Consider the following 56,525-nt stretch of genomic DNA (forward strand, 5'->3'; position numbering starts at 1 on the left):
ATACGCTTTCACCCATAGCGGATGGTCCTCTGGAATCAGGTTCTTGGCGGAACACACTGATTTCTCTAGAGAATACCATTCGCTATTTTCGTTTTCAGACCTACCTCATGAATAAGCCGGGTTAACCAGTACTTGCTGACTCCACCATAGAACTCGTTACCACCGCGGAACAGCCGGTCGCCGGTTTCCTGGAAGCAGCTCTCGAAACAAAAAAGATGGCTTGAGATACCGGTGCTGCCCTTGAGGGCAGCACCGGGTTGTAGGCCGTAAAGCTGGATAACGCCTAGATGTACCCGAGCTCCGCAAAGGACTGGCATCCCTCGCTCCCGACCACGATGTGGTCGACGACGCGGATCTCCACCAGGCCCAGCGCTTCCTTCAGGCGCTGGGGGATGCGCCGGTCGGCGTCCCTGGGCTCGGGGTCACCCGAGGGGTGGTTGTGAACGAAGATCACCGCCGCGGCGTTATGCGTCAGGGCACGCTTGACCACTTCCCTCGGGTAGACGCTGGCCGAGTCGATGGTGCCTCGGAACAGCGTCTCGAAGTGGATGAGGCGATGCTGGGTGTCGAGGAACAGGGCACTGAACACCTCGTGCTCGTAGCCCTGGAAGAGCACCTGCAGGTAGTCGAACACCAGGTCCGGCCGGGTGAGTTTACGGCCTCGGGCCAGAAGCCGTCTGGCGAAGGCCTGGGCGCTGCTGACCAACTCGGCCTCGGTGATCGGCGTGGTGATGTCATAGGTACCGGCGACTTCACCGGCCTTGAGCTTGCGGTGGTTCATGATCGTTCTCCTCAGGCGGCCATTACCAGCGCCATGCGGCGCTCCAGTTCTTCGTAGAACGCCGCGACGCGCTCGGCGATGGTGCGGATCATCGCTTCGTCCCGGTAGGCACGCTTCACGAACAGCGGCATCCCCGGCCAGTAGCTGACGAAGTCGATCCACTCTCGCTCACTGACCCACAGGCCGCCCTGGCACTGGGCGACATGCTCCTGGGGCAGCTCTCCCTCGAGCAGCAGCTCGATCTGGTACTTGGGTAGCTTGGTCTTGATCTCCACCAGGCCGTTGCTGTCCACCAGGCAATCCGGTGAGTAGCCCACTCCGTGGTTGAGGATGATGCCGACCTGCTCCAGTCGGGGCAGGCCGGTGGCCTCGTGGTAGAGCTCGCGGGCTACCGGCTCCAGTTCGTGGCCACGATGAGTGTGAGCATTACCCGGGAAGGCATCGGACGGCTCACCGGTGATGCGCTCGCCGATCAGCTGGTGCATATAGCTCAAAGCGCCGGCACCGAAGCCGTCCGGCCCCTTGCCCTTGACCAGCAGTGTCTTCAGCTCGGACATGGTGATGATGCCGAGGCGGGCGGCATGCCACTCGGGCGTGCCCTGTTCCAGTGTCAGGATCTGCATGACGATCTCCTTCTCGATGAGGCGGCATAGGCGGCGAGGGGTTGCCCCCTCGCTGACCGGTCAGTGACGTTGGCGGTTGGTCAGTGCTCGCTTTTGCAGAGAGGCGCGTAGCCTGTCGAAGTCGCTGCGTGGCACCTGCTCGGGCTCGCCGTACTTGCCGACGAACCACTCCTGAGTGGCCTGTGGACAGGCGACTATCAGCTGCCGGATCTGTCCCGCCTGGAAAGGTGTGACGAGTTTCACCGGGGCGGCGGCATGGCCGTTGTCGTCCTGTCCGCGGGTGGTGATGTTGAGCAGGGCGCAGAGCACGTAGCGCTTGCCGTAGCTGGTCGAGGAACCGAAGGCCTGCACTGCGTTCTTGCTGCCGCTGGTGTCGGCCGGCAGTAGCATGCTGGTCTCCTCGCGGTGGCCGTCCTGGTGCATCAGCACGCCGGTGACCTGGATGCCGCGCTCCTGGGTCTGGATCCGAAAACTCACCGCGAAGCCGTGCTTCTTCATGATCGGCCGCACGGTATCGACGATGTCCTCCAGGGTGGCGTAGTGCCCGTTGTTGGTCTTGCCACGCTCGGCGATGCTCGGCAGTTCGGTCTGCATGGCCGCCATGGCGGCGCTGTAGGCCATCAGCGCCTGGCGGTCGAGCACCCGCTCCTGCATCTGCAGCAGGCGTTCCATCTTGTCGATGTCGACCTCGGGATTGAGGGCCGCCCGCTCGATCACCTGGATGATCGCGGTGCTGTCCTGGGTGGCGTGGGCGACCGGTGCCTGATCGGCGGTCTTGGGATGAATGGGGGTTGCCATGATGGCCTCCGTTATCGATAGCGTTGGATGACGTCAGGGAGCTCCTCGGTCGGGACCGGCTCCAGGGACAGGGCCACGCGATAGACCTGGCCCTTGGCCAGCACGTGGGTTTCGATCGATTGCTCGCCGGCCTCCAGCAGCTGACGCGTCAGCTGGGTCAGGGCATGGCAGATCTCGAATGTCATGGGTGGTTGCATCGGTACCTCCATAAACAAAAACGCCCGGCCTTTGATGGGCCGGGCGCTATGCCGTGGTGAGGGAAAGACGGGGGTGGGAGGACGCAGGACGCCGTTCAGGCCACCAGCTCAAGAGCGGATTCCAGCGCCTTGTCCTTGAGACCGGCGCCCTGGCCGAACCACGCGGAGTCCATGCGGTAGTCGTTGCTGCGAGCGCGCTTCTCGTGGTCCACGTACTCGGTGACCGCGTTGAGCAGGCCCCAGGCGGTGCCTTGCGCGGTGCACAGCTGAGAGCCGCGTCCATCGCCCTGGTAGAGCTTCTGGACGCGATTGAGGGCGCGGACGTTGGGCAGCTTGGACGGATCCTCCAGCGGGGCCTCGGCGTTGCAGATCACCGACTGAAAGTAGGTCCTCGCTTCTTCCTGGCTGACCTTGCGCTCGGCCAGGGTCTTCAGGCGATACATGAAGTCGTCCCACTGCGACACGGAGATCCCCAGCTGCTGTTTGACCAGCTGAGGACGGAATTCGGTGCTGTGCGGCACCTTCACACCCTGAGAGGTGCCGTCCACCGCAATGGTCAGGGTGTTGTTGCAGACCACGCGCACTGACGTCGGGGTGGCGACGGTGGCCAGGGAGCCATCGCAGGACGTGGCCAGCAGCAGGTAGTCGTTGACCTGGTCCTGGCCCTTCAAGGCCCCGCCCAGACCACTTTTCGCCAACGCCCAGAACTTGCGACCACCCTTGAGCACGCCGGCCGTCTCCAATTCGTAGCCAGCGTATTCCGTGAGATCCCGGTAGAACTCCAGCACCTCCTCGGGCTGCACCACCTTGTAGCGCTGGGAGACCACCGACAGCGGTGCCCGGGTATCCGAGCGGTAGAGCACCTTCTGCTCCGGGAAAGAGTGGATGCTGCCCAGGTGCCCCGCGCCATCGGCGATGAAGCGTACCGGGGATTCGTCAATGTGCCAGTCCATGCCGGCCTGTTGCCGCCACACCTCCAGCGGCTGATGGCGTGACAGCTGCTGCCCCAGTCCGTGCCAGGGGGTGTCGCCGACGTAAGCCATCTGTTCGATCTGATGTGCCATGAGTATTGCTCCTTGATTGTCGAGATCACGGCATAGCAGCCCGCCACCCAAGGGCAGCGGGCCATGCTCGTGAGGATTGAGAGAAAGGGTTGAGAACGAGGTCAGTCCGCCTCGGGGCGGAAGGTGTGGCCGCAATCGCGGCACTGATGGTTGTCGAGCATCTTGTCGTCAAGCTGCGCACCGAGGCGTGCCCCGGTGACGCCGCCAGCGGCACAGCCAATCAGGCCGCCCAGGACGGCGCCGGTGAGGCTGCCAATGGTGATACCAACAGGGCCGGCCATCGCCCCTACGAGGGCACCGGTCTTGGCACCACTGAGCGCTCCTGCCGATCCTGACGCCGTACCGGCAGCAGCTCCGGTAATGCCGCATACCTTGCGGCCATGATGTCGAGTGATGACGTGATGAGAGCCACAGCTTGGACAGCATGTGGGCATGGGAGTACCTCCATGATGATGATTGATAACCCAATCGTCTGGGGTTTCATGGAGGTAGTGTGTGGTTGAGATTTTTTTCAATCTAATGAGAACGTGACGCGCGGTGTGTACATAGTATGTATACGGCAGCAACGTAAAAAAGTGGGGAAATAAGGCCTGCGACGGCAAACGCCGGAGTAGCTAGAATGGGGTGATGTAATTCTTTACACGGCCTAGTTATCTGATGCCACGAGTTCATTTTTTGCGGGAGCACTAATGGGACAAAAAACGCTAGGCAGCGCTTAACATAATCGATAAAAGTGTCAGCGGTACCGAAGCATAACCGGATATCGATAATTAGGTAAACGTTAATATATACCTACTGCTTTAGAGCTACTGGATGAGATTATTCAATGGTGTATTTATAACACCATCATTGAGCACACTAGTGAGACTGGGTGGTGCTAAAACACCAACCCTGTCGTAACGCCAACCGTTATCCGCATCAATGCTCAAATAGCTGACCGAGTAGAGCGTGAAGCAAGCGCACATATTGGTTATTGATAGCACTTACCGTCGTTCCTTAGCTGCTCCCCTGCACGTGGCAATACTGGCGAGTCAACGAGACTCGCTTCTTACAGTTAACGGAGCCAACTTCATGAAACAGCCCAAGCTTCTGAAACAACCGAAGCGCCTAAAACAAAACCGCAATCACATTCTGCATTACAGCCAGGAATACTCTCCAAAAGAAAATGTCACGCTACCCGTGCTCACCAAGGACGGGCCTTTGATCACAAGTTATCTCGACCGAGCTTATAAGGTATTTGATAATGCATTGCATGCACATAGCAAGGTTCTAGTAGTACGCTTTGATCTAAAGGTACCAGCGCAAGTCCCTCTTCCTCAAAATGCAGGTGGAAACGGCGTGATTCGCCTTTTCCTAGATTCGTTAGAAGCCAAGATTAAAGCTAACCTTCACCGTAAACGTAGCCCACACAAGTGCCCAGTTCGCTACATCATCGCCCGTGAAATTGGAGATAAGAACCAAGGGCTTCACTATCACGTCATGCTTCTACTCAATGGTCATGCCTTTCGCCACATTGGCGCCATGGAGTCAGAAGAAGACAACCCGTTCTGGTTGATAGTAGGCGCATGGGCCAGTGCTTTGAAGACGACCGACGAGGAAGCTGTGGATGGGGTTCAGTTCGGCTTTAATCGCAAAGGTGTAAGGCAATATTATCTTGAACCCAGCCTAGACTATCACCTACTACCCGACGCCTTCCGACGTAGCAGCTATCTCTGTAAAGCTCATACCAAGCATTTTGGTGAAAGGCACCACGGCCTGATGACGAGCCAGAAATAAGACACATATCCCTTGTATAGGCCCGCTTTGACGGGCCTTTCCTTTTGATATGCAGGAGAGCCCTCATGACACGATACCCTTGGCAACACCCTACCGCGTCGATAAGCAATACTGGTGGTTCAAACACGCCACCTCATACCCAATCACAGGTCTACCAGCCGGAATCATTAGACCCTGATCATGCACGGCTAGCCGCCATGGAGCAGAATGAACCAAAGCGCCGACTAATCCGTGATGCTGCTGCCTTGCGAAAGCTGCGAGGGATCACTCAAGCCCAAATGGCTAAGGAGGTTGGTGTGCCGCATCGAACATTGGAAGAATGGCTTCAGTTCCGGCGAATGCCGAAAGCACCGGGCACGACGCTAATCCGCCGGTGGGTGGACATGCACCGGAACAAGACAACTGGATGACATGCCGAGGAAACGCCACTGAATAGCGCAAAAACATGGTTATTATGGCGAAAAATAATTCAAGACATCCAGACATCCTGCCTACAGGCGCGCATCACGCCTGTATCCTGCTAGATACTACTCACGGGAGTAGCGTTCCACTGGTGGTATAGCTGCGAGGGGCATTTCTCGATCCTGCGATGAAAAACTCCATGCTTACCCTTTCGCACGGGCGGGCCTACGCGCACACCATGCGCTTCCATCAGGGCACCACAGCTATCCAGTTTAGCTCCCAAATGACGAGGGCTACGCGGCCAATCCTTATCCTCAGTGTGATCAGGACGGTAGTCATTCAGCCTAACAAGAAACTGCCCTACGGGTATATCTAGGCAGTCCTCGCCGGAAGCGCCTAGCAAGTCCCTCACAGCAACGGCGACAGGATGCTCAGAGAGCTCTAATGCAAACCGGCGTTTCATGCTCGCCTGAACCTGATAATCAAAATCTTCGGCACTGGAACCAAGGGCTTCAGCCACACTAATGCCAATGCGGTAAAAATCAATCATACCAGCTGGGCATGATGTCGGGTTGATAGATTTCCAGCGGCTATGAACGTACCCCAACAACTTCACCAAGCTTGCAAAAGCGAAATTCACGTGGTGACTCACTTGATTAAAGTAATTCTCTTTAATATTTTCGATTCGAGGTAGCTGAACAAGGACACTGCGATCTGCCAAATCGGACCAAGTGACAACACTTTCAGCACTGTTCAACAAAACCGGATGAGAAAGCATGACATTTGTATCCCTCTCCTTCTTTGACGTACTAATATCAGTTAATTTACCCTCGAGCAGTGTCAGGAGCGCACTCTGAACTTTTTGGCTCAGACCATCGACCTTATCTAAGCTAATAACGTTATCTCGCCTTCCAAGCACATCGACTTGCCTAGAGGTAGTGGGTGTGTCCACCACCAAATACTCAAAGCTTGGATCAATCAAATGCTTCAAAATAGTTTGCAAAGAGCTTTTACCACTACGCCGCTCCCCAACGATCTCCAGCAGTACATTATCGGCCTCCGGATGAAGGCTAGTTACAAGCCAAGCGGCCACCAATAATCGGCTATCATTAGGCACATTTAGCTGGCCCAAAATCCACAGCAATGGCTGGAGTTGCACTTCCCCAAAAACTGCCTGATAGCACGGAGGCTTACCGTTTTTCAAACGAACATACCCTATCGCCCCGGCGATATTGTCGGGGCGAAAGTATCCACCGCTTGGCTGGATTTCAATAACGCCAACAGGTGTTAACAAGAATACCTGGCCCTGGTCACCACATACCGTCAGCCCTATAGTTGCACGCAGGTTTTGAACTTCTGGTGCATCACCCTCGATAACCCCAAGCGCTTGCTCTATATCACCTTTATTAACTGCAAGTCCAGAAGCGTGATATGCAATGCTCTGAACGGTACTCACCAGCTGTTTCGCCTCTAAAGGAGTAGATTGCAATGTTTCACGGTTGACTAATAATGAGGTGCCTCGTGGCGTGATACCTTTATAAAAATATTCCCGCAGCAACCCATAGATCGCTTCTACCTTGCGATCCTTGCGATTGCGTCGAGGAAGTTGGCTACCTTGTGGCTGAAGCTGGGCACAGCTAACCTGACCTGTAGCTCCTGTTACTTCATGTACTTGACCCTCAGTTAGCCTTTGCCTAGTAGACGAGGTAGCCCTGCACCCACCTATCTCAGAGGTGTAAGAATAAACACCATTATTTCTATCCACAGCCCCCCCTCATAACAACATAGGCTAACCATGCTAGCCTGCGACACTTAAGCTCGAGCAAAGAGCTCCTTGTGCAATCATCAGATCTTTCAGTCCCGGAAGATGGACCATATCGACCAACTAAAATCACGCACCAAACAAACCTACAAGCCCATAATTATTTTATTCGATGCTTTTCCTGCCAGTTTTTACTTTTGATCTTATCTTCCAAGCTTGTAGGTATAAGTTCCTTTCCTGGCTCACCTGGAAGCAGGCTACCTTGCTGTATAGCTTCGATCCTTTCAATTGCTGGCCTATTCACTACAACAGTAAGGTCAGCAACCATTGGCACCCAATCAACCACTATGCCTAGCTCCTTCACTTTCACCTTGAAGGTATGCCATGTATCTGAACGCATGGTGACTCCCGGCCTTTCACCGCGGGTGACGATGGCTTTAGTCAACCCGATGCAGTCAGCAAAGCCTTGCTGGTTCATGCTAAGTGCTGCGCGAGAAATTCGCATGGCCGCTGCATCAAGCTCTCCCCCTGTCATATAGAGCCTTACGCTATCAAGCGTGCTAAATACATCCAGCTCTACTCCCCTTTGCCGCAAGACGTAGATCAACCTGACGAGGGTGTCTGCACGCATAGCCATGTCGGGCTTTTCATTGCGCGCGACAACAATTTTTGTAACCCCTAGCTCGGCCGCCAACGCATTCTGCGTCAGTTGCACCGCTGCCCTCGCCATACGAAGCCCGATGGCCAATCTCGTCGTCTCGTACATGCCGCTTGACTCCTCCGCAAAGCCCTCTATGATGTCTCAATAGTATCCGATAGATACCTTTTGTGGCAACACCTGGAGTCAGGAGACTCACCATGAGAGCCGAAGCATACGTCAATACACGCCAGCTCTACCGGAGGTACGGCAGCTCAATAAGCACGCTCCACCGCTGGCAGCACACGCAGGGCTTTCCAAGCCCCGTCATCCCCGGTGGTCACGGTGGGGAGTCATGGTGGGGAGAGTGTGACGTCAAATTCTGGGAAATTCGCCGTCCACAATTGCCCGCGTGATGCGGCCAAGATAGCCAATCCCATGGCTTTGCCGTCGACAGCAACAGCCCATTGAGCAACCTAGTGAGGGGGCACGTATGACTAAAGGGTTACTGCGCCCGGATCAGGTCGCTGAATGGCTGGGCATGAGCCCGAGCTGGGTGTACGGCAACAAGCACCGCATCGGCTTCGTCCAGATCGGCACAGCTGTTCGCTTTGAGCGGAGCGCAGTGGAGAGGTACGCTGAGAGCTGCAAGCGCGGCCCTCAGCCTGAGGTACGCGACACATGGGAATCACAGTCAGATACAGGGAAAAAAGGAACCGGTGGGTGGTCACAGAAACGTACCACGGTCACCGATATCAACGAACGTTTGCGGGGAATCGAGAGGGGGAGCGCCAGGCGCGCGAGTACGCAGCGAAGCGCCAGGCAGAGCTGAACGAAGCGGCTTTCCAGGGTGAGGCTATGGGGCGCCAACCGCGGCGCACCTTTATCGAGGGGCTCGAGCGATGGATCGACGAGTACGACGTGGCCAGTCAGGCGAAGGCTATCCGCCCTGTGGCTCGCTACATGGGCGACCGGGTACTGCTCGGCATGGACAGCGTCGACAAGGCCCGCGAGATGGCCCGCGACCTCCGCAAGCAAGGACGTGCTCAGAGCACCATCAACAATCATCTGCAGGTGGTCAAGCGGGTGCTGAACCTTGCCTATCGGGAATGGGGATGGCTGGATCGTCCCTTGGGCGACAAGATCAGAAAGAAGATGCCGAAGAACGAACGGCATGTGTACCTGACCATCGAGCAGGTGAGTCAGCTTCTGCAAGCCATTCCCGATCACTCGATTGTCGAGAAGCGGGTGATCGCCCTGGCGGCGCTCACCGGGCTCCGCCAGGGCGAACTGCTGGCTCTGGACCCTCAGAACGTCCAAGGTGGTCGCATTCTGCTGCGACCAGACCAGACGAAGAGCGGCAAGGCCAGGGTGGTGCCGGTGCCGAAGGATGCCCGAGCATGGCTGGAGGAGCTACCGTTCGCTACGACCTATCATCGGCTGCGAACGGTGTGGGAACATGCTCGCCAATCCGTGGGACGGCCCGATCTGCGCTTTCACGACTTGCGCCACAGCTATGCCAGCATGCTGGCCCAGGCCGGCGAGAGCATGACCACGGTGCGCGATCTGCTTGGGCATTCCAGCCTGATCGTCACCAGCCGCTACTCGCACATTTTCGATGCGGGTCTGGACGATATCGGCTCCCGCCTGCCGAGCTTGAGCGGGGCCTTCTGCGACCAAACTGCGACCACGCACTAGAAAGAGGGAGGGTAGAAACACAAACAGCCGCTCGTAAGCGACTGTTTTTCAAGTGGTACCGGCGGTCGGACTCGAACCGACAAGGGCTTGCACCCGGCGGATTTTGAATCCGCTGCGTCTACCAATTCCGCCACACCGGCAACGGGCGAGGATTATACGTGGGTGGCGCCAGAGGTCAATTCCCCTGAGCCGCTCGGTGGCGCCTGTCGGGGCCGATGGCGCCGTTGTCGAGGCGACTCCCGCCCCTGTCGGGCACGGCACCCGCCGCATCCGGCCGAGCATCGACCTGGGATCGGCCTCGGCCGTTGTCAGCCAAAGCCCCACCGGCCGTCGGTTTCGGCACCCTGGCGGCAGGTGGGTCATTCGTCCATGTCTTGACGCTCGCCCGCTCGGGTTAGACCTTGGTAGACTGCGCTCCGCCTGCCCCAGGTCAACCAAGCCCCTGGTCAACGAGACCCGCGTCCAGCCCAGAATGGAGTCGCCCATGGCTGACACTCGCAATGAAGCCGTTCCCCATCCGTCCATCGCCAGCCGCATCGGGCTGGTGCTGGGTCCGCTGTTGTTGATCGCCACCCTGGTGCTGCCCCCGCCCGGCGACATGTCACAGGCCGCCTGGGGCTGCGTCGGCATGGCACTGCTGATGGCCAGCTGGTGGTCCACCGAGGCGATCCCGATCCCGGTGACCTCGCTGATCCCCCTGGTGCTGGCCCCGGCGGTGGGCATCGGCAGCATCAAGGAGGTCGCGGCCAGCTACGCCAATCCGATCATCTATCTGTTCCTCGGCGGTTTCCTGCTCGGTATCGCGATGCAGACCTGGAACCTGCACAAGCGTATCGCCCTGCACGTGCTGAAGGTCGTCGGCAGCGAGCCCAAGCGCCAGATCGCCGGGTTCATGATCGCCACCGGTTTTCTCAGCATGTGGGTGTCCAACACCGCCACCTCGATCATGATGCTGCCCATCGGCATCTCGGTGCTGAGCCTGCTCGAGGATTCCGACCCTGATGAGCTGCGCCGCTTTGCCACCGCGCTGCTGCTGGGCATCGCCTATTCGGCCAGCATCGGTGGTGTGGCCACCCTGATCGGCACGCCGCCCAATGCTCTGCTGGCGGGTTATCTGGCCGATGATCGCGGCATCGATCTGGGCTTCGCCCAGTGGATGCTGGTCGGGGTACCGATCAGTGTGGTGATGATGGCGCTGACCTGGTGGTGGCTGTCCCGCGGCGGCTTCTCGCTGAAGGTCGGCAAGGGTGAAAGCGACAACCTGATCAAGGACCAGCTCGCCGAGATGGGCCCGATGAGCGCCGCCGAACGCCGTGTCGGCCTGCTGTTTCTGGCCGCGGCGGCGCTGTGGATACTGCGCCCGCTGCTCAATGACATGGGCGCCTCCTGGCTGTCCGACACCACCATCGCCATCGTCGCCGGCATGGCGCTGTTCCTGATTCCTTCCGGCCGTCGTTCCGGCGAGGCGCTGATGGTGTGGGAAGACGCGGTGAAGCTGCCCTGGGGCATCCTTCTGCTGTTCGGCGGCGGTCTGGCGCTGGCCGGCGCAATCAGCAAGTCGGGGCTGGCCGAGTGGATCGCCAACCAGCTGTCGATCCTCGGTGCCCTGCCGGTGCTGGCGATCATCGGCGGCGTGGTGCTGGTCATCATCTTCCTCACTGAGGTAACGTCCAACACCGCCACCGCGGCGGCCTTTCTGCCGCTGCTCGGCGCGCTGGCGCTGTCGCTGGACCTGCCGGTGATGCTGATCACCGTGCCGGCCGCCATCGCCGCCAGTTGCGCCTTCATGATGCCGGTGGCCACACCACCCAACGCCATCGTCTTCGGCACCGGTCACATGAAGATCCAGTCGATGATTCGTGCCGGCTTTGCCCTCAACCTGATCAGTACGGTGGTGGTGACGCTGATGGCCTACGGTCTGATCCTGCTGCTGTGGTAGTCACCCCGATGGCCCCTGGTCATCGACCCGACTGCGCTGCCCGCCTCGCGGATGGCCGACACGGGCTGACGCCCATGGCGTGGTCGTGACAGAAGATCGACGCCGTTTCCTGACGTGGCGGTCAGGAAACGGTATCCTTGTGCGCCTTTGGCATCCTTCATCCCGCCTGACGACTTGCGAATTCCCATGCAGCGCGCCGACTTTCATTTCGAGCTCCCTGAAGAGCTGATCGCCCGTTACCCGTCCGACGTTCGCAGCGACTGCCGCCTGCTGTGTGTCGACGGCGCCAGCGGACACCTCGACCACCGCCGCTTTCCGGACCTTGAACAGTTGCTCGAGCCCGGCGACCTGCTGGTGTTCAACGACACCCGCGTGATCCCCGCCCGCCTGCACGGCCACAAGGCCAGCGGCGGCAAGGTGGAAATGCTGCTCGAACGGCCGCTGGACGCCCATCGGGGGCTGGTCCATCTGCGTTCGAGCAAGTCACCCAAGCCCGGCACCGAGCTTCACTTCGAGGGCGGCATCCAGGCAGTGGTCGAAGGCCGCCGCGACGCCCTGTTCGAGCTGCGCTTTCTCGGCGATACCCCGATGATCGCGCTGCTGGAACGCCACGGCCATATGCCTCTGCCGCCGTACATCACCCGCGACGACGAGCTGTCCGACCGCGAGCGCTATCAGACCGTCTACGCCCGCCGCGACGGGGCGGTGGCCGCGCCGACCGCCGGGCTGCACTTCGACGAGCCGCTGCTCGAGCGGCTGGCCGAGCGGGGCGTCGAGTCCGCCTACGTGACCCTGCACGTGGGCGCCGGTACCTTCCAGCCGGTGCGCGTCGACAATATCCAGGAGCACCACATGCACAGCGAATGGATCGAGGTGGGTGACCAGGCCTGCGCCCAGGTGCGCGCGGCCAAGGCTCGCGGCAACAAGGTCATCGCCGTCGGCACCACCAGCGTGCGCTGCCTGGAGACCGCCAGCCAGTCGGGCGAGATCGCGCCCTTCTCCGGCGACACCGACATCTTCATCTACCCGGGCTACGAGTGGCGCTGCGTGGACGCCCTGATCACCAACTTCCATCTGCCGGAATCGACCCTGCTGATGCTGGTGTCTTCCTTCTCCGGCTACGACACCGTGATGAAGGCTTACCGCGAGGCGGTAAAGGAACGCTACGCCTTCTTCAGCTACGGCGACGCCATGCTGCTGACGCCGGCACGCTGACCCTATTTGCCAGGCGGTGGCTGCTCGGCCGAGCGGTCCACCGTCGTCAGGCTCGAATCAACGCCCCCAAGGGGCACGGAGAGACCCATGCGCGAGCAATGCTTCATGCGCTTCGACAAGCTGGCCGAGGACGGCCGGGCCCGCCGAGGTCGCATCACCTTTCCCCGCGGCACCATCGAGACCCCGACCTTCATGCCGGTGGGCACCTACGGCACGGTCAAGGGCATGACCCCGGCCTCGGTGGAAGAGATCGGCGCCGAGATCATCCTCGGCAACACCTTTCACCTGTGGCTGCGCCCCGGTACCGAGGTCATCGAGGCCCACGGCGACCTGCACGACTTCGCCCAGTGGCACAAGCCGATCCTCACCGACTCCGGCGGCTTCCAGGTGTTCTCGCTGGGCGAGACGCGCAAGATCACCGAGCAGGGCGTGCACTTCCGCTCGCCGGTGGACGGCTCCAAGGTGTTCATGGGACCGGAAGAGTCGATGGCGGTGCAGCGCTCGCTGGGCTCCGACATCGTCATGATCTTCGACGAGTGCACCCCTTACCCGGCGACCCACGACGAGGCGCGCCGTTCGATGGAGATGTCGCTGCGCTGGGCCCAGCGCTCTCGCGATGCCCACGGCGACTCACCGTCGGCGCTGTTCGGCATTATCCAGGGCGGCATGTACCCGGATCTGCGTGAGGCTTCGCTCAAGGGCCTCGGCGACATCGGCTTCGACGGCTACGCCATCGGCGGGCTGTCGGTGGGCGAGCCCAAGGAAGAGATGATCAAGGTGCTCGACTATCTGCCCGAGTGGATGCCGGCGGACAAGCCGCGCTATCTGATGGGCGTCGGCAAGCCCGAGGATCTGGTCGAGGGGGTACGCCGCGGAGTCGACATGTTCGACTGTGTGATGCCCACCCGCAACGCCCGCAACGGCCACCTGTTCACCGCCGAGGGCACGGTCAAGATCCGCAACGCCAAGCATCGTCACGACACCCGCCCGCTGGAAGATGACTGCGACTGCTACACCTGTCAGAACTTCTCGCGGGGCTATCTGCACCACCTGGACCGCTGCGGCGAGATGCTCGGATCAATGCTCAACACGATCCATAATCTGCGTCACTATCAGCGTGTCATGGCCGGTTTGCGCGGTGCTATCGAAGCGGGTACATTGGCTGACTTCGTGGAAGGGTTCTATGCCAGGCGTGGCCTGCCGGTTCCCCCCGCCCCGAATTGATGACCCGGTCGGCAGCCGCCGGCCGTCTGACTCCCTTTTCCCCACGACTTCAGGAGACCGTCGTACATGTTGGACTTCTTCATCTCCCCGGCCCTGGCCCAGGATGCTGGCGCTGCCGCCGGTGGTGGTATCGCCCAGATCGTGATGCTGGTCGGCTTCGTGCTGATCTTCTACTTCCTGCTGTGGCGTCCCCAGGCCAAGCGCGCCAAGCAGCACAAGCAGCTGATCGCTGGCCTGTCCAAGGGTGACGAGATCGTCATAGGCGGTGGTCTGATGGGCCGCATCACCCGGGTCAGCGACGACAGCGAGTTCCTCGCCATGGAAATCAGCGAAGGCACCGAAGTCAGCGTGCAGAAGAACGCCGTGGCCGCCGTGCTGCCCAAGGGCACTATCAAGTCCATCTGATTGGTGTCATTCCCCTTCGGCCCTGTGCGCCGAAGGGGGCCCCATGCTGACGCGGGGGGAGCCGATCGGTCGGCTGTCGCGCGTTGGCGAGGCAGCCGCACCCTTCGCTTTGGAAAGTCCCCGGAGCACCTCTCGAGCGCCCCCGGCTTTCCCTTATTTGTCAGCAACCTGAGGGCAGAGCCCCGATGCTCAATCGTTACCCTTTATGGAAGTACCTGCTGATCCTGGTGGTACTTCTTGTCGGCCTGGTCTACTCCCTTCCCAATCTGTTTCCCGAAGACCCAGCGGTCCAGATCAGCAGTGATCGTGGCGAGCTGAGTTTCAGCCAGTCCCAGCAGCAGAGCCTCGAACAGGCCCTGGCCGAGGCGGACATCGACGTCAAGACGGTGGAACAGGAGCCCAACAGCCTGCTGATCCGGCTGAACGACGCCGAGGACCAGATTCCCGCCCGTGACCTGATCGCCCAGCAGCTCGGCGATGACTATGTGGTCGCGCTGAACCTGGCAGAGTCCACCCCCGAGTGGCTGTCTTCGCTGGCGGCCTCGCCCATGACCCTTGGTCTGGACCTGCGTGGCGGTGTGCACTTCCTTTTGGAAGTGGACATGGAAGCGGCGGTCAATCAGCGTCTCGAGGTCAACGCCAGCGCCATGCGCGAGACCCTGCGTGAAGAGCGCATCCGCTACCGCAACACCGAGATCGACGGCCGCACCATCTCGCTGGACTTCATGAACGCCGAGGACCGCGACGCTGCCGAGACGCTGATTCGCCGCGAGTTCCCCGACTTCCAGTATCAGGACGTCGAGCGTGAACGCGGCGCCAGCCTGGCGATGACGCTGACCGACGCGTCCGTGGACGAGATCCAGGACTACGCGATCAACCAGAACCTGACCACCCTGCGCAACCGCGTCAACGAGCTCGGCGTGGCCGAACCGCTGGTACAGCGTCAGGGCCCGGATCGCATCGTGGTCGAGCTGCCCGGCGTGCAGGACACCGCCGCCGCCAAGCGTATCGTCGGCGCCACCGCCAACCTGGAGTTCCGCCTGGAGGCGCGCACCGACACCCCGTCCAACGAGACCGAGGCGCTGTCCTTCCGCAATGAACCCGGACGCACCGCCGACCTGATGCGCGACGTCATCATCACCGGCGACAGTGTGTCCAGCGCCAGCCGCGGCTTCGACGAGAACGGTCGCCCCCAGGTCAACATCAACCTGGACGGCACCGGCGGCACCCTGATGAACCGCGCCACCCGCACCAACATCGGTCGCAACATGGCGGTGGTGTTCATCGAGCACAAGACCCGTGACCGTACGGTGATGGAGGACGGTGAGCAGGTAACCGTGCGTGATCCCTACACCGAGCGCGGCATCATCAGCCTGGCCACCATCCAGAGCGCGCTGGGCAACAGCTTCCGCATCACCGGGCTGGAATCGCCCACCGAAGCCGGCGAGCTGGCACTGCTGCTGCGCTCCGGTTCTCTGGCGGCACCGATCTACTTCGCCCAGGAACGCACCATCGGCCCGAGCCTCGGCGCCGACAATATCGAGCGCGGCATGCTCTCGGTACAGATCGGCCTGCTGCTGGTCGTGCTGTTCATGTTGATCCGCTACAAGGTGTTCGGCGTCATCGCCAACATCGCCCTGGCGTTGAACCTGACCCTGCTGGTCGCCGCCATGTCGATGCTCGGCGCCACCCTGACGCTGCCTGGTATCGCCGGTATCGTGTTGACGCTGGGCATGGCGGTCGACGCCAACGTGCTGATCTTCGAGCGTATTCGTGAGGAGCTGCGCACAGGACTGTCGGTGCAGCAGGCGATCCACGCCGGCTACGAGCGCGCCTTCAGCTCCATCGTCGACGCCAACATCACCACCCTGCTGGTGGCATTGATCCTGTTCTCCATCGGTACCGGCCCGGTCAAGGGCTTCGCCGTCACCCTGTCGCTGGGCATCCTGACCTCGATGTTCACCGCCCTGCTGGTGACCCGTGCCATGGTCAATCTGATCTACGGCGGCAAGCCGGTGAAGAAGCTATGGATCTAAGCCCATGTCCACTTGCACACAACGGGGAGAGGGTATGAAACGCCTCACCAACCTGAATCTCGACTTCATGGGCCAGCGCAAGATCGCCTTTGCCATATCGGCGATCCTGATCCTGGTCTCACTGGTGTCGCTGGTGGTGCAGGGCCTGGCCCTGGGCCTCGACTTCACCGGCGGCACCCTGGTCGAAGTCCGCTACGCCACCGCCCCGGCGCTGGACAGCGTGCGCGGCGCCCTCGAGGGAGCCGGCTTCAATGACATCTCGGTACAGACCTTCGGCGCCGCCAATGAGGTGCTGATTCGTCTGCAGCAGACCTTCGAGGCCAACGTCGGCGACCAGGTCGTGGGCCTGCTGGCCCAGGGCGGCGCCCAGGTGGACCTGGTGCGTGCCGAATTCGTCGGTGCCCAGGTCGGCGGTCAACTGCGTGACCAGAGCGGTCTCGGCATGCTCGTCGCCCTCGGCGTGGTCATGCTCTACGTGGCCTTCCGCTTCCAGTACAAGTTCGCCATCGGCGCACTGCTGGCACTGGTCCATGACGTGATCATCGTGGTCGGCGCCTTCTCGCTGTTCCAGATGGAGTTCGACCTGACGGTGCTGGCCGCCGTGCTGGCGGTGATCGGCTACTCGCTCAACGACACCATCGTGGTCTATGACCGTATCCGCGAGAATATCCGCAAGTCGCGTATCGACGACATGCCGGCGATCTTCAACGAGGCGATAAACCAGACCCTGTCCCGCACCCTGGCGACCTCCGGCACCACCCTGCTGGTACTGCTGGCGCTGGCCTGGCTCGGTGGCGACATGATCCACAACTTCTCGGTGGCCCTGCTGATCGGTATCGGCGTGGGTACCTTCTCGTCGATCTACGTGGCGGCGGCCCTGCTGATCAAGCTCAAGCTTCAGCGCCGCGACCTGATCCCGGAGAAGAAGGAAGACGCCGAGGAAGAGCAGCTGCCCTGATATCACCGCAACTGCCCCTCGAGGCCCCGTCGTGGATCATCCACGGCGGGGCCTCTTGCTTTCCGAGGTCAGTGCACGATCACGGCGAGCCGGCACCGCTGTCGGCGGCCTCTCAGTTCACTTCGAAAACCATGCAGCAACGCGAGATAGGTCGTTTCCTTCCAGAAAATGCCCGCCGTCACTTGCCCTGGCCAGCGCCCCCTTTCATGCTTGTCATCCACCCCATTAAAACGTGACGAGGCCGCATGTTCCTGCTGATCGCCTTTGCCGTACTGTCCATCGGCGCCTCCTTCCTGTGTTCGGTACTGGAAGCGGCCATCCTGTCGCTGACACCGAGCTATATCGCCCAGGTCCAGGAGACCAACGAGCCGCTGCACAAGAAGCTGAACGCCCTCAAGCGGGATATCGATCGCCCGCTGGCGGCTATCCTGACGCTCAACACCATCGCCCACACCGTTGGCGCCACCGGCGTCGGCGCCCAGGTCGCGGTGGTCTTCGGCGAGGCCTGGCTGGGCGTCGCCTCGGCGGTGATGACGCTGGCCATCCTGATCCTCTCGGAGATCATTCCCAAGACCATCGGCGCCACCTTCTGGCGCCAGCTGTCGCCTTGGCTACCGCCTATCCTCAATACCCTGATCCTGATTCTCAAGCCGTTCATCTGGATGTCCGAGCAGATCACCCAGCGCATCGGCGGCAATGCCGCCGACACCGATATGCGTGGCGAGATCAAGGCGCTGGCACGCATCGGCCTGGACGAGAAGGCACTGGACCAGGACGAAGCCAGAACCATCACCAACATCCTCAACCTGCACGAGATCAAGATCAGCAAGGTGATGACGCCAAGAACCGTGTGCGTCACGGTGCGCCCATCGATGACCGTGGCCCAGTTCGAACAGGACCTGGTGCGCTCGCCGTTCACCCGCTTTCCGGTGATGGACGGCGGCGAGCAGGCCATCGGCTATGTGCACAAGGCCGACGCCTACCAGGCGGATGAATCCGTGGACATGAAGGAGATCATGCAGGACGCCCCCTCGGTACAGGCCGACGACAGCGTCGAGCACGTCTTCACCATGATGCTCAGGGATCGTCAGCATCTGGCGGTGGTCTATGACGATCACGGCACCTGGGTGGGCCTGATCACCATGGAGGACGTGATCGAGACGGTGCTCGGCCAGGATATCGTCGACGAGACCGACAACGTCACCAATATGCGCAAGTACGCCAAGCAGCGCTGGACCCAGCGTCGACAAGGCAGGTCAGCCAAGACAGACTCCGGCGACCCGGCCAGCCAGGGTTCCTGAACCCCGGCGCCAGGGAGCGTTCGCCAGTACGCAACGCAACGTAGCACGGCGACGCTCCCCCTTTGCCCGAGCATTTGCGATAACATCTCCATTGAAAATGATTATCAATGGAGAAAGCATGTACAAGCCTCTCGCCATCGCCGCCCTGCTCAGCGTCACTGCCCAGGCCTGGGCGCAACCGGTGCCGGAAAGGGTCGTCGCCCTCGACTACGCGGCCCTGGACATCCTCGACAACCTGGCGCAGCGCGAGCGTATCGCAGGTGTCGCCCAGGCAACGCTTCCCGACTATCTGTCCGACTATGCCGACGACGCCTTCACCGACGTGGGCACCCTCAAGGTCGCCGACATGGAAGCCCTTGAGTCGCTGTCACCCGATGCCATCCTGATCAGCGGGCGCCTGGAAGCCGAACGCGCAAACCTGGAAGCTCTTGCCCCGGTCTACGCCGTGGCGACCGAGGGCGAGGACGCCTGGGACCAGCTCGAACATCGGGTCGACGATCTGGCTGCGCTGTTCGATGCAAAGCAAGCGGGTGAGCAGGCGCTTGCGGACCTGCGCCAGGCGCTCGATCAGCAGTTGGCCGAGATCAACGGGACGCCGAAGGTACTGGTGGTCGTCCACAACGACGGAAAGCTTATCGTCCAGCACAACGCCGTCGTGCATGACCTGATGGGACTGGCCTCGCCCGAACTTCCCGAGAACGTCGAGAGCGTGACGCGTGGTGAGCGTACCTTCACACCGCTAACGCCGGCGCAGATCGCCGCCACCCAGCCCGACCTGGTGTGGGTGGTGGACCGCAGCGCCGCCATCGGCCAGACGCCTCTCGATGTCGAGGCGCTGACGCAGGCCGTCGGTGACGATCTGGCGATCGCCGTCGGCTCGCCGCGACTCTGGTATCTGGCCGGCCAGGGCCTGGACAGCACCCGCCTCCAGGTCGAAGAGGTGGTGGCCGCGCTGGCGCCCTGACCACGGTCACACCGAACTCACTGCACCAACAACGAATGACGCCCCCGCGGCCAGGCCGCGGGGGCGTTGCTGTGACGGCGTCACGATCACCGCTCGCTCGCGCGAGCGGTGCCGAATCAGTCCTCTTCGGGCTGACTGGGCGCGGTATGCACGTGGGGCGCAAGCTGCTTGATCAGCGCCTTGAACAGGCGCGGGTTGGCGGCCATCAGGGCGCCTTCGATACGCACCGAGGGCTGGCCATCCGGTGTGCCGATCAGGGCACCGGACTCCTTGAGCAGCAGCGAACCGATGTCCAGGTCCTGCTCCTCGACTCCCAGCACGAAGGCGGCGTCGGCACGACCGGCGGCCAGACGGGCCATGTCGAGCAGGCCACAGGCGCTGGCTTGAAGCTGTTCGGCCTGGGGGCCGAGCTGCTGCACCAGGGTCAGGTAGGTCGGCAGAAAACGCGAGCGCAGGTAGGTATCGGGAAGCCCCAGCGACAGGCGGGCGCCAGCGGCGCTCTTGATCTTGGACACACGCAGACGCTTGCCATTGAGCTGGGCGCCACGGCCACGGCTGGCAAGGTATTCGTCATCGCTGAAGGGGCAGATCACCACCGCGTGCTCCGGACGGCCCTTGATCAGACATACCACGGACAGGGCGAACTCAGGGGACGCCACACTCAGGTTCGAGTAACCGTGGAAGGGTTCGATGCGCCACAGGATATCCGCGCCTTCGCCTTCACCGGCACGGTGGGGCGTGTAGCGACCGACGACCCCGTGCTGGGGATAACCGCGGGTCAGCTGGCGGGTAATCAGGGATTCGGCGTTGCGAGCCGTGTCCTCGAGCAGACGGTCGAGGTTGTGCTCGTCGTGGGCATTCTCGATTCGTTCGCGAATGCGCAGAAACTGTTCGCCGGCGCTGCGGGCAGCGCGCAGGGCGTACTGGACCATCGGATGCATGATCGGGCCTTGGGAGTCGGTGGTGTTAAAGAACGGAGTCGACGTGGGTAACTGACTCGGCGCGAATCCTAGCAGACCACGGGCATGAATGCCACGCACTTCGCCCCAGCGCGCATCTACCCATGCTAGACTGGCGCCCTTGGCGCTGCCGACCGGTCCGCCATCAGCGCCATTGCATCGGTGACCGAAGACGTCACCGCATCGGTCATTGAATAGACCACTGCACCAACCACCGCATCAACCCGCCGCGTCGTTACAGGATCTTCCATGCTCGAGCGCATTCGCATCGTTCTCATCGGCACCAGCCACCCCGGCAATATCGGCGCCACCGCCCGCGCCATGCACAATATGGGACTCGCCGATCTGGCCCTGGTGGCACCACGCTGCGAGGTCATCACCGCCGACAGTGTGTCCCGCGCCTCCGGAGCGGACGCCCTGGTCCACGGCGCCCGGGTGGTCGACAGCCTCGAGCAGGCGGTCACCGACTGCACCCTGGTGGTGGGAGCCAGCGCGCGCTCGCGCACCCTGCCCTGGCCGATGATCACCCCGCGTGAGCTGGGCGAGCGTCTGCCCGCCGAGCTGGCCACGCCCGAGGCCCGGATCGCGCTGGTCTTCGGCCGCGAGGACAGCGGCCTGTCCAACGCCGAACTGCAACGCTGCCACGCCCACGTCCACATCCCCACCAATCCCGACTTCAGCTCGCTGAACCTGGCCGCGGCGGTGCAGGTGCTGGCCTACGAATGCCGCCTTGCCTGGCTGGCCCAGGCCCAGACCCAGACCCAGACCCAGAATAAGCCAGGCCCGGCACAGGACGATGAGGAAGAAACGCAGCCACTGGCCAGCCACGAGGAGCTGGAGCACTATTTCGCTCATCTGGAACGCGCGCTGATCACCATCGGCTTCCACGACCCGGCGAAGCCTCGCCAATTGATGGCCAGGCTGCGCCGAGTGACCCTGCGCTCGCGCCCCGAACGCATGGAGCTCAACATCCTGCGTGGCATCCTCAGCGCCACCGAGAAGGCCGCAGGCGGCCAGGCGCTGGGCGCCCGGGGTAGCGAGCCGGAATTACAGCGAGAACATGACACGCATCAGGGCCAGAAGCCGACCCAGGACTAGCCCGAACCAACAGCAGGATCAGCGCCAGGCCGGCGGCTCTGGAGCGACACGGCGCCCACCTTCGAGCCGCTGAGCTGAACCAGATCACTGACTCGACAGGTGGCAGGCTTGAATGGCCCACCACCAGCCCCCACTATGATGCTCTTGACCGACTCAGGGACTGCCGCATGTTTCAACGCCTACGCGAAGACATCAACAGCGTATTTGCCAGGGATCCGGCGGCGCGCAACTTTCTTGAAGTCCTGACCAACTATCCTGGCCTTCACGCATTGCTGCTGCACCGGATCTCCCACCAGCTGTGGAAGCGCAATCTCAAATGGATCGCGCGTACCCTGTCGACGCTGGGCCGCTGGTTCACCGGCATCGAGATTCACCCCGGCGCCACCATCGGCCGGCGCTTCTTCATCGACCACGGCATGGGCGTGGTGATCGGCGAGACCACCATCGTCGGCGACGATGTCACCCTCTACCAGGGCGTGACCCTGGGCGGCACCAGCTGGAACAAGGGCAAGCGTCACCCGACCCTGGAGGACGGCGTGATCGTCGGTGCCGGCGCCAAGATTCTCGGCCCCTTCACCGTCGGTGCTGGCGCCAAGGTCGGCTCCAACGCGGTGGTCACCAAGGAAGTCCCGGCCGGCGCCACCGTGGTCGGCATCCCCGGCAAGATCGTCCAGCGCCGCGACCCGGACAGCGACCCGGGCCTCGAGGTCGACCCGGCCCGTCGCGAGGCGATGTGCCAGAAATTCGGCTTCGACGCCTACGGCATGAGCCAGGACATGCCCGACCCAGTGGCCAAGTCGATGCAAGCCATGCTCGACCATATGCACGCGGTGGATGAACGCATCAGCGGCATGTGCAAGACCCTGAGGCAACTGGACCACAGCTACCGCGACGGCCAGATGCCGGAAATTCGCGACGAGGACTTCGCCGAGATACTGGAAGACGTCGACCGCGCCTGCGCGCCGGTGATCGGGCGTGACGCCAACGCCGATATCCTGGGCTCCGACACCGCCACCAGCGGCAACGAAAGCGCCAGCGGCAATGAAGACGTCGGGCCAGGCATCTCCGACCAAGGCACCTCCGCCCCAGACACCTCCGACCCAGGCACCACCGACAAGGACAGTGCCGGCGGCAGCGAGACGGCCAATGACGCCGAGCACGGGGCCGAGCGGGAAGACGAGGCGACGACGGCACGGCGCCAATAGTTGACCACGACACTCGGTCTTTCCCATAATATCGCTTTGATCCAAGCGTCGTCGGCTACCGACCACGCCCACACTTTCCGGACCGCCGACCCATGTCGGCGTCGAGGGTTCGCCCCATGCGCCTGACCACCAAGGGACGCTACGCTGTCACCGCCATGCTCGACATGGCGGTCAACGCCGACCAGGGCCCGATCTGCCTGGCCGACATCGCTCGGCGTCAGCAGATCTCGCTGTCCTACCTCGAGCAGCTGTTCGCCCGCCTGCGGCGCGCCGGCCTGGTCGACAGCGTGCGCGGGCCAGGCGGTGGCTACCTGCTGGCGGAGCCGGCAGCGTCCATCTCGGTGGCCCGGGTCATCGATGCGGTCAAGGAGTCGGTGGACACCACCCGCTGTGGCGGTCTGTCCGACTGCCAGAAGGGCGACACCTGCCTGACCCATCACCTGTGGTTCGAGCTGTCCGAGCGCATCCAGGACTTCCTCGACGGGGTCACCCTGGGCGAGCTGGCCGAGCGCCAGGAGATCGCCGAGATCGCCGGGCGTCAGCGCCGTCGCCAGCACAACGACGACATTGTGACCTCGGCGCCCTGAGCTAGACTTTCGCCCCTCTGCCCGCCAACGATGACATCGCCATGACTTCACCCGTCTATCTCGACTACGCCGCTACCACCCCGGTCGACCCCCGTGTCGCCGAGGTCATGAGTCGGCACCTGACCCTCGAGGGCACCTTCGCCAACCCGGCGTCGCGCAGCCATATGCCCGGCTGGCTGGCCGAGCAGGCGGTGGAAAACGGCCGGCGCCAGGTCGCCGACCTGATCAAGGCCGACCCGCGAGAGATCGTCTGGACCAGCGGCGCCACCGAGGCGGACAATCTGGCCATTACCGGCTTCCTCAGGGCCAACCGCGACAAGGGCCGCCACCTGGTCACCTCCATCATCGAGCACAAGGCGGTCATCGATACCGCCAAGGCGGCGGAGCAAGAGGGCTTTGACGTCACCTGGCTGACGCCCCAGACCGACGGAAGCGTCAGCCCTGGCCAGCTGGCCGAGGCCATGCGCCCCGACACCGTGCTGGTATCGTTGATGGCGGTGAACAACGAACTCGGCACCATCAATGACATCGCCGCCCTGGCCGAGGTGGCCCATGACCACGGCGCCATGATCCATGTCGACGCGGCCCAGGCGGTGGGCCGCATCGACCTCGACGTGGGGCGAAGCAAGGTCGACATGATGTCGCTGTCCGGCCACAAGGCCTATGGCCCCAAGGGCATCGGCGCGCTCTATGTGCGGCGTAGCCCCGATCTTCGTCTCGAGGCGCTGATCCACGGCGGCGGCCACGAACGCAGCATGCGTTCCGGCACCCTGGCGACCCACCAGATCGCCGGCATGGGCGAGGCCTTCGCGCTAGCGGCGAACGAAGGCGAGGCCGATCAGGCGCGTATCCAGAGCCTGCGGGATCGCCTGCTCGAGGCCATCGCCGATCTCGACGGCGTGCACTGCAACACCCGCCTCGAGGCCTCGGTGCCCAACATCATCAACCTCGGCTTCGAGGGCGTCGACGGCGAGTCGCTGCTGATGGCGCTGCGCGACATCGCCCTGTCGACCGGGTCGGCGTGCAACTCGGCCAGCGTCGAACCGTCCTACGTGCTCCAGGGCATCGGGGTGCCGCGCCGCCTGGCGCTGGCCTCGCTGCGCCTGAGCATCGGACGCTTCACCAGCGAAGACGACATCGACCGCGCAGGCCAGGCCCTGCGCACCGCGCTGATTGGCCTGCGCCAGCGCGCCATGCCGTGAGGCCTGAGCCCCGCGCCATGCCTTGAGACATGCCTTGAGAACATCACCCTTCGACGGGCAGCGCACGACAGAGACAGTTTCGGTGACTGCCGCCCAGGCGGCAGCGCCCGACCCAGGAGAATGATATGGCACACCTGAAGATCACCCCCGCCGCGGCCGACCAGATCCGCCGCGTGCTCGACGAGCGAGGCCAGGGGCTTGGACTGCGGGTCTCGGTCAAGCCCAGCGGCTGCTCCGGCTACAGCTACGTCCTCGACTTCGCCGACGACGTCCAGGCCGACGATGCCCTGTTCGAGGAGCACGACGCTCGGGTCTATGTCGCCCCGGAAGCGCTCGAGATGCTCGACGGCAGCGAGGTCGACTACGTCAACGAGGGGCTGAACCGGTTCTTCCGTTTCAACAATCCCAACGTCAAGGACGAGTGCGGCTGCGGCGAGAGCTTTACCGTCTGAATTCGCCGTGATCGCGGCAGAACTCGCTGGCGCCGCGACGAACAATTGTGTTCAAGGCGCCACGAGGACGCTATAATCTGCGCTCTTCGGCGCAACACGCCGCATCGCTTCGTTTTCCCGCGTCGCGCCGCCCCGGTCCCCGGGGCGGCGCGACGCCATCTACCTGGCATCCATGCCCACTTCCTGGGCCCAACTACTGGAGAGTTTCATGGCTACAGAGCGCACTCTGTCCATCATCAAGCCCGACGCCGTCGCCAAGAATGTCATCGGCGAGATCATCACGCGCTTCGAGAAGGCCGAACTGAAGGTCGTCGCCGCCAAGATGGTTCACCTGTCCCAGGAGCAGGCCGAAGGCTTCTACGCCGAGCACAAGGAACGCCCCTTCTTCGGCGACCTGGTGTCCTTCATGACCTCTGGTCCGGTCGTGGTGCAGGTGCTGGAAGGTGACAACGCCATCGCCAAGAACCGCGAGCTGATGGGCGCCACCAACCCGAAGGAAGCCGACGCCGGCACCATCCGCGCCGACTTCGCCTCCTCCATCGACGCCAATGCCGTCCACGGCTCCGACTCCCCCGAGTCCGCCGAGCGCGAAGTGAGCTACTTCTTCGGCGCAGACGAGATCTGCCCGCGCTAAGGGCGTCGGGGTCCGACCCTCGTGATTGCGGCCCCATCGGTGAACGGATGCCCCTGGCATCCGTTCGCTCCTTTCTGCCCACCGACCCGCTGAACCTGCCATGACCACCACCGCTGCTCCCCAACGCGTCAACCTGCTCGGCATGACCCGAGAAGAGATGGAAGCCTTCTTCCTCTCCATCGGTGAGAAGAAGTTCCGTGCCGCCCAGGTGATGAAATGGATTCACCACGAAGGCGTCGACGATTTCGCCGCCATGACCAACCTGTCCAAGGCGCTGCGCGCACGCCTCGAGGAAACCGCCGAGGTACGCGGTCCCAAGGTCGTCTATGAAGGCGCCTCCAAGGACGGGACGCGCAAGTGGGTAGTGGAGGTCGAGGACGGCAGCTACGTCGAAACCGTGCTTATCCCCGCCGACAACGGCAAGCGCCGCACCCTGTGTGTGTCATCCCAGGTCGGCTGCTCGCTGGACTGCAGTTTCTGCTCCACCGGCAAGCAAGGCTTTCAGCGTAACCTCACCAGCGCCGAGATCATCGGCCAGGTATGGGTCGCCTCCAACAGTGGCGGCTCACGCAAGGACAGCGCCAATCGTCCGGTCACCAACGTGGTGATGATGGGCATGGGCGAACCCTTGATGAACTACGACAACGTCGTGCCGGCGATGAAGCTGATGCTCGACGATCAGGGTTACGGCCTGTCGAAACGCCGTGTCACCCTGTCCACCTCCGGGGTGGTACCGATGCTCGACCGCCTGGGCGACGAACTCGACGTCAGCCTGGCGATCTCGCTGCACGCCGCCAATGATGCGCTGCGCAGCGAACTGGTACCGCTCAACCGCAAGTACAACATCCGCTCACTGCTGGACGCCTGCCACCGTTATCTGGCCAAGTGCGACGACACCCGCCAGGTCACCATCGAATACACGGTGATCAAGGACGTCAACGACCAGCAGGAGCATGCCCGTGAACTGGCGGAGCTGTTGAAGGAACTGCCCTGCAAGATCAACCTGATCCCCTTCAACCCCTTCCCCCATTCCGGCTACGAGAAGCCCTCCCGCAATCAGGTGATGCGCTTCCAGCGCTGGCTCTACGAACTGGGTCATACCGCGCCGATCCGGTCGACCCGGGGCGATGACATCGACGCCGCCTGCGGCCAGCTGGTAGGACGGGTCAAGGATCGTACGCGTCGTCACGAACGCTACATTCAGTCGATCCAGATCGACGCCGACTGACCCTGCCGTCTTGACTTCATTCCGGCACGGCGCTTTGATATTCGGGCCTTTTCCTGCCCACGGGCGGGTGTCGCCAGACGCCTTCCCGCCACGGCCAAGCAGCGGGAGTACGACAACGCCATGACGTGCCAGGCAGACAGCTCAAGCGCCGGCCTGCGCGGCCGGGTCATCGGACTGGCCATCGCGCTTCCCCTGACGCTTGCCGGCTGCGCCGTCGCCGTGCCCCAGTCAGACGAGTCCCCCGCCGTCGCCTATCGCAACCTCGGCGAAGCCTACCTGCGCCAGGGCAACCTTCCCCGCGCCACGGCGGCACTCGATCGCGCCGTCTCGCTCGATCCCGATGACGCCGCCGCGCTGCAGGCCCTGGCACTGATTCACCAACGCCAGGGGGAAGCGGCGCTGGCGGACGAGTTCTTTCGACGCGCCCTCGATGAAGACCCGAACTTCACCCGGGCACGCAACAATTACGCCGCCTTCCTGTATGATCGGGGGCAAACCGGTGAGGCCTGCGAGCAGCTTGAACAGGCCAGTCACGATATACACTATGCCCACCGGGCCCAGCTGTTTGCCAACCTGGGACGCTGCCGGTGGGAACTCGGCGAGGTCGAGACGGCCAGGGCGGCGCTGGAGCGATCCCAACGCATCGACTCGAGCCTGCCCGCGAGCCACTTGACCCTCGCCGAACTGGAATACGCACAGGGCAACCTTATGCGCGCCCGATCACAGCTGGATCGCTTCGTGAGCCAGGCGGGATGGACCACCGCCGCCAGGCAGCTTGCCGCTAGCCTGGGAGACGCCGACACCGGCGCCCGGTCATCGGCCGAACCCGACCAGCCTTCACGCGCGCTTTGATCACTGTTTACACGATGAAGGAAGCTCAGCCATGAGCGACAGTCAGTACACCGACTCCGAGGTCTCCTTGTCCAAAACGCCCTCCGGGGACGCCTCTCCCGGCGCCTTGCTGTGCCATGAACGAGAGAGCCAGGGGCTGACCCGCGAGGAAGTCGGGGCAGCCCTCAACCTCCGTCCCGCCGTGATCGAGGGGCTGGAGATCGACAACTACGATGAAGTGCCGGTGGTGACCTACCGACGCGGCTACCTGCGCAGCTACGCCCAGTTGCTCGGCGTCGATGTCGGCCGGGTGATGGCGCTGTACGAAGCGCGCATGGGCAACGAGGAAGTCGAGCGCAAGGTCACCCCGGTGTACATCAACAAGCCCCCCTCGCGCCTGGGCGCCTGGCTGTTTCGGCTGATGACCCTGGTGGTCATCGCCGGCCTGATCGGGCTGACCCTGATGTGGTGGCAGAGCCGTGGTGGCAGCGAGCCGCCCGAGGTCAGCGACAACGGCCCGGTCTCGGTGGACACCATCGACGGCAACGCCGCGGTCAGCGACGAGGCCACCGAGGGCGACGACAACCTGCCCCCGCTGCCCGCCGAGGACAGCGAGATGGGACTGGTCGATGGCGAGCAGGCCACCGCCGACAGCGCTGCAGAAAGCGCCGGCGCCGAGCCTGGCGCCTCGACGCCGAGCACCGTGGCGGCCACCGAAGCGGCTGCCGCCGAAGCCAGCGAGCCCGCTGACGACAGCGTCAACGACAGCACCGACCAGGCTGCAAGCGTGAATGCCGACGACGCCAGCGCCGAGCAGACTGCCTCCGCCGATGCACAGGGCGCCGAGGATGAGGGCGCCGCCGAGGCCGCGCCGGCTGCCGACAGCCGTCGTATCCTCAAGCTGACCTTCAACGAGCAGTCCTGGACCGAGATCTTCGACAGCACCAATACCCGAGTCTTCGTCGGCCTGCAGTCACCGGGCACCGAAGCCACCGTGGAGGGCGAGCCGCCCTTCCGCATGACTGTCGGCAACGCCACCGGCGTGGAGTTGTTGTGGGGCGGCGAAACCGTCGACCTGCAACAGCGCGCCGGCAGAAACAATGTCGCCCGCTTTACCCTGGGAGAGTGATTGATCGCCATGCATTCGCACTCACCGATCAAAAGACGCCAGTCACGCCAGATTCATGTCGGTTCGGTACCGGTCGGGGGCGACGCTCCCATCTCGGTGCAGAGCATGACCAACACCGACACCCTGGACGTCGAGGCCACCCTTGGCCAGATTCGTGCCCTCGAACAGGCCGGCGCCGATATCGTGCGCGTCTCGGTGCCGACCATGGACGCCGCCGAGGCCTTCGGTCGCATCAAGCAGGGCACCCAGGTGCCGCTGGTGGCCGACATCCACTTCGACTACCGCATCGCCCTGCGCGTGGCTGAGCTAGGGGTCGACTGCCTGCGCATCAACCCTGGCAATATCGGCCGTGAAGACCGCGTCCAGGCGGTGGTCTCCGCCGCCCGTGACAACGGTATCCCGATCCGTATCGGCGTCAACGCCGGCTCGCTGGAGAAGGACCTGCAGAAGAAGTACGGGGAACCGACACCGGCGGCCCTGGTCGAATCGGCGATGCGCCATATCGATCACCTGGATCGCCTCGACTTCCCCGACTTCAAGGTCAGCGTCAAGGCCTCCGACGTGTTCATGGCGGTGGCCGCCTACCGTGACCTGGCCTCACGCATCGAGCAGCCGCTGCACCTGGGTATCACCGAGGCTGGCGGTCTGCGTTCGGGCACCGTCAAGTCCTCCATCGGCCTTGGCATGCTGCTGATGGACGGTATCGGCGACACCATCCGGGTATCGCTGGCAGCGGATCCGGTCGAAGAGGTCAAGGTCGGCTTTGACATGCTCAAGAGCCTGCGCCTGCGGGCCAAGGGCATCAACTTCATCGCCTGCCCGAGCTGTTCGCGTCAGAACTTCGACGTCATCAGCACCATGAACGCCCTCGAAGAGCGCCTCGAGGATGTGATGACGCCGCTGGACGTGGCCGTCATCGGCTGCGTGGTCAACGGCCCCGGCGAGGCCAAGGAAGCCGACCTGGGCCTGACCGGCGGCACCCCGGCCAACCTCGTCTACATCGACGGCAAGCCCGCCAGCAAACTGCGCAATGACCACCTGGTCGACGATCTCGAGGCGCTGATTCGCCAGAAGGTCGCCGAGAAGGAAGCGACAGAACGCGACGTCATCGCTCGCCTGTAACGCCCTCGCCCGGTGAGGCCGGGCGAGGGCCGTGACTACGGCGAGACCAAGGAGCAAGTTTTGAGCAAGAAGATCCAGGCCATCCGTGGCATGAATGACCTGTTGCCCGACGCCTCGCCGGTGTGGCAGTACTTCGAGTCCCAGGTTCAGGCGCTGATGAAGCGCTACGGCTACAACGAGATCCGTACCCCTATCGTCGAGCAGACGGCCCTGTTCGCCCGCTCGATCGGCGAGGTCACCGACATCGTCGAGAAGGAGATGTACACCTTCGAGGACCGCAACGGCGACAGCCTGACCCTGCGCCCCGAGGGCACCGCCAGCTCGGTTCGCGCGGCGATGGAACATGGCCTTCTGTACAACCAGACCCAGCGGCTGTGGTACACCGGCCCGATGTTCCGCCACGAGCGCCCGCAGAAGGGCCGCTACCGTCAGTTCCATCAGGTCGGGGTCGAGACCTACGGCCTGGAAGGCCCGGACATCGACGCCGAAGTCATCCTGCTGTCGGCGCGTCTGTGGAAGCAGCTCGGCCTGTTTGATCACGTCACCCTGGAGCTCAATTCGCTGGGCTCCAATGAGGCGCGCGCGGCCTACCGCGACACCCTGGTGGCCTACTTCGAGCAGCACCGCGAGGTCCTCGACGAGGACTCGCTGCGCCGCCTGACCAGCAACCCGCTGCGTATCCTCGACTCGAAGAATCCGGCCATGGCCGAGATGCTGAGCCAGGCGCCCCAGCTGATGGATCATCTGGATCAGGAGTCCCGCGAGCACTTCGAGGCGCTGACCGCGCGCCTCGACGCCGCCGGCATCGACTACGTGATCAACCCGCGCCTGGTGCGCGGTCTCGACTACTACTGCCGCACCGTGTTCGAGTGGACCACCGACGCCCTCGGCAGCCAGGGCACCGTGTGCGCCGGCGGACGCTACGACGGCCTGGTCGAGCAGCTCGGCGGCAAGCCGACCCCGGCGGTGGGCTTCGCCATGGGCATCGAGCGTCTGATCCTGCTGCTCGAGACCCTGGACATCGTGCCGCAGGAGGCTCGCGCCCCGCTCGACGCCTACGTGCTGGGCATGGACGCCACCACCGACGGCGACGCCATGGCCCTGGCCGAGCGCCTGCGCGATGAACTGCCGGCCCTTGGCGTGCAATTGCACTGTGGCGGCGGCAGCTTCAAGAGCCGCATCAAGAAGGCCGATCGCAGCGGTGCCCGCCTCGCCCTGCTGATCGGCGAAAACGAACGTGAAAACGGCCAGGTGGCGATCAAGTTCCTGCGTGACGACCGCGAACAACGCGTGGTCGAGCAAGCGTCCTTGGCCACCACCCTGACGAGCCTGCTGTCCGAGTGACGGCACGACCATTAGAAGGAGACCGCCCGTGGCGGAGCTGAGAACCGAAGAAGAACAGCTTGAGGCGATCAAGCGCTGGTGGAAGGAAAACGGCACCTCGCTGCTCGCCGGTGCGGTACTGGCCGCCGCTGGCGTGTTCGGCTGGAACGCCTGGCAGGACTACCAGCAGGGGCAGGCCGTGGCCGCCTCCAGCAGCTACCAGCAGCTTCTTGACCTGGCCAGCCGCGACAGCCTCGACGACGGGGCCCTGGCCCAGGCCCAGGGGCTGGTCGACACCCTGCAGGAAGACCACGACGGCACCCTGTACAGCGAGCTTGCGCTGCTGCTCGAGGCCCGCCTGGAGGTCGACGCAGGCGATGTCGAGGGCGCCCGCGAGTCGCTGGAGACCCTCATCGAGGGCAGCGACGATGGTTACCTGACCGGCCTCGCCCGCCTGCGCCTGGCGCGCCTGCAGAGCGCCGAGGGCAACCACGAGACCGCCCTTGCCACCCTCGACGGTGACATCCCCGAGGCCCTGGCCGCCCAGCGCGACAACGTGCGCGGCGACATCTACCACGCCACCGGCCAGCACGACCAGGCCGCCGAGGCCTGGCAGAGCGCCCAGTCACTGGCCGAAGAAAGCGGTCAGCCGCTCTACGGTATCTCGCTCAAGCTCGACGACCTCGGTGATCAGGAGGCCACCCTATGAAGACCCCGTTTAACCGAACCCGGATCGCCCTGGCGACCGCCGTCACCCTGACCGCCCTGCTGACCGGCTGCGCCAGCAAGTCCGAGCCCCAGTATCCGCCCAAGGAGCTCAAGGACTTCGCCGAGTCCACCCGGGTCGAAACCCGCTGGAGCGAAGGCGTGGGCGCAGGCCTGGGTGAGGCCACCTACCCCATCGAACCCGCCCTGGCCGGTTCCACCCTGTTCGCCGCCGACGAGGAAGGCCTGGTCGAGGCGTTCAACACCGCCAACGGCGACACCCAATGGGAAGCCGAACTGGATTCACCGATCTCCAGCGGTATCACCGCAGTGGACGGCGATCTGTTCCTCGCCACCCGCAATGGCGAGGTGGTCGCCCTCGACCAGCGCAATGGCCGGGTCAAGTGGCGTACCCGTGTGCCCAGCGAAGTGCTGGCCGCGCCCCAGCCGACCACCCAGCTGTTGATCGTGCAGGCGGTGGACGGCACCGTGACCGCCCTGGATCGCCTGTCCGGTGACCGCCAGTGGGTGTTCAGCGCCAATATGCCGTCGCTGACCCTGCGCAGCACCGGCACCCCCACCGCCATCGATCAGGTGACCTTCGCCGGCTTTGCCAACGGCCGTCTGTCGATCATCGACAACCGCTCGGGCCAGCAGATCTCCGAGCGCACCATCGCCGTGGCCACCGGCATGAATGACATCGACCGTCTGGTCGACCTGGCCGGCCAGCCGGTGCTGACTCCGGACGGCCGCCTGTTCGTGACCAGCTTCAATGGTCGCCTGGTGGCGCTCAACGCCCAGAGCGGCGAGACCCTGTGGTCGACGCCGTTGTCCAGCTACCACACCCCGGTGCTGGTGGGCGAGACGCTTTACGTGGTCGACGAGGCCAGCCGCCTGATCGCCTTCGACGCCAACAGCGGCAACGAGCTGTGGCGCCTGGAGGACCTCTACGGTCGCTCGGTGACCGCCCCGGCCTTCGCCGACGGCCGCATCGTGCTCGGCGACGCCGAAGGCTATGTGCACTTTATCGACGCCAGCAGCGGACGCCTGGTCGGCCGCACCCATATTGACGGCTCAGGCATCAGCGTGCGCCCTCTCACCGACGGCAAGCGCGTGTACGCCCTGGCCAATGACGGAAGCCTGGAGGCTCTGGACATCCGCCCATGACCCCCGTGATCGCACTGGTCGGCAGGCCCAATGTGGGCAAGTCGACCCTGTTCAACCGCCTGACCCGCTCTCGCGACGCCCTGGTGGCCGATTTCCCCGGCCTCACCCGGGATCGCAAGTACGGCAACGGCATGCTCGGCAACAAGGCCTACACCGTCATCGACACCGGCGGCATCAGCGGTGACGAGGAAGGCATCGACGCGGCCATGGCCGAACAGTCGCTGCAGGCCATCGACGAAGCCGACATCGTGCTGTTCCTGGTGGACGCGCGTGCCGGCCTCAATGTCGCCGACGAGGCCATCGCCAACCACCTGCGGGTCAACCAGAAGAAGACCTGGCTGGTGGTCAACAAGACCGACGGCCTCGAGGAACACTCGGCCATGGCCGACTTCTGGCAGCTCGGTCTCGGCGATCCCCGGCCCATCGCAGCGGCCCACGGCCGCAATGTCACCGCGCTGATCGACGAGGTGCTCTCGCCGTTCCCCGAGCGCGACATGGACATCCCCGCGGACACCGGCAGCAAGGGTATCCGCATCGGTGTCATCGGTCGTCCCAACGTGGGCAAGTCGACCCTGGTCAACCGCCTGCTGGGCGAGGACCGGGTGGTGGTATTCGATGAAGCCGGCACCACCCGCGACGCCATCGAGATCCCCTTCGAGCGTCGCGGCAAGCCCTACGTACTGGTCGATACCGCCGGCGTCCGGCGGCGCAAGAACGTCACCGAGGTGGCCGAGAAGTTCTCGATCATCAAGACCCTGGACGCGATCAAGGAGTGCCACGTCGCGATCATGGTGCTCGATGCCCGCACCGGCCTGGTGGAGCAGGATCTGCACCTGCTCGACTATGTGCTGACCTCGGGCCGCGCGCTGGTACTGGCGGTCAACAAGTGGGACGGCCTGGAAAGCGAGGCCAAGGACAAGATGCGCGCCGAGATCAAGCGCCGTCTGGGCTTCGCCGACTACGCCGAGCTGCACTTCATCTCGGCCTTGCACGGCACCGCCGTGGGCGACCTGTACCCGTCGCTGGAGCGCGCCTTCGCCTCCGCCAACAGCCACTGGTCGACCAACCGTCTGACCACGCTGCTGCAGGACGCCGTCGAGCAGCACCAGCCGCCGATGGTCCACGGCCGCCGGATCAAGCTGCGCATGGCCCACCAGGGCGGCAGCAACCCGCCGATCATCGTGGTCCACGGCAACCAGACCGACAAGCTGCCCGAAGCCTACAAGCGCTACCTGACCAACACCTTCCGCAAGGTGCTCAAGGTCCGAGGCACGCCGATGCGCTTCGAGTTCCGCTCCGGCAAGAACCCCTACGACCGACTGGCCGAAGCCTCCGACAAGGAAAAGGCCAAGAAGCGCGAACTGGGGCGCACCAAGGAGGCGCGCAAGAGCCGCCGCTAAGCGTCACCGGCGTCACTCGCCGCTCTTTCGCCCCTGGTGTTGAACGACAACGAAACGCCCGGTCCCTCGCCAGAGGAACCGGGCGTTTTCGTGCACGCATGCTGCCGGATGTCGAGACCATGCCTCGCTCGCTGCTGAGCCTGGCCTGCAAGCCTGCGGCAGCGCCTCAGGCTTGCTCTGCCAGGCGACGAGCCCCTACCCAGTCCAGCGCAAACTGGTAGGCACAGCGGCCGCTGCGTCCACCTCTCATGGTGGCAAAGCGGGTGGCCGCCACCGGCGCTTCGTCATCCCAGTCCTGCGGCTGGCCCAGGCGCTCGACCCAGTGGCGACAGGTATCGAGATAGGTCTCCCGGTTGAACGGATGAAACGCCAGCCACAATCCGAAGCGGTCGGACAGCGAGATCTTCTCCTCCACCGCGTCGCCGTGGTGCAGCTCCTCGCCGTCCGGCGTCAGGTGGCTCTGCTGGTTGTCGCTCATATGCTCCGGCATCAGGTGGCGCCGGTTGGAGGTGGCGTAGATCAGCACGTTTTCCGGGGGGCCGGTCAGGGTGCCGTCGAGGACACTCTTGAGCGCCTTGTAGGCGTCGTCGGATCCTTCGAAGGACAGATCATCGCAGTACACCACGAAGCGCGCCGGTTCGTGACGCAACTGCTCCACCAGCAGCGGCAGTCCGGCCAGGTCGTGGCGGTCCACCTGGATCAGCCGCAGGCCTTCATCGGCCAGGGTATTGAGCAGCGCGCGCACCATCGACGACTTGCCGCTGCCACGAGAGCCCCACAGCAGCGCGTGATTGGCCGGCAGGCCACGCAGAAAGGCCCGCGTATTGGCCAGCAGCTCGCGCTTCTGGCGCTCCACCCCGACCAGGTCGTCCAGGCTCAGGGCATCCCGAGGCGGCACCGGCACCAGTTGCCCGCCGAGGGCGTGGCGCTGCCACAGCGCAGCGACGTCACGACGCCAGTCCACCGCAGGGCGGGGCTCGGGCAGCCAGGGTTCGACGCGATCGAGAAGGGCCAGCAGGCGCTGGGCGAGTTGAGTGTCCATCGGGGCAGGTGTCCTTGTAACAAATGATGGCCGCCGGTCAGGGTCTGTCGCTCGATAGCGACCGGCCGTGCACTACCTTTGCGGTTGACCCTTCCAGCAGTCCGGGTATCTTGAGGCCAGTTGCCACCGATTCTACACGCTCGGGCTCGACCCCGGCGGATCATGACAAGGAGACCCCCCATGCGCTGGATGAAGGCCGTGGGCGCCTGCGCCCTGATGGTTACCGTTGCTGCCTGTTCCACCTCACCCACTGGTCGCTCCCAGATGCTGTTGCTGGACGAACAGCAGCTCAGCCAGATGGGGGCCCAGGCCTTCGACCAGTACCAGCAGGAGCTGCCCACCGTGAGCGGGCGCCAGCTCGAGTACGTGCAGTGCGTGACCCGCAACGTGGTCCAGGCGCTGCCGGAAGACCAGCGCAATCAGAACTGGCAGGTCAAGGTGTTCGAGTCCGAGGACGCCAACGCCTTTGCCCTGCCGGGCGGCTACGTGGGGGTCAACACCGGCCTGCTCGACGTCGCCACCAACCAGGACCAGCTGGCCACCGTCATCGGCCACGAGATCGGCCACGTGCTGGCCCACCACGCCAACGAGCGCGCCTCCACCGAAAGCGCGACCCAGCTTGGCATGTCGGTGGTCGGTACCGCCCTCGGCTCCCAGGGTGTCACCGGCAGCGACCAGCTGATGGCGGCCATGGGCATGGGCGCCCAGTACGGCATCCTGCTGCCGTTCTCGCGCAGTCACGAGAGCGAGGCCGACACCATCGGTCTGCAGCTGATGGCCGACGCCGGCTTCGATCCCCGCGCCAGCGTCCAGCTGTGGCAGAACATGAGCGCCGCCGGCGGCGGGCAGCCGCCGGAGTGGATGTCCACCCACCCGGCACACGGCAACCGTATCGCCGGGCTCGAGGCGGGCATGAACGACGCCATGGCCCGCTACGAGCAAGCCCAGGCACGTGGCCTGACGCCCAGCTGCAAGGCGCCCTGAACCAGAACAGCCCCTGCCCTGCAGCCTGTCACCAGGCCGCTGACAAGGGGGGGGCTATCGCCGAGGCCTCTATTCCTGGAGGCCTCGGCTCCCGTCACTTCCACGCTTCGTTGGTGCCATGAAACTCACCTCCACCAGGCTCGGCCTGATCCTGCTCGTCGTGCCCATTGTGGTGCTGTTGACCCTGTTCTTTGTGGAACTCGGCGATATCCGCCAGTGCGAACTGGTCGACCAGGGCCACTGGAACTACCTGGCCGGCCACTGTGGCGACACGCCGTCGCCCTTCGTTCCCTGGATCGTCCGCAGCCCCTGGCTGGTCAACGGCGGCCTGCTGGTGTCGGTGGTCGGGCTGGGGCTGTGCATGCTGGGGCTCTACCGTCGACGCGGCTGAAACGCGGCGCGCGGCTGCTGGCTGACGACCAGGGGCTGACGGCTCCTGACCGACGACAACGACGCCCAACGACAACGGCGCCCCATGGCAATGAGCCAGGGGCGCCGTTGTCGTTGCTGCCGATGTGTCCGCGAAAGCGGCTTCAGCCGGCGTCGAGCTCTGCTCGCAGCTTTCGATGCAGTGGGCCGGTATCCGGCGTGACGCCACGCCAGCGTTCAAAGGCCGCCGCCGCCTGTTCCACCAGCATGCCGAGACCATCGCTGGTGCTCGCCCCTCGCTCGGCCGACCAGGCCAGAAACACCGTCGGCTCGGCGCCGTACATCATGTCGTAGGCGACAGCCCCCTCGTTGAAGAGATCCTCCGGCAGCGGCGGCAGGTCCCCGGCAAGGCTTGCGCTGGTGCCGTTGATGACCAGGTCATAGCGCTCGTCGACGGCGTCGTAGCCGCCGCCCAACACGGGGCCCAGGTCGGCGAAATCCCGCGCCAGCGCCTCGGCCTTGGCGGCGGTGCGGTTGGCCAGCCGCAGCGAGGCGGGACGTCGCGACAGCAACGTTTCCAGCGCGCCGCGCACCGCGCCTCCGGCACCCAGCACCAGGATACGTGCACCCTCAAGCCTTACCTGCTGGCGCTCCAGGTCCGCCACCAGGCCAATACCATCGGTATTGTGGCCCTCGACGCTGCCATCGGCCTTGAGCGTCAGGGTGTTGACCGCCCCGGCCCGCTGCGCCTGTTCGCTCAGGCTGTCGCACAGCCGGTAGGCGTCTTCCTTGAACGGCACCGTCACATTGGCGCCGCGCCCGCCTTCGGCAACAAAGGCGCGCCAGGCTCCGCCGAAGTCCTCCAGTGGCGCCTCGATGGCGGTGTATTCCAGCGATTCACCGGTCTGCTCGGCAAAGGTGCTGTGGATCACCGGCGATTTCGAATGCCCCACCGGATTGCCGAACACACAGTAACGATCGTTCATCGGACGGTTAACCTCGCTCTTGACGTTGTCGTATGCCGCATTGTGACCGCTGACGGTCATCGCGCTTGGCTCGAGGCCTCTTCACCAAGCCAGTCCCGGGGCACCAGATAGGCATCCAGCGCCGCCTCGGGAGAGCCGGGCTGCGGCTGGTAGTCGTACTGCCAGCGCGCCAGCGGCGGCATCGACATCAGGATGGACTCGGTGCGACCGCCGCTCTGCAGGCCAAACAGGGTGCCACGGTCCCAGACCAGGTTGAATTCCACGTAGCGACCTCGCCGATACAGCTGGAATTCACGTTCGCGCTCGCCCCAGGGGGTATCGCGACGACGTTCCACGATGGGCAGATAGGCGTTCAGGAAGCCATCCCCTACCGCGCGCTGAAACGCGAAGCAGCGGTCGAAGCCCCCCTCGTTGAGGTCATCGAAGAACAGACCACCGACACCACGGGTCTCGCCTCGGTGCTTGAGGAAAAAGTAGTCGTCGCACCAGCGCTTGTAGCGGTCGTAGACGTCGTCACCGAACGGCTGGCACAGCTCATGGGCCACCCGGTGCCAGTGACAGGCGTCTTCAAACTGGGGGTAGTAGGGCGTCAGGTCAAAGCCGCCGCCAAACCACCATACCGGCGCCTCGCCCTCGGCACTGGCGATGAAGAAGCGCACATTGCCGTGGCTGGTGGGTACGTGGGGATTACGCGGATGCAGCACCCAGGACACCCCCACCGCCTGAAAGCCGCGCCCGGCGAGTTCCGGGCGTGCTGCGGTGGCCGCCGGGGGCAGGGTCGCGCCGTGAACGTGGGAGAAATTGACCCCGCCCTTTTCGAACAGCGCGCCTTCCTCGATGACCCGGGAACGGCCACCACCGCCTTCCTCACGCACCCAGTCGTCTTGATGGAAGCGCCCTTCGCCGTCGGCCTCGGCCAGGGCCTCGCACAGGCGATCCTGCAATTCCAGCAGGTAGCGTTTGACCTCTTCGAGATTGGGCTCGGACACGTCTGCTCCTGTTGTTAAAAAAAAGCGATGAGTAAAAACGATGAACAAAAGCGATGCGTAAAAAGGTGCGCCCAGGGCCAGGCCAAGAGCCATGTCAGTGGCGCAGGGTCTCGCGGCTTAGCAGGTCACGGATGGTGCTGGGGCGAGGATTGCCGCCCAACGCTCCCGGCACGACCGCGTCCAGCTCGTTGCCGAAGATGCGCCGAATGTCCGCTTCGCTCATGGCCGGCGCTTCTCCTGCACGGTTGGCCGAGGTGGACACCAGCGGCCCGCCGAAGGCACGACACAGCGCCTGTACACCGGGATGATCGCTGACCCTCAGCGCCACCTTGTCGTGGCAGCCTCGTACCAGCGACGGGGTGCGACCATTGTCCGGCACCAGCCAGGTGTTGGGGCCCGGCCAGCTGGCGACAAGAGGCGCATGAAGGTCGGCCGGCAATCCTTCGAGCCAGGGAGCAAACTGCTCGATGGTGGCGGCGATCAGGATCACCCCCTTGGCCGGGTCACGGCGCTTCAGGCGCAACAGCCGGGTCAGCGCCTCTTCGTTGTCGGGATCGCAGCCCAGGCCCCAGACGGCCTCGGTGGGATAGGCAATGACACCGCCACGACGCAGGGCGTCGACGACGGGCACGAGGGAGGAATCGGAATCACTCATGGGGTCGTTATCTGAATCGGTACCGAATCGAAAGATCAGGGTAGGGAGTATCGTTGCGCCATGCTAGCACGGCGTCGGGACTTGCGTCGCACGCCGCTGTCGCCGCCGGCGTAGGCGATCCGCCCGTTCCCCCACGGCCATTGGCACCCTGTTCGGCCGGGCCTCGTCATCGGGCGGCTAGCCCTTGCCACCATCCAGACGCACCCACCCGCCGGCCACCAGCCCGGCCTGTCCTGCGATCTCGAGCAGCGTCAGTTCACGCTGGCAGGCGGCCACATCGCAGCCCGCCAGCCCCATCAGATCGTCCACCGCCAACGGGGTGGCGCTCAGCAGATCGAGCAGCTTGCGACCGGGGGAAGGCGCGGCCCTTGCCCCGGTGCGTTCGGAGGCGCTGTCTAGAGGATTATCGACAGAGCTATCTACAGGACCATCTAAATGGCCATCTACAGGACTATCTACACGACCATCGGCGGCACCAGCCGCAATGCACCGCGGGGTCGCGCGTCGCGGCCCCCAGCACGCCAGTTCCTCGAACAGGTCGTCGGGGTGTCTGACCAGGGCGGCGCCCTCGCGGATCAGCCGCAGGCAGCCCCTGGCCTGGGGCGAGTGGATGGAGCCGGGCAGCGCCAATACCTCGCGGCCCTGCTCACCGGCCAGGCGGGCACTGACCAGCGAGCCGCTGTGTTCGGCGGCCTCCACCACCAGCACACCGCAGGACAGCCCGGTGACGATGCGGTTGCGCCGGGGAAAATCCCCCGAGCGTGGCCGCACGCCAGGGGGAGACTCCGCCAGCAGCAGGCCCCCGTCGTCGCGCAGGCGCCTATACAGGGCGCCGTGCTGGCCGGGATAGACCACATCGACGCCGCCGGCCAGCACCGCGATACTGCGCCCCCCAAGATCCAGCGCCGCCGCCTGGGCGGCACCGTCGATGCCGAGCGCCATGCCGCTGACCAGACACCAGCCGGCCTCCGCCAGCGCCACCGCAAAACTGCGCGCATTGACCAAACCCTCGCGGGTGGGCCGCCGCGACCCCACCAGGGCAAGCCTCGGCGGTACCAGGGCATCGAGATCGCCAAGCGCCCACAGCAGCACCGGCGGGTCCGGGATCTGGTCGAGCAGGGCCGGCCAGCGCGGATGATCGGGATGCAGCAGGTGGCGCGCCTCGGCCCGCTCATGGAGGCGGCCTCCATTGGCAGCGCTGCGCGCTTTCCCGCCGTCGCCGGCAAGCCACGCCTCGGCCTGCTCGATCAACGCCGTCAGCGGGCTGCGTCTGGGATGATCCAGCCACAAGCGCAGTTCCGCCGCGGCCCCGGGCGGCAGACGGGCCAGCCAGCCACCGGGCCAGTCAGGGTTTAACTGACGCAGGCGAGCCAGCCGTCGTGGGCCCACCTGAGGCAGTGCGTTCAACGCCATCCAGCGTGCGAAGCCAAGTTCCATGACAGAGCCCTCCCTGGCCGAGTGCCGGCAGTATAGGCAGGCAGGCGCGACACGCCTTGGCGGTCTTCGCCGTCTCGGCTCCAGGCGGTGCGCGACGGCGATTCTGGCATGTTATAGTAGCGACCTATCACGCTCATTGGCGCCAACGACTAGGGTCACCCCCGGCGTCGTCCTAGAATGGGCAACACGAACCGAACGAATAACGGTGGTACCACAGCATGGCCAGACTCCCCATTCTCGAGTTTCCCGACGAGCGGCTGCGCAACAAGGCAGTGCCCGTCGAAAACGTCGATGACGAGGTCCGCCAGCTGGTCGATGACATGCTGGAGACCATGTACGCCGCACCGGGTATCGGCCTCGCCGCCACCCAGGTGGACGTGCATCGCCGAGTCATCGTGATCGACGTCAGCGAAGATCAGTCCACCCCGTTGGTGCTGATCAACCCCGAGGTCACCCCGCTGGGGGACGAACGGGAACCGATGCAGGAAGGCTGCCTGTCGATCCCCGAGTACTACGCCGAGGTGCCGCGTGCGCTGCGGGTAAAGCTGAAGGCTCAGGGACGCGACGGCGAGCCCTACGAGCTCGAAGCCGACGGACTGCTGGCCCACTGCATCCAGCATGAGCTCGACCACCTCGAGGGCATACTGTTCGTCGACTACCTGTCACCGCTCAAGCGTGACCGGGTGATGAAGAAGATGCAGAAGCGTCATCGCCAGATGCAGGGCGCCTGAGCCGCTGCGTAGCCCTCAAGCCGCCGCCATCTCGGCCCCGCAACCGCCTACGACGAAGACCGACAACGTGAATCACGTTGTCGGTCTTCGTCGTTTCGCCCGTCTCCGTTACTATTGTCCCCGCATTCTTCGGCCAAGGCCCTGAACATGACCCGATCGCTGCGCGTGATCTTCGCTGGCACGCCCGACTTCGCCGCCGAGAGTCTCTCGGCGCTGCTGGCCAGTCACCACCAGGTGATTGCCGTCTATACCCAACCCGATCGCCCCGCCGGACGCGGCCGCAAGCTGACGCCGAGCCCGGTCAAGTCGCTGGCGCTGGAGCACGGCCTGCCGGTGTACCAGCCCGAGCGGCTCAGGGACGAAGCCGAACAGCGCGCCCTGGCCGCGCTGGACGCCGACGTCATGGTGGTGGTGGCCTACGGCCTGATCCTGCCGTTGCCAGTACTCGAGGCACCGCGCCTGGGCTGCCTCAACGTCCACGCCTCGCTGCTGCCACGCTGGCGCGGTGCAGCGCCGATTCAGCGGGCGATCGAGGCCGGCGATGACGAAAGCGGCGTCACCATCATGCAGATGGACGAGGGACTCGATACCGGCGACATGCTGATCATCCGGCGCACCGAGATCCTGCCCACCACCACCGGCGGCGAGTTGCACGATCGCCTGGCCGAGATCGGTGGCAAGGCCATGGTCGAGGCCCTCGACCGACTCGCCGACGGTGAGCTTGCCGCCACGCCGCAGCCCGAACAGGGCGTCACCTACGCCTCCAAGCTCAGCAAGGCCGAGGCCGAGCTGGACTTCGCCCAGCCCGCCGCGACCCTGGCCGCCCGGGTGCGCGCCTTCAATCCCTGGCCGGTGACCTGGTGCGCGCTGGGCGATGAGCGCCTGCGTATCCACCTGGCCGAGCCGGCCGATGACGGCGCACCAGAGTCGCCCGGCACCATCACCCGCGCCGACACCGAGCTGCTGGTGGCCTGTGGCGCCGAGGGCCGCGAGCGCCTTCGCATCACCCGGGCCCAGCTGCCCGGCGGCAAGGCGCTGGCGGTATCCGAGCTGTTGCGCGCCAGGGCCGAACGCTTTCCCCAGGGCACGCTGCTGGGACGTCCTTTCCCGGAGACCTCCGCATGAGCGATTCTCAACCCCCACGCGATCGCAAGCCACCCCATCATGGCCGTCGTCACGCCAACGCCCGACGCGACATGGGTGACTGTGTCCGCGCCGCCGCGGCCAAGGCGCTGGTGCCGGTGATCACCGGCAAGGGCTCACTGGCCACCCTGGACGACCATCAGGTGGTGGCCCGCGACCGAGCCCTGTTCAAGGCCATGTGCTTCGGCGTCTGCCGCACTCTGCCACGGCTCGAGGCACTGGCCGCCCAGCTGCTCGAGAAACCGTTCAAGAGTCGCGATGCCGACATCCAGGCGCTGCTGCTGCTGGGCGCCTATCAACTCCTGTACCTGCGCATCCCGGCCCACGCGGCGGTAGGCGAGACCGCCGGTGCCGCGCGACTGCTCGGCAAGGCCTGGGCCACCCGAGTGCTCAACGGCTGTCTGCGCCGGCTGCAGCGCGAGTCGTCGACGCTGGAAGCCGAAGTCGACCGTGACCCGGCGGTGGCGCTGTTGCACCCGCGCTGGTGGCTCAAGTCGCTGCGTCAGGCCTGGCCCGATGACTGGCAGGCGATCTGCGAGGCCAACAACCAGCCCGGACCGATGACCCTGAGGGTCAATCGTCGCCACAACGACCGCGAGCAGTATCTGGATATCCTCGACGGCGCCGGCATCTCCGCCAGGCTATGCGCCCACGCCCCGGACGGGCTGGTGCTGGAGACCGCCCGCGACGTGGAGGCGCTGCCCGGCTTCGCCCAGGGTCACGTCAGCGTCCAGGACGAGGCCGCCCAACTGGCTGCGGTACTGCTTGGCCCGGTGGTGGCACCGCGGCCAGGTGCACGGGTGCTCGACGCCTGCTGCGCCCCCGGTGGCAAGACCGCTCACCTGCTTGAGCTGTTCGACGTCGATCTGCACGCCATCGACTCCGATGCCGCGCGCCTGGCACGGGTGGAAGACACCCTGACTCGTCTGGGCCTGTCGGCGACCCTGGCCCAGGGCGACGCCACCGAGCGTGACTGGTGGGACGGCACCCCGTTCGACGCCATCCTGCTCGACGCCCCCTGCTCCGGCAGTGGCGTCATCCGCCGTCATCCCGACATCAAGCGCCTGCGTCGGCCCAGCGACATTGCCCAGCTGGCGCAGTTGCAGCGCGCGTTGCTCGACAATCTGTGGCCGCTGCTCAAGCCCGGCGGCACCTTGCTCTACGCCACCTGCTCGGTGCTGCCGGAAGAGAATCGCGACCAGATCCGCGACTTTCTCGCGCGCACCCCGGACGCCAGCGAGCAGATGCCCGACGGCATCGCCTGGGGCCAGGTTTCCGGGGCCGGACGCCAACTGTTACCGAAGGTCGACAGCCATGACGGCTTCTTCTATGCCAGACTGGTGAAGGCGGGCCGCTAGTCCGACCAGGACGTCGGCCTGGCCGCCCGTGACCTATGCTTCTCCAACAGGGAGTCTGTATGAGCCAACACGTCTACAAGCAGATCGAGTTGACCGGTTCCTCGGAAACCAGCATCGAAGATGCGGTACAGCGGGCCATCACCAAGGCCTCGGAAACCGTGCATGACCTGCGCTGGTTCGAGGTGACCGATACCCGCGGCCATATCGAGAATGGCCGGGTGGCCCACTGGCAGGTCACGGTCAAGGTCGGCTTCACCCTCGACTGACCTCCGAGGCTGATTCGACCCGGAGACCCACGGGACTTGCATTGCACAAGTCCTGCGGTGTTTCCTTTCAGCACAGGGCGGGACTCTCCCGCCCTGTTGTACTGTTCAGAGCTCGGGTATGCTGGCTCAATGCTGCAACGCACCATAGGCTCTGAACCCCTCTTCGGACACGACGACGATGAAGATCATCATTCTCGGCGCCGGCCAGGTTGGCGGCACCCTGGCGGAGCACCTGGCCCGCGAGGAGAACGACATCACGGTGGTGGACACCGACGGTGAGCGCCTGCGCGAGCTGCATACCCGGCTCGACATCCGCACCGTCTCCGGGGCGGCCTCCTACCCCATGGTGCTACGCCAGGCCGGCTGCGAAGACGCCGACATGCTGATCGCGGTGACCAACTCCGACGAGGTCAACATGATCGCCTGTCAGGTCGCCCATACCCTGTTTCGTACCCCGACCAAGATTGCCCGAGTGCGCGCCACCGCCTACCTGGCGCGCAAGGGACTGTTCGCCCACGAGGCGGTGCCCATCGACGTGCTGATCAGCCCCGAGCAGGTGGTCACCGACCATATTCGCCGGTTGATCGAGCACCCCGGCGCCCTGCAGGTGCTGGAATTCGCTGGTGGACTGGTCCAGCTGGTGGCGGTCAAGGCCTTCTACGGCGGTCCATTGGTCGGCCAGGAGCTCGGCTTCCTGCGCCGTCACATGCCCAGCGTCGACACCCGGGTGGCCGCCATCTACCGGCGCAACCGTCCGATCATTCCGCGTGGCGACACCGTGATCGAGGCCGACGACGAGGTCTTCTTCATCGCCGCCCGGCGCGATATCCGCGCGGTGATGAGCGAGCTGAGGCGACTGGATCGCGACTTCCGCCGGGTGGTGATCGCCGGCGGCGGCAACATCGGCGAGCGCCTGGCCGAACACCTCGAGCACAGCCACCAGGTCAAGATGATCGAGCACAGCCTCGAGCGCTGCACCCAGCTCTCCGAACGCCTCGACCGCACCGTGGTACTGCACGGCAGCGCGACCAGCAAACGCCTGCTGGAAGAGGAGAACATCGAGGACTGCGACATCTTCTGCGCGCTGACCAACGACGACGAGGTCAACATCATGTCGTCGATGCTGGCCAAGCGCATGGGTGCCAAGAAGGTGCTCACCCTGATCAACAACGCCGCCTACGTGGATCTGGTCCAGGGCGGCGAGATCGACATCGCCATCTCGCCCCAGCAGGCCACCATCGGCAGCCTGCTGACCCATGTGCGCCGCGGTGACATCGTCAACGTCCACTCGCTGCGCCGCGGCGCCGCCGAGGCCATCGAGGCCATCGCCCACGGCGACAGCCAGTCCTCCCGGGTGGTCGGTCGTGCCATCGGCGACATCGACCTGCCCGGTGGCTCCACCATTGGCGCGGTGGTGCGCGGCAAGGAAGTGCTGATCGCCCACGACGACGTGGTGGTGGAGAGCGGTGACCACGTCATCCTGTTCGTCGTCGACAAGCGCAAGATCCGTGACGTCGAACGCCTGTTCCAGGTCGGATTGACCTTTTTCTGATGGGCGCGCCCCTCGCCCCTGCCGCCATACCAAGGAGAGCCGCCGCATGAGTCCGATGCCGACCGGGCTTGAGACGACGACCCGTCCCGACATGTCCCCCGCCTGTTGCTGTCAGCCAGGAGGCAGGACGCCATGAGCCTGAGGATGATCCTGCGCATTCTCGGGCTGCTGCTGATGATGTTCAGCCTGACCATGGTGCCGCCCATCGCCATCTCGCTGTTGTTCGGCGACGGCACCTGGGACGCCTTTCTGATCGCCATCGCCATCACCGTGCTGACCGGCGCGCTGATGTTCCTGCCCAATCGTCGCGCCCGGCGGGAGTTGCGCACCCGCGACGGCTTCTTGATCGCCGCCATGTTCTGGACGGTGCTGGGGCTGTTCGGTTCGCTGCCGCTGATGCTCACCGGCAGCACCGCACTGTCGTTCACCGACGCGGTGTTCGAGTCATTCTCGGGGCTGACCACCACCGGCGCCACGGTGATCACCGGCATCGACTTCCTGCCCGAGGCGATCCTCTACTACCGTCAGCAGCTGCAGTGGCTCGGTGGCATGGGCATCGTGGTGCTGGCGGTGGCGATCCTGCCGACCCTGGGGGTCGGCGGCATGGCGCTGTACCGCACCGAGATCCCGGGGCCGCTCAAGGATTCCAAGCTGACCCCGCGGATCACCGAGACCGCCAAGGCGCTGTGGTACATCTACGCCACCCTGACGGTGGTGTGCATGCTGGCCTACATGGCCGCCGGGATGGACTGGTTCGACGCCCTGGGCCACAGTTTCTCCACCGTGGCCATCGGCGGCTTCTCGACCCACGACGCCAGCATCGGCTACTTCGACAGCGCGGTGATCGAGGCCATCTGCATCGTCTTCATGCTGATCTCCGCGCTCAGTTTCAGCCTGCACTTCCTGGCCTGGCGCGAACGCCGCATCGGCCACTACTGGGAAGACTCCGAGGCGCGCTTTCTATTGCTGTACCTGACGGGGCTTGCCAGCATCACCGTGGTGGTGCTGTGGCTGACCGGTACCGAAGAGACCACCGTGGGTCTTCGCCACGGCATCTTCGAGGTGGTCTCGGTGGCCACCACCGCCGGCTTTTCGGTGGCCGACTTCTCCGCCTGGCCCGGCGCCCTGCCGCTTTTGCTGTTCATCGCCGCCTTCGTCGGCGCCAGCTCCGGCTCCACCGGCGGCGGCATGAAGGTCATCCGCATCATCCTGATCATCAAGCAGGGCATGCGCGAGATCATGCGCCTGATCCACCCCAATGCGGTGATCGCGGTCAAGATCGGCAAGGTCAGCGTACCCGACGGCATCGCCCAGGCGGTGTGGGGATTCTTCTCGGCCTATGTGCTGCTGTTCTTCCTGATGCTGGTGGGGGTGATGGCCACCGGGGTCGACCAGGTCACCGCCTGGTCCACGGTGGGCTCGGCGCTCAACAACCTGGGGCCGGCGCTGGGCGAGGCCAGTCTGCACTACGGTGACATGCCGACCATGGCCAAGTGGATCCTGGTGATGGCGATGCTGATGGGCCGCCTGGAGATCTTTACCGTTCTGGTGTTGTTTACCCCGGCCTTCTGGCGCAAATAGGACCGATCCTGGCGCCCTTTCCTTTGCCGTAGCCCTTCGCTAGAGGGCGGTGTCGGTACCCGCCACCGCCTCTCGCATCACCGAAAGCGCCCGCTGTGCCCGGGCCGACAGTGGCCACTCGGCGCGCTGGATCAGGTAGAGGGTATCGCTGACCTCGGGGGCACCCTCGACCACACGGATGGCGTGCTGGTCCTCGAAGGCCTCCCGGGCAAAGCGTGGCAACACGCTGAAGCCCAGCCCCTGGGCCACCGGCGCCAGGATCAGACCAATCTGATTGGTGAAGCCGCTGCGCGGCCAGCGAGCGTAGCCCGGCGAGCCCGGAAAGCGCCGACTGAGCAAACGGGTGGCCAGGGCCTTGCCGTCCGGATGGTCGATAAAGCCCAGCGCCATCAGCTCATCGAATGTCTCGACACGGGTGTTGGCCGGTACCACCAGCTCCAGCGCCTCGGTGGCAAACTCGCTGACCGTCAGACTGGCGTCGTCGGGACGCTCGCCCACCAGCCCCATCTCCACCTTGCCGTCGATGACGGCCTCGACGATCTCCCGCGTCGGACCGAAGCGATGGCGAATCGCCAGCCCCGGCGCGCGCTTCTGCAACGCCAGCAGACGCGGGTAGATCGCAAGCCCGATGCTCCCTGGCGTCATCAGGCTGATCTCGCCATGATCGTCCAGATCACCGGCCAGGCGCTGGGTGAGGCGCTGATCGACCCGTTCACGTTCGTTCAGATAGTCCAGCAGGGCGTGGCCGGCCGGGGTCAGCTCGAGCCGCCGAGGCCGGCGAATGAACAACTGTCCCAGCTCGGCCTCCAGGCGCTGGATATGCTGGCTGACCGCCGCCTGGGTCAGATCAAGGCGCTCGGCGGCGCGGGTAAAGTTGCCCTGCTCCACCAACGCCTGAAACGAGCGTAGCCAGAGCGGATTTGCCATAAGCATCTATTATCACCACCATAACGTAGCGTCGATTTTCATTATAGCGATCCCGGCCCAGACTGTGCTCATCATTCCTGCATCAAGAGGTGACACTCCATGAGCCAGCAAGACGCCTTGGCAAACGCCAACCACAACGCTCCCGCCAACTCTTCAAGCAACTCTCCCAACAGTTATCCCCGCAGCTTCTCCCATATCGGCATCTCGGTGCCGGACGTGGAGGCCGCGGTGGCGTTCTACACCCAGGTGCTGGGCTGGTACCAGATCATGGCGCCGACCACCATCGAGGAAGACGACTCCGCCATCGGCGAGATGTGCACCGACGTCTTCGGTCCTGGCTGGGGCAGTTTCCGTATCGCCCACCTGTCCACCGGTGACCGGGTCGGCGTGGAGCTGTTCGAGTTCGCCAACCACGAGGACCCGGACAACAACTTCGAGTACTGGAAGACCGGCGTGTTCCACTTCTGCGTCCAGGATCCCGACGTCGAGGGCCTGGCCGAGCGCATCGTCGCCGCCGGCGGCAAGAAGCGCATGCCCAAGGTGCGCGAGTACTATCCCGGCGAGAAGCCCTACCGGATGATCTACATGGAAGATCCGTTCGGCAACATCCTCGAGATCTACTCCCACAGCTACGAACTGACCTATTCCGCTGGCGCCTATCAGGACTGAACGCCGGACAATGTCAGCTCGAGGGCAGGCCAGGGTTTGGCCTGCCCTCCTCGTTCATGGATAATCGATCCTTCACATTCTCAAGGCCCCGAGCCCCATGAGCGAGATCGACGACATTGCGCTGGCCGAGCGGCCCGAGACCCGAGGCGGCCCCCGACGTGACCTCCGCGTCGGCGACACCACCTTTACCCTGCTGGGCACCGCCCACGTCAGCGCCGAGAGCGCCGACGAGGTGCGCGACCTGATCGATTCCGGCGACTTCGACGCCGTCGCCATCGAGCTGTGCGACGCCCGCCACAGCAACCTGGCCAATCCCGACGCCCTGGGTGACCAGGACCTGTTCCAGATCTTTCGTCAGGGCAAGGCCGGTATGGTCGCCGCCAACCTGGCCCTCGGCGCCTTCCAGCAGCGCATCGCCGAGCAGTCCGGCATCGAGCCCGGTGCCGAGATGCGCGCCGCCCTGGAGGCCAGTCAGCGCCACGAGCTTCCGCTGCTGCTGATCGACCGGGACGTGGGCCTGACGCTCAAGCGGATCTACCAGAACGTGCCCTGGTGGCAGCGCTTCAGCCTGCTGTCGGGCCTGCTCGGCAGCGTGCTGTCGCGCCAGGAAGTCTCCGCCGAGGAGGTCGAGCGGCTCAAGCAGGGCGACGTGCTGGAATCCACCTTCAGCGAATTCGCCGCCGAGTCGCAGTCGCTGTTCACCCCCTTGATCAGCGAGCGCGATCGCTACATGGTGATGCGCCTGGCCCAGCAGTGCCCACCTGGCAAGTTCAAGCGGGTGCTGGTGGTGATCGGCGCCGGCCACCTCAAGGGCATGGCCGAGCATCTGGAAGGCCCGCCTGCCGAGGACCCGGCCGAGGAAATCGCCGCGCTGGAGGCCACCCGGCCGCCGTCGAAGGTGTGGAAGATGCTGCCCTGGCTGATCACTGCCCTGGTACTGACCGGCTTCGCCATCGGCTTTTCGCGCAACACCGAGCTCGGCTGGCAGCTGGTGGCGGAATGGTTCGTGATCAACGGCGTGCTGTCAGGAGGCGCCACCCTGTTGGCCCTGGCCCACCCGGTCACGGTGATCGCCACGGTGTTCGCCGCCCCGTTGACCTCGCTCAATCCGACCATCGGGGCGGGCTTCGTCGCCGCCGGGGTGGAACTGGCCATGCGCAAGCCCAAGGTGCGCGACTTCTCCACCCTGCGTCACGACGTTACCCAGGTGAAGGGCTGGTGGAAGAACCGTGTCTCGCGCACCCTGCTGGTGTTTCTGACAGCGACCCTGGGCTCCGCCGCCGGCACCTGGATCGCCGGTTTTCGTATCGCCGACAGTCTGTTCGGCTAGCCCGGCCGCCTCGTTCGGCACCCACGCGCCGCCGCCCCCTCGGGCGGCGGTGTCGTTTCGCCGCCCCCTACCATCAACGCGAACCCGCTCCGGGTCCGCGCCAGCCCGCCATCGAAACCGGCTCCGAAGCCCGCTTAGACTATGCTCAAAGGAACAGCCTGCTGAACGGAGTCGGCCCCATGACCCGCAGCACCATCGAGGCGCTTCGCCAAGGCGCGAGACGGCGACTCCCACGGCTGGTCTTCGACTATATCGAAGGAGGCTCCGGCGCCGAGCAGGCGCTGGCCGCCAACCTCCAGGCCATGTCACGAGTGGCGCTGGCACCGCGCCTGGCCGACGTCAGCCAGCGCACCCTCGGTACTCGCATTCTGGGCGAAGATATCGCGCTGCCGCTGGTGCTCTCGCCGGTGGCCCTGGGCGGCCTGGCCTGGGCCGACGGGGAACGTCTGGCCGCACGCGCCGCTGCGCGAGCCGGGGTCCCCTACACCGCCGCTACCCTGTCCAACGCCCCCCTTGCGCATATCGCCAGGGACTGCCCGCGCCCACCCTGGTTTCAGCTGTTCGTGTTCAAGGATCGCGCCCTCAGCGAGCGACTGATGGACGACGCCCTGAATCTCGGCTGCCGTGTACTGGTGCTGACCATCGATATGCCGCTGCTGGCCGATCACCACCGGGGACTCGGCCACGACGTCAGGCCCGATCCGGCCACCGCCCTCAAGCTCGCCTGGGGGCTGGGCCGTCACCCCGGCTGGTGGTGGCGCCACCTGCGCAGCCGTCGTTTCGCCCTGGGCAATCTGGATGGACCGCTCTCGGCCCCGGACGGCATCGCCTCACTATCCAGTTGGCTCGACGACCAGCTCGATCCCTCACTGGGGTGGAGTGATCTGGGCTGGGTCCGCGCCCGCTGGCCAGGCGCCTTGGTCGTCAAGGGTGTGCTGGACGCGGACTCGGCGCGCCAGGCCGCCGAGCATGGGGCCGACGCCGTGGTGGTGTCGAATCACGGGGGGCGCCAACTGGACGCCGCCAGGGCCACCATCGCGGCGCTTCCCGAGGTGGTGGCGGCGGTGGGCGAGCGTCTCGAGGTGCATCTGGATGGAGGGATTCGCAGCGGCCTGGACATCCTTCGGGCGCTGGCCCTGGGCGCCGACGCCGTGCATATCGGCCGTCCCTATCTGTACGGACTGGCCGACGCGGGCGAAGCCGGCGTCGAGCGCTGCCTGGCGATCCTGCGCCGAGAGCTGGACCAGGGCCTCGCCATGTGTGGCTGTTCGAGTATCAGGGAAGTGGATGCACGCGCGCTGGCAGCGAACGGCGATCTCATCGATCGTTAGCTGGACGGCGGCGCTGCGCCACAGTCGCTGCCTTCCGCCAGGCGCCAACGGTAATTGTCGTGCTGTATCGCGCGGGAAATCGCCTCTTTGGCTACGTGATTGCCGACCTGATCCCCGGCGTGATCCCCGGGGCTCTTTTCCTTGACCATCGTCTCGGCAGAGCGTCCAGCGGGCGCCTCGGCATCGAACGCCAACATGGGCAGGTTCACCGTGATCGGCTGGCGCAGCGTATCCGGGACCATCTCCATCACCTCGATCCACAGCGTCCGGTAGCCGTCGCGCTCGATCTTCCAGCACTGAGGACGGAGCCCGCTTGCTGCCATCAACAACTGCCCACCGATATGCGAATGTCCCGGAATGGCGAACCGCCCGTTGCTGTCGGTCACGTCGGCGGCCTCGGCAAAGGCCTCGGCCGAGACCCTGGCCCCCGCCAGTGGGGCCCCGGTACGGGCGTCGATGACCTGCCCCTGCAATGGCTGGCGCGCCCAGCGCTCACTGATCACCGGCACGCAGCCAGAAACCAGCGACATCAGTACCAGCAACAGTGCCAGCACCGCCATCAACGAGATGCTTCGCCGACCACCCGTCGCCAGCCTCATGGAACTTCGCCTGTGCAGAATCGTCGACAGAAACTCTACGCCATCCCTGGCCCATCGTTTCAACGCTGGGCGGGCCGGTGGTGATGCCACAGTTTCAGACCGTCAGGCCAGCGAACGACCGGCTACACGCAGGCGACTGTACTCTTCCAGCGCCGATGATTCGGTCATGCTGCAGATCCAGTCATGCACGAGGCGTCCACGATGGTAGGCCTCCCAGACCTCGCGGCTCGCCCCTTCCCAGGGCTGCGCCATGGCCTGGCGGTACACCCTGAGCACGCCGGGCGGCAACCGCTTCACCCACAGCGTCAGCCGCGGCGAGGCGCCATGGCCCTCGTCCAGCAGTCGCACGAAGGCCGCTTCCGGCAGGCGCAACGCCGGCAGGGCGGCATCGAGCAGTCCACATAAGGTGCGGTAGCCCTCGAGCTCCAGCCGTTCCAGCTCCGGATCCCGATATTCGACCCGGGTGGCCAGGCTGTCGAAGGCCTCGAGCAGAGCGCGACAGCCGACCTCCGCGCTCAGCAGCCTCAACTGAGGCTGTCCCTCCCGAATGTTCTCCAGGTGGGCCACGAAGGCATCGGCGGCGTGATTGACCAGGGTGCGCCCCAGCGCCAGTCGCAGGTAGTGAAAGAAGCGTCCCAGTTCCTCGACGTTGTCCCGCTCATAGCGGCGCAGCGCCCAGTCCAGCATGCCACCGAGGCTCCAGCGGCGTACTACTCCGTGGCGCGAGAAGCGCCGCTCCTCCAGACTCGCCCAGGGCTCTCCCTGGCGGGCCAGCCCCTCCACGTAGGCCTGCTTGAGCGATGCCACCAGGGACGTCGGGTCGATCAACCCCCGCTCCACCACCGCCTCCAGACGAGACAGGGTCCGTGCAATGACCTCGGCGGCATCCACTACATAGCTGGCCGGATGGCGATGATCCTGGCCCAGCCCCAGGACACCACGCATGGCCGTCTCCTGGTCGCTCTTGGCACGATAGCAGTAGCCCTGGCGGCCACGGCCATCGTCGCCCACTTCGCGCCACACCGCCTGCTCCCCCAGCAGCACCGCGCCCTGGACATGGGTCAGCGAGATCCCCTCCTGCTTGCTGATGGTGCGGAGCGCCTGGGCCTGGGCGTCGAACCGACACAGCTCGTTGAGCAGGGCCGCGCCCTGGATATCGTCCTTGGCCAGCGGCAGCTGGCGGCCTCCCAGGGCCGACATATGGCTGTCGAACCAACCGCAGAGCGCAAGTTCTCCGGCCTGGCCGAAGGGAGGTCGACCGATATCACGCAGCAGGCTGCCCACCTCGACCAGACAGATGAAGGCGTCTTCCAGACCATCGAGGCCACAGTCACCCGCCCGCTTGCCCAGCTTGCGATAGACCATCTGCACGATCCGGCGCCCCATCTGCTGTCGCTCCAGCGAGGCCGACAGCAGGCGCCTCTGGCTTGCGTGGGCCAGCACCGCGCCCTGCTGGGGCAGCAACTGCAATCGACGCAGGCTGGCACTGTGGACGACCCGGGTACGGTCCTTTTCCAAGCGACGCTCCAGCGTCGCCACGGAAAATGCGGCATCACCATCCACCGCCAGCGAAGGACAGCGATCTCCCGGGAGAGGTCGGCAGGGGTGAAAACGCCTACGAAAATCCATAACGCTCCTCGTGCGCCAAGCCGCACAGATTGACGAAACTGTGTCAAAAGAAGAGCGTCTCCCAGAAAAAGCCCGGGCGAACTAGGATATTCGCGACACCACAAGCCAGCGGACGTGGATAGGGAATGTAGTTCTATACCGACAGGTCCGAAAAAACCCGCTCAATACGGCATAGTTATGCGTATACCGACACCGATCCTGGCGTTGTCATCGCGTCGATGCCTGACCACGAATCCTCAACCGCGCCGCGCGGCCAGCCTGCGCATGGCCGGGCTTGGCGTCTCGATCTTGTGGTAGCGCCGACTGGCGGCGTAGCTGTCGTTGAAGACGTCGAAGTAATCGTCGAGCACCGAAGCGGCGTCTTCCTCGCCGCTCTGACGCAATAGCTCGGCGGCCACCTCGGCGGTGCACAGATGCGCCTGGGAAGCGGGCTTGCGCAACCGATAACGCGTCAGTCGATCGGTTCTCAACGGCAGTACCGGCAGGCGTTCCAGGTAGGGGCTCTTGCGAAAGATCCGCCGCGCCTGACGCCAGGTGCCGTCGAGCAGGATCAGCACCGGGATGCGCTCCCGGGGGACTCGCCGGACCGCCTCCACCTCGACCACGCGGTCGGCGTAGTCGGGCTGGTCATCGGGGAATACCACGAAGGGGGCGTAACGCTCGTCGGCCAGGAGCGCCAGCAGCTGTTCATCGGGCGTGGTGCGGTACCAGGTGAAGACACGGGTGGGCGCCAGCACGTCGGCGATCAGACGGCCGGTGTTGGTCGGCTTGTGGTGCTCCAGCGGATGGGTGATCAGCCACACCTGGACCCGAGAGTCGGCCTTGGCCTGATAGGGGCACAGGCAGTTGAGTTCGGGCAGATTGCAGCCAGCGCAACGGGTGACGAAACTGCCGCGCGCCTTGAACTCTCGCCGCGGGGGACGCGGATGACCGGTGGCAGGGTCCCTGTCGAGGCTCGGGCTCTCGCCGAGGTGCGGATCCCCGACAGCGCTCGGCTCACCCGGATGGCGATCGGCGGACGCCTCCTCGGTAGTTGAAGCTTCCTGAGTCGAGCCGGAATCTTCGGAGCGGGCGTCTTGCTGGGAGGGGGCGGAATCGGCGAAACGAGAGTCACACATGGGCGGGATGCAGGCTGCGGCAAAGGGCGCCCAATCTACCACGCCCCATTGCCTGCGTCAGGCAAGCCACGCGAAAGACCGCTCTCTCTACCACCCGTTCGAAGGCTCTCTACACAGGCAGCTCGAAGGCTCTTTAGACAACCCGCTCGACGGCGCCACCATCGCCTGGGCCTAGCCCAATTGCGGCATGAACAGTCGACCTTCACGCTGCCAGTGACGGGTCAGGGCCGGCACGCCCTCGCCTGCCGGCATCACCAGTCGGGCAACGCCAGCAGGCACCCTGAGCGATTCGTCAGGGTCCACCAGCACGCAGTCGGCATCGAAGGGCAGTTCGTTGATCAGGGCCGCCGCCGGCATCACCGCCAGCGAAGTGCCGACCACCAGCAACAGGTCCGCCTCGGCGACGATCTCGCAGGCGTCCTGATAGGCCGGCACCGCCTCGCCAAACCAGACCACGTCCGGGCGCAGCTGGCTGCCACGGTCACAGACGTCGCCCATGGCGATATTGCGACGCCCCAGCGGATAGCGCATGCGTTCGTCCACCGAGGAGCGCGCCATCATGATCTCGCCATGCAGGTGCAGCACCCGACGGGAGCCCGCTCGCTCGTGCAGATCGTCGATGTTCTGGGTGACGATGCTGACCTCGAAGCCACGCGCCTCGAGGTTGGCCAACGCCCGGTGGGCGGCGTTGGGACGCGCACCACGCACCTGGTCCCGACGGGCGTCATAGAAGCTCAGCACGCGCTGCGGGTCTCGTGCCCAGCCCTCGGGGGTGGCGACGTCCTCGATGGGATGATCCGCCCACAGGCCATCGGCGGCACGGAAGGTCTGGATTCCGCTCTCGGCGCTGATGCCGGCGCCGGTCAGCACCACCAGGTGGGGGGCCTTGGACATGAACTCGCTCCACAGCTTTAAGAGTCTGAATCAGCGCCGCCACGGACTCAGTAGGTCAGGCCCCCGGGGTCCGAGGCGAAGCGCTGCTTGTTGCGATAAGGGTAGACGTCGAT

General features: G+C 64.7%; 56 protein-coding genes, 1 tRNA gene and 1 pseudogene (1 of these 58 running past the window's edge). 37 read left to right on the forward strand and 21 right to left on the reverse strand.

The features are described 5' to 3' along the window. Nucleotides 1-283: 283 nt before the first annotated feature. The 6 genes from radC to EBB56_RS17075 all read right to left on the reverse strand — a co-directional run bounded on the left by radC (nt 284) and on the right by EBB56_RS17075 (nt 3,897). Nucleotides 284-781 carry a RadC family protein gene (gene radC / locus EBB56_RS17050; RefSeq protein WP_124804900.1) on the reverse strand — a complete coding sequence of 166 codons (498 nt, stop codon included), beginning with the start codon at nt 779-781 and terminating at the stop codon, nt 284-286. A gap of 11 nt (nt 782-792) precedes the next feature. Next, nucleotides 793-1,404, reverse strand: coding sequence for a lambda exonuclease family protein (locus EBB56_RS17055; protein ID WP_124804901.1), 612 nt, complete (start codon nt 1,402-1,404; stop codon nt 793-795). Between the two features lie 60 nt (nt 1,405-1,464). Then, nucleotides 1,465-2,202 (reverse strand): ERF family protein, encoded by a 738-nt coding sequence (locus EBB56_RS17060; protein ID WP_124804902.1) that lies wholly within the window; start codon nt 2,200-2,202, stop codon nt 1,465-1,467. Nucleotides 2,203-2,213: 11 nt separating this feature from the next. Next, nucleotides 2,214-2,399 (reverse strand): hypothetical protein, encoded by a 186-nt coding sequence (locus EBB56_RS17065; protein ID WP_124804903.1) that lies wholly within the window; start codon nt 2,397-2,399, stop codon nt 2,214-2,216. 95 nt (nt 2,400-2,494) lie between these two features. Then, on the reverse strand, nt 2,495-3,463 hold the full coding sequence (locus tag EBB56_RS17070) for a DUF932 domain-containing protein (RefSeq protein ID WP_124804904.1): 969 nt from the start codon (nt 3,461-3,463) through the stop codon (nt 2,495-2,497). Nucleotides 3,464-3,564: 101 nt separating this feature from the next. Next, nucleotides 3,565-3,897: a hypothetical protein gene (locus EBB56_RS17075; protein ID WP_124804905.1), complete on the reverse strand. Its 333-nt coding sequence runs from the start codon at nt 3,895-3,897 to the stop codon at nt 3,565-3,567. Between the two features lie 637 nt (nt 3,898-4,534). On the opposite strand from EBB56_RS17075, the gene EBB56_RS17080 reads away from it, so the two are divergent. Both EBB56_RS17080 and EBB56_RS22430 read left to right on the forward strand, forming a co-directional pair. Then, the gene (locus EBB56_RS17080; RefSeq protein ID WP_124804906.1) at nt 4,535-5,239 is read left to right on the forward strand and encodes an inovirus-type Gp2 protein; all 705 of its coding nucleotides are present in this window, start codon (nt 4,535-4,537) and stop codon (nt 5,237-5,239) included. 197 nt (nt 5,240-5,436) lie between these two features. Beyond that, on the forward strand, nt 5,437-5,649 hold the full coding sequence (locus tag EBB56_RS22430) for a helix-turn-helix domain-containing protein (RefSeq protein ID WP_409360218.1): 213 nt from the start codon (nt 5,437-5,439) through the stop codon (nt 5,647-5,649). Between the two features lie 110 nt (nt 5,650-5,759). On the opposite strand, the gene EBB56_RS17085 is transcribed toward EBB56_RS22430, so the two are convergent. Beyond that, a complete protein-coding gene (locus tag EBB56_RS17085; RefSeq protein WP_124804907.1) occupies nt 5,760-7,406 on the reverse strand; it encodes a hypothetical protein in 1,647 nt (548 codons plus the stop codon). Between the two features lie 157 nt (nt 7,407-7,563). Next, nucleotides 7,564-8,169 (reverse strand): hypothetical protein, encoded by a 606-nt coding sequence (locus EBB56_RS17090; protein WP_124804908.1) that lies wholly within the window; start codon nt 8,167-8,169, stop codon nt 7,564-7,566. Between the two features lie 364 nt (nt 8,170-8,533). Here EBB56_RS17090 and EBB56_RS22435 point away from each other — a divergent pair, with 364 nt between their 5' ends. Both EBB56_RS22435 and EBB56_RS17100 read left to right on the forward strand, forming a co-directional pair. After that, entirely contained in the window at nt 8,534-8,872 is a 339-nt protein-coding gene (locus EBB56_RS22435) for a helix-turn-helix domain-containing protein (RefSeq protein WP_124804909.1), read from the forward strand. Next, nucleotides 8,764-9,738: a site-specific integrase gene (locus EBB56_RS17100; RefSeq protein WP_260425385.1), complete on the forward strand. Its 975-nt coding sequence runs from the start codon at nt 8,764-8,766 to the stop codon at nt 9,736-9,738. Before EBB56_RS22435 ends, EBB56_RS17100 begins: the two co-directional genes overlap by 109 nt. A 53-nt stretch (nt 9,739-9,791) precedes the next feature. Here the strand turns inward: EBB56_RS17100 and EBB56_RS17105 are convergent. Then, nucleotides 9,792-9,878, reverse strand: a tRNA-Leu gene (locus EBB56_RS17105). Nucleotides 9,879-10,222: 344 nt separating this feature from the next. Here EBB56_RS17105 and EBB56_RS17110 point away from each other — a divergent pair. The 8 genes from EBB56_RS17110 (at nt 10,223) to EBB56_RS17145 (ending at nt 19,780) form a co-directional block, all read left to right on the forward strand. Further along, nucleotides 10,223-11,677, forward strand: a complete 1,455-nt coding sequence (locus EBB56_RS17110) for a DASS family sodium-coupled anion symporter (protein ID WP_185696469.1) — start codon at nt 10,223-10,225, stop codon at nt 11,675-11,677. Between the two features lie 186 nt (nt 11,678-11,863). Further along, complete coding sequence (gene queA, locus EBB56_RS17115; RefSeq protein ID WP_124804912.1) at nt 11,864-12,892, forward strand: tRNA preQ1(34) S-adenosylmethionine ribosyltransferase-isomerase QueA; 1,029 nt, start codon at nt 11,864-11,866, stop codon at nt 12,890-12,892. A gap of 87 nt (nt 12,893-12,979) precedes the next feature. Then, nucleotides 12,980-14,116, forward strand: coding sequence for a tRNA guanosine(34) transglycosylase Tgt (tgt, locus tag EBB56_RS17120; protein WP_045992762.1), 1,137 nt, complete (start codon nt 12,980-12,982; stop codon nt 14,114-14,116). Nucleotides 14,117-14,182: 66 nt separating this feature from the next. Beyond that, nucleotides 14,183-14,521 carry a preprotein translocase subunit YajC gene (gene yajC / locus EBB56_RS17125; RefSeq protein ID WP_045992761.1) on the forward strand — a complete coding sequence of 113 codons (339 nt, stop codon included), beginning with the start codon at nt 14,183-14,185 and terminating at the stop codon, nt 14,519-14,521. 185 nt (nt 14,522-14,706) lie between these two features. Next, nucleotides 14,707-16,557, forward strand: a complete 1,851-nt coding sequence (gene secD, locus EBB56_RS17130) for a protein translocase subunit SecD (RefSeq protein ID WP_108131253.1) — start codon at nt 14,707-14,709, stop codon at nt 16,555-16,557. A 34-nt stretch (nt 16,558-16,591) separates the two neighbouring features. After that, nucleotides 16,592-17,515, forward strand: a complete 924-nt coding sequence (gene secF / locus EBB56_RS17135) for a protein translocase subunit SecF (protein ID WP_045992759.1) — start codon at nt 16,592-16,594, stop codon at nt 17,513-17,515. A 245-nt stretch (nt 17,516-17,760) separates the two neighbouring features. Next, on the forward strand, nt 17,761-18,816 hold the full coding sequence (locus tag EBB56_RS17140) for a CNNM domain-containing protein (RefSeq protein ID WP_108448524.1): 1,056 nt from the start codon (nt 17,761-17,763) through the stop codon (nt 18,814-18,816). Between the two features lie 118 nt (nt 18,817-18,934). Further along, nucleotides 18,935-19,780 carry an ABC transporter substrate-binding protein gene (locus EBB56_RS17145; protein ID WP_185696470.1) on the forward strand — a complete coding sequence of 282 codons (846 nt, stop codon included), beginning with the start codon at nt 18,935-18,937 and terminating at the stop codon, nt 19,778-19,780. 116 nt (nt 19,781-19,896) lie between these two features. Here the strand turns inward: EBB56_RS17145 and EBB56_RS17150 are convergent, their stop codons facing one another. Further along, a complete protein-coding gene (locus EBB56_RS17150; RefSeq protein WP_045992751.1) occupies nt 19,897-20,721 on the reverse strand; it encodes an inositol monophosphatase family protein in 825 nt (274 codons plus the stop codon). A gap of 267 nt (nt 20,722-20,988) precedes the next feature. Here EBB56_RS17150 and EBB56_RS17155 point away from each other — a divergent pair, with 267 nt between their 5' ends. From EBB56_RS17155 to der, 14 genes and pseudogenes are all read left to right on the forward strand, one after another. Further along, on the forward strand, nt 20,989-21,837 hold the full coding sequence (locus EBB56_RS17155; RefSeq protein ID WP_124804914.1) for an RNA methyltransferase: 849 nt from the start codon (nt 20,989-20,991) through the stop codon (nt 21,835-21,837). Between the two features lie 167 nt (nt 21,838-22,004). After that, a pseudogene (gene cysE / locus EBB56_RS17160) lies at nt 22,005-22,802 on the forward strand (serine O-acetyltransferase); the annotation flags it as partial. A gap of 356 nt (nt 22,803-23,158) precedes the next feature. Continuing rightward, a complete protein-coding gene (locus EBB56_RS17165) occupies nt 23,159-23,629 on the forward strand; it encodes an Rrf2 family transcriptional regulator (protein WP_045992750.1) in 471 nt (156 codons plus the stop codon). Between the two features lie 41 nt (nt 23,630-23,670). Next, nucleotides 23,671-24,831 carry an aminotransferase class V-fold PLP-dependent enzyme gene (locus tag EBB56_RS17170; protein WP_108131249.1) on the forward strand — a complete coding sequence of 387 codons (1,161 nt, stop codon included), beginning with the start codon at nt 23,671-23,673 and terminating at the stop codon, nt 24,829-24,831. Nucleotides 24,832-24,956: 125 nt separating this feature from the next. After that, on the forward strand, nt 24,957-25,283 hold the full coding sequence (locus EBB56_RS17175) for an iron-sulfur cluster assembly accessory protein (protein WP_045992748.1): 327 nt from the start codon (nt 24,957-24,959) through the stop codon (nt 25,281-25,283). 208 nt (nt 25,284-25,491) lie between these two features. Next, nucleotides 25,492-25,917, forward strand: coding sequence for a nucleoside-diphosphate kinase (gene ndk, locus EBB56_RS17180; protein WP_045992747.1), 426 nt, complete (start codon nt 25,492-25,494; stop codon nt 25,915-25,917). Nucleotides 25,918-26,017: 100 nt separating this feature from the next. Next, on the forward strand, nt 26,018-27,145 hold the full coding sequence (rlmN, locus tag EBB56_RS17185; RefSeq protein WP_108131248.1) for a 23S rRNA (adenine(2503)-C(2))-methyltransferase RlmN: 1,128 nt from the start codon (nt 26,018-26,020) through the stop codon (nt 27,143-27,145). A 120-nt stretch (nt 27,146-27,265) separates the two neighbouring features. Further along, a complete protein-coding gene (gene pilW, locus EBB56_RS17190) occupies nt 27,266-27,997 on the forward strand; it encodes a type IV pilus biogenesis/stability protein PilW (protein ID WP_124804916.1) in 732 nt (243 codons plus the stop codon). Between the two features lie 31 nt (nt 27,998-28,028). Next, nucleotides 28,029-29,105, forward strand: a complete 1,077-nt coding sequence (locus tag EBB56_RS17195) for a RodZ domain-containing protein (protein ID WP_124804917.1) — start codon at nt 28,029-28,031, stop codon at nt 29,103-29,105. Nucleotides 29,106-29,114: 9 nt separating this feature from the next. Continuing rightward, nucleotides 29,115-30,227 (forward strand): flavodoxin-dependent (E)-4-hydroxy-3-methylbut-2-enyl-diphosphate synthase, encoded by a 1,113-nt coding sequence (gene ispG, locus EBB56_RS17200; RefSeq protein WP_045992780.1) that lies wholly within the window; start codon nt 29,115-29,117, stop codon nt 30,225-30,227. Between the two features lie 60 nt (nt 30,228-30,287). Further along, complete coding sequence (hisS, locus tag EBB56_RS17205; protein ID WP_124804918.1) at nt 30,288-31,571, forward strand: histidine--tRNA ligase; 1,284 nt, start codon at nt 30,288-30,290, stop codon at nt 31,569-31,571. 28 nt (nt 31,572-31,599) lie between these two features. Further along, nucleotides 31,600-32,259, forward strand: a complete 660-nt coding sequence (locus EBB56_RS17210) for a tetratricopeptide repeat protein (protein ID WP_045992744.1) — start codon at nt 31,600-31,602, stop codon at nt 32,257-32,259. Further along, a complete protein-coding gene (gene bamB, locus EBB56_RS17215; protein WP_045992743.1) occupies nt 32,256-33,422 on the forward strand; it encodes an outer membrane protein assembly factor BamB in 1,167 nt (388 codons plus the stop codon). The genes EBB56_RS17210 and bamB overlap by 4 nt, the downstream gene beginning before the upstream one ends. Beyond that, nucleotides 33,419-34,822, forward strand: coding sequence for a ribosome biogenesis GTPase Der (gene der, locus EBB56_RS17220; RefSeq protein ID WP_045992742.1), 1,404 nt, complete (start codon nt 33,419-33,421; stop codon nt 34,820-34,822). Before bamB ends, der begins: the two co-directional genes overlap by 4 nt. A gap of 166 nt (nt 34,823-34,988) precedes the next feature. On the opposite strand, the gene EBB56_RS17225 is transcribed toward der, so the two are convergent. Next, complete coding sequence (locus tag EBB56_RS17225) at nt 34,989-35,864, reverse strand: ATP-binding protein (RefSeq protein ID WP_045992741.1); 876 nt, start codon at nt 35,862-35,864, stop codon at nt 34,989-34,991. Nucleotides 35,865-36,044: 180 nt separating this feature from the next. Here EBB56_RS17225 and EBB56_RS17230 point away from each other — a divergent pair, with 180 nt between their 5' ends. Together EBB56_RS17230 and EBB56_RS17235 are read left to right on the forward strand one after the other, a co-directional pair. Beyond that, nucleotides 36,045-36,848 carry a M48 family metallopeptidase gene (locus EBB56_RS17230; protein WP_108131243.1) on the forward strand — a complete coding sequence of 268 codons (804 nt, stop codon included), beginning with the start codon at nt 36,045-36,047 and terminating at the stop codon, nt 36,846-36,848. A gap of 118 nt (nt 36,849-36,966) precedes the next feature. After that, nucleotides 36,967-37,239, forward strand: a complete 273-nt coding sequence (locus EBB56_RS17235; RefSeq protein WP_045992739.1) for a hypothetical protein — start codon at nt 36,967-36,969, stop codon at nt 37,237-37,239. 142 nt (nt 37,240-37,381) lie between these two features. Here EBB56_RS17235 and aroE read toward each other — a convergent pair whose 3' ends face one another. The 4 genes from aroE to dprA form a co-directional block, all read right to left on the reverse strand. Next, a complete protein-coding gene (gene aroE, locus EBB56_RS17240; RefSeq protein WP_045992778.1) occupies nt 37,382-38,203 on the reverse strand; it encodes a shikimate dehydrogenase in 822 nt (273 codons plus the stop codon). Nucleotides 38,204-38,259: 56 nt separating this feature from the next. Continuing rightward, on the reverse strand, nt 38,260-39,192 hold the full coding sequence (gene hemF / locus EBB56_RS17245; protein ID WP_124804919.1) for an oxygen-dependent coproporphyrinogen oxidase: 933 nt from the start codon (nt 39,190-39,192) through the stop codon (nt 38,260-38,262). A gap of 94 nt (nt 39,193-39,286) precedes the next feature. Next, nucleotides 39,287-39,847 carry an L-threonylcarbamoyladenylate synthase gene (locus EBB56_RS17250; protein WP_045992737.1) on the reverse strand — a complete coding sequence of 187 codons (561 nt, stop codon included), beginning with the start codon at nt 39,845-39,847 and terminating at the stop codon, nt 39,287-39,289. Between the two features lie 177 nt (nt 39,848-40,024). Next, complete coding sequence (dprA, locus tag EBB56_RS17255) at nt 40,025-41,284, reverse strand: DNA-processing protein DprA (protein WP_045992736.1); 1,260 nt, start codon at nt 41,282-41,284, stop codon at nt 40,025-40,027. 218 nt (nt 41,285-41,502) lie between these two features. Between dprA and def the strand changes: the two genes are divergently transcribed. From def to EBB56_RS17285, 6 genes are all read left to right on the forward strand, one after another. Continuing rightward, complete coding sequence (def, locus tag EBB56_RS17260) at nt 41,503-42,015, forward strand: peptide deformylase (RefSeq protein ID WP_124804920.1); 513 nt, start codon at nt 41,503-41,505, stop codon at nt 42,013-42,015. 147 nt (nt 42,016-42,162) lie between these two features. Beyond that, entirely contained in the window at nt 42,163-43,140 is a 978-nt protein-coding gene (gene fmt, locus EBB56_RS17265) for a methionyl-tRNA formyltransferase (protein ID WP_124804921.1), read from the forward strand. Nucleotides 43,141-43,211: 71 nt separating this feature from the next. After that, nucleotides 43,212-44,516 (forward strand): 16S rRNA (cytosine(967)-C(5))-methyltransferase RsmB, encoded by a 1,305-nt coding sequence (rsmB, locus tag EBB56_RS17270; protein ID WP_045995222.1) that lies wholly within the window; start codon nt 43,212-43,214, stop codon nt 44,514-44,516. Between the two features lie 59 nt (nt 44,517-44,575). Then, nucleotides 44,576-44,782, forward strand: coding sequence for a dodecin (locus EBB56_RS17275; protein WP_045995219.1), 207 nt, complete (start codon nt 44,576-44,578; stop codon nt 44,780-44,782). 178 nt (nt 44,783-44,960) lie between these two features. Beyond that, nucleotides 44,961-46,334 carry a Trk system potassium transporter TrkA gene (gene trkA, locus EBB56_RS17280; RefSeq protein WP_045995220.1) on the forward strand — a complete coding sequence of 458 codons (1,374 nt, stop codon included), beginning with the start codon at nt 44,961-44,963 and terminating at the stop codon, nt 46,332-46,334. Nucleotides 46,335-46,466: 132 nt separating this feature from the next. After that, the gene (locus EBB56_RS17285; protein ID WP_108448511.1) at nt 46,467-47,915 is read left to right on the forward strand and encodes a TrkH family potassium uptake protein; all 1,449 of its coding nucleotides are present in this window, start codon (nt 46,467-46,469) and stop codon (nt 47,913-47,915) included. Nucleotides 47,916-47,954: 39 nt separating this feature from the next. Here the strand turns inward: EBB56_RS17285 and EBB56_RS17290 are convergent, their stop codons facing one another. After that, nucleotides 47,955-48,842 (reverse strand): LysR family transcriptional regulator, encoded by an 888-nt coding sequence (locus EBB56_RS17290; protein WP_124804922.1) that lies wholly within the window; start codon nt 48,840-48,842, stop codon nt 47,955-47,957. Nucleotides 48,843-48,941: 99 nt separating this feature from the next. Between EBB56_RS17290 and EBB56_RS17295 the strand changes: the two genes are divergently transcribed. The 3 genes from EBB56_RS17295 to EBB56_RS17305 all read left to right on the forward strand — a co-directional run bounded on the left by EBB56_RS17295 (nt 48,942) and on the right by EBB56_RS17305 (nt 52,172). After that, complete coding sequence (locus EBB56_RS17295) at nt 48,942-49,511, forward strand: lactoylglutathione lyase family protein (RefSeq protein WP_124804923.1); 570 nt, start codon at nt 48,942-48,944, stop codon at nt 49,509-49,511. Nucleotides 49,512-49,608: 97 nt separating this feature from the next. Beyond that, nucleotides 49,609-50,841, forward strand: a complete 1,233-nt coding sequence (locus EBB56_RS17300; RefSeq protein ID WP_045995236.1) for a TraB/GumN family protein — start codon at nt 49,609-49,611, stop codon at nt 50,839-50,841. 179 nt (nt 50,842-51,020) lie between these two features. Continuing rightward, nucleotides 51,021-52,172 (forward strand): alpha-hydroxy acid oxidase, encoded by a 1,152-nt coding sequence (locus EBB56_RS17305; protein WP_124804924.1) that lies wholly within the window; start codon nt 51,021-51,023, stop codon nt 52,170-52,172. Here EBB56_RS17305 and EBB56_RS17310 read toward each other — a convergent pair. The 5 genes from EBB56_RS17310 to aceK all read right to left on the reverse strand — a co-directional run. Beyond that, nucleotides 52,169-52,771 carry a carboxypeptidase-like regulatory domain-containing protein gene (locus EBB56_RS17310; RefSeq protein ID WP_124804925.1) on the reverse strand — a complete coding sequence of 201 codons (603 nt, stop codon included), beginning with the start codon at nt 52,769-52,771 and terminating at the stop codon, nt 52,169-52,171. The genes EBB56_RS17305 and EBB56_RS17310 overlap by 4 nt on opposite strands. 102 nt (nt 52,772-52,873) lie before the next feature. Beyond that, the gene (locus EBB56_RS17315) at nt 52,874-54,400 is read right to left on the reverse strand and encodes a hypothetical protein (protein WP_124804926.1); all 1,527 of its coding nucleotides are present in this window, start codon (nt 54,398-54,400) and stop codon (nt 52,874-52,876) included. Between the two features lie 236 nt (nt 54,401-54,636). Beyond that, nucleotides 54,637-55,518: a tRNA-uridine aminocarboxypropyltransferase gene (locus tag EBB56_RS17320; RefSeq protein ID WP_124804927.1), complete on the reverse strand. Its 882-nt coding sequence runs from the start codon at nt 55,516-55,518 to the stop codon at nt 54,637-54,639. Nucleotides 55,519-55,689: 171 nt separating this feature from the next. Continuing rightward, nucleotides 55,690-56,412 carry an NAD-dependent deacylase gene (locus EBB56_RS17325; protein WP_045993075.1) on the reverse strand — a complete coding sequence of 241 codons (723 nt, stop codon included), beginning with the start codon at nt 56,410-56,412 and terminating at the stop codon, nt 55,690-55,692. A 47-nt stretch (nt 56,413-56,459) separates the two neighbouring features. Continuing rightward, a protein-coding gene (gene aceK, locus EBB56_RS17330) for a bifunctional isocitrate dehydrogenase kinase/phosphatase (protein ID WP_108131228.1) crosses the window boundary here: on the reverse strand, nt 56,460-56,525 show its final stretch. It continues 1,677 nt past the right edge of the window; 66 of the gene's 1,743 nt are visible here — the last part of the coding sequence; its start codon lies beyond the right edge, outside the window; its stop codon occupies nt 56,460-56,462.

Origin of the sequence: Halomonas sp. YLB-10, from assembly GCF_003856855.1 — a bacterium.
GTDB classification, from domain to species: domain Bacteria; phylum Pseudomonadota; class Gammaproteobacteria; order Pseudomonadales; family Halomonadaceae; genus Halomonas; species Halomonas litopenaei.

Coding starts and splice junctions, on each gene's coding strand:
- radC (WP_124804900.1), bottom strand. CDS start 781: ATGAACCACCGCAAGCTCAAGGCCGGTGAAGTCGCCGGTACCTATGAC.
- EBB56_RS17055 (WP_124804901.1), bottom strand. CDS start 1,404: ATGCAGATCCTGACACTGGAACAGGGCACGCCCGAGTGGCATGCCGCC.
- EBB56_RS17060 (WP_124804902.1), bottom strand. CDS start 2,202: ATGGCAACCCCCATTCATCCCAAGACCGCCGATCAGGCACCGGTCGCC.
- EBB56_RS17065 (WP_124804903.1), bottom strand. CDS start 2,399: ATGCAACCACCCATGACATTCGAGATCTGCCATGCCCTGACCCAGCTG.
- EBB56_RS17070 (WP_124804904.1), bottom strand. CDS start 3,463: ATGGCACATCAGATCGAACAGATGGCTTACGTCGGCGACACCCCCTGG.
- EBB56_RS17075 (WP_124804905.1), bottom strand. CDS start 3,897: ATGCCCACATGCTGTCCAAGCTGTGGCTCTCATCACGTCATCACTCGA.
- EBB56_RS17080 (WP_124804906.1), top strand. CDS start 4,535: ATGAAACAGCCCAAGCTTCTGAAACAACCGAAGCGCCTAAAACAAAAC.
- EBB56_RS22430 (WP_409360218.1), top strand. CDS start 5,437: ATGGAGCAGAATGAACCAAAGCGCCGACTAATCCGTGATGCTGCTGCC.
- EBB56_RS17090 (WP_124804908.1), bottom strand. CDS start 8,169: ATGTACGAGACGACGAGATTGGCCATCGGGCTTCGTATGGCGAGGGCA.
- EBB56_RS22435 (WP_124804909.1), top strand. CDS start 8,534: ATGACTAAAGGGTTACTGCGCCCGGATCAGGTCGCTGAATGGCTGGGC.
- EBB56_RS17110 (WP_185696469.1), top strand. CDS start 10,223: ATGGCTGACACTCGCAATGAAGCCGTTCCCCATCCGTCCATCGCCAGC.
- queA (WP_124804912.1), top strand. CDS start 11,864: ATGCAGCGCGCCGACTTTCATTTCGAGCTCCCTGAAGAGCTGATCGCC.
- tgt (WP_045992762.1), top strand. CDS start 12,980: ATGCGCGAGCAATGCTTCATGCGCTTCGACAAGCTGGCCGAGGACGGC.
- yajC (WP_045992761.1), top strand. CDS start 14,183: ATGTTGGACTTCTTCATCTCCCCGGCCCTGGCCCAGGATGCTGGCGCT.
- secD (WP_108131253.1), top strand. CDS start 14,707: ATGCTCAATCGTTACCCTTTATGGAAGTACCTGCTGATCCTGGTGGTA.
- secF (WP_045992759.1), top strand. CDS start 16,592: ATGAAACGCCTCACCAACCTGAATCTCGACTTCATGGGCCAGCGCAAG.
- EBB56_RS17140 (WP_108448524.1), top strand. CDS start 17,761: ATGTTCCTGCTGATCGCCTTTGCCGTACTGTCCATCGGCGCCTCCTTC.
- EBB56_RS17145 (WP_185696470.1), top strand. CDS start 18,935: ATGTACAAGCCTCTCGCCATCGCCGCCCTGCTCAGCGTCACTGCCCAG.
- EBB56_RS17150 (WP_045992751.1), bottom strand. CDS start 20,721: ATGCATCCGATGGTCCAGTACGCCCTGCGCGCTGCCCGCAGCGCCGGC.
- EBB56_RS17155 (WP_124804914.1), top strand. CDS start 20,989: ATGCTCGAGCGCATTCGCATCGTTCTCATCGGCACCAGCCACCCCGGC.
- EBB56_RS17165 (WP_045992750.1), top strand. CDS start 23,159: ATGCGCCTGACCACCAAGGGACGCTACGCTGTCACCGCCATGCTCGAC.
- EBB56_RS17170 (WP_108131249.1), top strand. CDS start 23,671: ATGACTTCACCCGTCTATCTCGACTACGCCGCTACCACCCCGGTCGAC.
- EBB56_RS17175 (WP_045992748.1), top strand. CDS start 24,957: ATGGCACACCTGAAGATCACCCCCGCCGCGGCCGACCAGATCCGCCGC.
- ndk (WP_045992747.1), top strand. CDS start 25,492: ATGGCTACAGAGCGCACTCTGTCCATCATCAAGCCCGACGCCGTCGCC.
- rlmN (WP_108131248.1), top strand. CDS start 26,018: ATGACCACCACCGCTGCTCCCCAACGCGTCAACCTGCTCGGCATGACC.
- pilW (WP_124804916.1), top strand. CDS start 27,266: ATGACGTGCCAGGCAGACAGCTCAAGCGCCGGCCTGCGCGGCCGGGTC.
- EBB56_RS17195 (WP_124804917.1), top strand. CDS start 28,029: ATGAGCGACAGTCAGTACACCGACTCCGAGGTCTCCTTGTCCAAAACG.
- ispG (WP_045992780.1), top strand. CDS start 29,115: ATGCATTCGCACTCACCGATCAAAAGACGCCAGTCACGCCAGATTCAT.
- bamB (WP_045992743.1), top strand. CDS start 32,256: ATGAAGACCCCGTTTAACCGAACCCGGATCGCCCTGGCGACCGCCGTC.
- der (WP_045992742.1), top strand. CDS start 33,419: ATGACCCCCGTGATCGCACTGGTCGGCAGGCCCAATGTGGGCAAGTCG.
- EBB56_RS17225 (WP_045992741.1), bottom strand. CDS start 35,864: ATGGACACTCAACTCGCCCAGCGCCTGCTGGCCCTTCTCGATCGCGTC.
- EBB56_RS17230 (WP_108131243.1), top strand. CDS start 36,045: ATGCGCTGGATGAAGGCCGTGGGCGCCTGCGCCCTGATGGTTACCGTT.
- EBB56_RS17235 (WP_045992739.1), top strand. CDS start 36,967: ATGAAACTCACCTCCACCAGGCTCGGCCTGATCCTGCTCGTCGTGCCC.
- aroE (WP_045992778.1), bottom strand. CDS start 38,203: ATGAACGATCGTTACTGTGTGTTCGGCAATCCGGTGGGGCATTCGAAA.
- EBB56_RS17250 (WP_045992737.1), bottom strand. CDS start 39,847: ATGAGTGATTCCGATTCCTCCCTCGTGCCCGTCGTCGACGCCCTGCGT.
- dprA (WP_045992736.1), bottom strand. CDS start 41,284: ATGGAACTTGGCTTCGCACGCTGGATGGCGTTGAACGCACTGCCTCAG.
- def (WP_124804920.1), top strand. CDS start 41,503: ATGGCCAGACTCCCCATTCTCGAGTTTCCCGACGAGCGGCTGCGCAAC.
- fmt (WP_124804921.1), top strand. CDS start 42,163: ATGACCCGATCGCTGCGCGTGATCTTCGCTGGCACGCCCGACTTCGCC.
- rsmB (WP_045995222.1), top strand. CDS start 43,212: ATGGGTGACTGTGTCCGCGCCGCCGCGGCCAAGGCGCTGGTGCCGGTG.
- EBB56_RS17275 (WP_045995219.1), top strand. CDS start 44,576: ATGAGCCAACACGTCTACAAGCAGATCGAGTTGACCGGTTCCTCGGAA.
- trkA (WP_045995220.1), top strand. CDS start 44,961: ATGAAGATCATCATTCTCGGCGCCGGCCAGGTTGGCGGCACCCTGGCG.
- EBB56_RS17285 (WP_108448511.1), top strand. CDS start 46,467: ATGAGCCTGAGGATGATCCTGCGCATTCTCGGGCTGCTGCTGATGATG.
- EBB56_RS17290 (WP_124804922.1), bottom strand. CDS start 48,842: ATGGCAAATCCGCTCTGGCTACGCTCGTTTCAGGCGTTGGTGGAGCAG.
- EBB56_RS17295 (WP_124804923.1), top strand. CDS start 48,942: ATGAGCCAGCAAGACGCCTTGGCAAACGCCAACCACAACGCTCCCGCC.
- EBB56_RS17300 (WP_045995236.1), top strand. CDS start 49,609: ATGAGCGAGATCGACGACATTGCGCTGGCCGAGCGGCCCGAGACCCGA.
- EBB56_RS17305 (WP_124804924.1), top strand. CDS start 51,021: ATGACCCGCAGCACCATCGAGGCGCTTCGCCAAGGCGCGAGACGGCGA.
- EBB56_RS17310 (WP_124804925.1), bottom strand. CDS start 52,771: ATGAGGCTGGCGACGGGTGGTCGGCGAAGCATCTCGTTGATGGCGGTG.
- EBB56_RS17315 (WP_124804926.1), bottom strand. CDS start 54,400: ATGGATTTTCGTAGGCGTTTTCACCCCTGCCGACCTCTCCCGGGAGAT.
- EBB56_RS17320 (WP_124804927.1), bottom strand. CDS start 55,518: ATGTGTGACTCTCGTTTCGCCGATTCCGCCCCCTCCCAGCAAGACGCC.
- EBB56_RS17325 (WP_045993075.1), bottom strand. CDS start 56,412: ATGTCCAAGGCCCCCCACCTGGTGGTGCTGACCGGCGCCGGCATCAGC.